This window comes from Burkholderia stabilis (assembly GCF_001742165.1).
Classification (GTDB): domain Bacteria; phylum Pseudomonadota; class Gammaproteobacteria; order Burkholderiales; family Burkholderiaceae; genus Burkholderia; species Burkholderia stabilis.
The window spans coordinates 1,714,971-1,771,450 of record NZ_CP016443.1 but is presented as its reverse complement, the minus strand read 5'-3'; the positions used below and the strand labels follow the sequence as shown (position 1 = coordinate 1,771,450).

51 protein-coding genes and 1 pseudogene (2 of these 52 cut by a window edge) are annotated in these 56,480 nt (G+C 67.0%); 28 read left to right on the top strand and 24 right to left on the bottom strand.

From position 1 onward, the window contains the following. Together BBJ41_RS25770 and BBJ41_RS25765 are read right to left on the bottom strand one after the other, a co-directional pair. Window positions 1-205 carry the 5' portion of an NUDIX domain-containing protein gene (locus tag BBJ41_RS25770; protein ID WP_069749068.1) on the bottom strand. Its footprint begins 164 nt before the window's first position, so only the first 205 of its 369 coding nucleotides appear in the window; its start codon is at window positions 203-205; its stop codon lies off the left edge, out of view. A gap of 248 nt (window positions 206-453) precedes the next feature. Beyond that, window positions 454-2,409, bottom strand: coding sequence for a Xaa-Pro dipeptidyl-peptidase (locus BBJ41_RS25765; protein WP_069749067.1), 1,956 nt, complete (start codon window positions 2,407-2,409; stop codon window positions 454-456). A 525-nt stretch (window positions 2,410-2,934) separates the two neighbouring features. On the opposite strand from BBJ41_RS25765, the gene BBJ41_RS25760 reads away from it, so the two are divergent. Beyond that, a complete protein-coding gene (locus BBJ41_RS25760) occupies window positions 2,935-3,747 on the top strand; it encodes a hypothetical protein (protein ID WP_069749066.1) in 813 nt (270 codons plus the stop codon). Between the two features lie 20 nt (window positions 3,748-3,767). Here the strand turns inward: BBJ41_RS25760 and BBJ41_RS25755 are convergent, their stop codons facing one another. Beyond that, window positions 3,768-5,021: a lipoprotein-releasing ABC transporter permease subunit gene (locus BBJ41_RS25755; protein WP_069749065.1), complete on the bottom strand. Its 1,254-nt coding sequence runs from the start codon at window positions 5,019-5,021 to the stop codon at window positions 3,768-3,770. Window positions 5,022-5,031: 10 nt separating this feature from the next. Beyond that, window positions 5,032-5,277 carry a hypothetical protein gene (locus BBJ41_RS40650; protein WP_156814871.1) on the bottom strand — a complete coding sequence of 82 codons (246 nt, stop codon included), beginning with the start codon at window positions 5,275-5,277 and terminating at the stop codon, window positions 5,032-5,034. Window positions 5,278-5,288: 11 nt separating this feature from the next. Here BBJ41_RS40650 and BBJ41_RS25750 point away from each other — a divergent pair, with 11 nt between their 5' ends. After that, window positions 5,289-11,291 (top strand): MG2 domain-containing protein, encoded by a 6,003-nt coding sequence (locus tag BBJ41_RS25750; RefSeq protein ID WP_069749064.1) that lies wholly within the window; start codon window positions 5,289-5,291, stop codon window positions 11,289-11,291. A 90-nt stretch (window positions 11,292-11,381) separates the two neighbouring features. Further along, window positions 11,382-13,742, top strand: a complete 2,361-nt coding sequence (gene pbpC, locus BBJ41_RS25745; RefSeq protein ID WP_418222320.1) for a penicillin-binding protein 1C — start codon at window positions 11,382-11,384, stop codon at window positions 13,740-13,742. 41 nt (window positions 13,743-13,783) lie between these two features. Here pbpC and BBJ41_RS25740 read toward each other — a convergent pair. Then, window positions 13,784-14,014: pseudogene (locus BBJ41_RS25740) on the bottom strand (MBL fold metallo-hydrolase); the annotation flags it as partial. Between the two features lie 23 nt (window positions 14,015-14,037). Then, the gene (locus BBJ41_RS25735; RefSeq protein ID WP_069749061.1) at window positions 14,038-14,658 is read right to left on the bottom strand and encodes a CDP-alcohol phosphatidyltransferase family protein; all 621 of its coding nucleotides are present in this window, start codon (window positions 14,656-14,658) and stop codon (window positions 14,038-14,040) included. A gap of 254 nt (window positions 14,659-14,912) precedes the next feature. Here BBJ41_RS25735 and BBJ41_RS39615 point away from each other — a divergent pair, with 254 nt between their 5' ends. From BBJ41_RS39615 to BBJ41_RS25725, 3 genes are all read left to right on the top strand, one after another. Continuing rightward, window positions 14,913-15,203, top strand: coding sequence for a toxin-antitoxin system YwqK family antitoxin (locus BBJ41_RS39615; protein ID WP_083281978.1), 291 nt, complete (start codon window positions 14,913-14,915; stop codon window positions 15,201-15,203). A gap of 281 nt (window positions 15,204-15,484) precedes the next feature. Continuing rightward, window positions 15,485-16,288, top strand: coding sequence for a hypothetical protein (locus tag BBJ41_RS25730; RefSeq protein ID WP_069749060.1), 804 nt, complete (start codon window positions 15,485-15,487; stop codon window positions 16,286-16,288). Between the two features lie 158 nt (window positions 16,289-16,446). After that, on the top strand, window positions 16,447-17,199 hold the full coding sequence (locus BBJ41_RS25725; protein WP_069749059.1) for an AAA family ATPase: 753 nt from the start codon (window positions 16,447-16,449) through the stop codon (window positions 17,197-17,199). 223 nt (window positions 17,200-17,422) lie between these two features. Here BBJ41_RS25725 and BBJ41_RS25720 read toward each other — a convergent pair whose 3' ends face one another. Continuing rightward, window positions 17,423-17,761, bottom strand: a complete 339-nt coding sequence (locus BBJ41_RS25720) for a helix-turn-helix domain-containing protein (protein WP_069617470.1) — start codon at window positions 17,759-17,761, stop codon at window positions 17,423-17,425. Between the two features lie 78 nt (window positions 17,762-17,839). On the opposite strand from BBJ41_RS25720, the gene BBJ41_RS25715 reads away from it, so the two are divergent. Next, entirely contained in the window at window positions 17,840-18,745 is a 906-nt protein-coding gene (locus tag BBJ41_RS25715; RefSeq protein ID WP_069749058.1) for a hypothetical protein, read from the top strand. Window positions 18,746-18,952: 207 nt separating this feature from the next. Continuing rightward, window positions 18,953-19,183, top strand: coding sequence for a hypothetical protein (locus BBJ41_RS25710; RefSeq protein ID WP_069749057.1), 231 nt, complete (start codon window positions 18,953-18,955; stop codon window positions 19,181-19,183). Between the two features lie 97 nt (window positions 19,184-19,280). Here the strand turns inward: BBJ41_RS25710 and BBJ41_RS25705 are convergent, their stop codons facing one another. From BBJ41_RS25705 to BBJ41_RS25670, 8 genes are all read right to left on the bottom strand, one after another. Next, window positions 19,281-20,288, bottom strand: coding sequence for an aldo/keto reductase (locus tag BBJ41_RS25705; RefSeq protein ID WP_069749056.1), 1,008 nt, complete (start codon window positions 20,286-20,288; stop codon window positions 19,281-19,283). A 53-nt stretch (window positions 20,289-20,341) separates the two neighbouring features. Continuing rightward, window positions 20,342-20,668, bottom strand: a complete 327-nt coding sequence (locus tag BBJ41_RS25700; protein WP_069749055.1) for a carboxymuconolactone decarboxylase family protein — start codon at window positions 20,666-20,668, stop codon at window positions 20,342-20,344. A gap of 109 nt (window positions 20,669-20,777) precedes the next feature. Beyond that, entirely contained in the window at window positions 20,778-21,668 is an 891-nt protein-coding gene (locus BBJ41_RS25695; RefSeq protein WP_069749054.1) for a LysR family transcriptional regulator, read from the bottom strand. A gap of 86 nt (window positions 21,669-21,754) precedes the next feature. Next, complete coding sequence (locus BBJ41_RS25690) at window positions 21,755-22,633, bottom strand: alpha/beta hydrolase (RefSeq protein ID WP_175972645.1); 879 nt, start codon at window positions 22,631-22,633, stop codon at window positions 21,755-21,757. A 110-nt stretch (window positions 22,634-22,743) separates the two neighbouring features. Next, window positions 22,744-23,490, bottom strand: a complete 747-nt coding sequence (locus BBJ41_RS25685) for an alpha/beta fold hydrolase (protein ID WP_069749052.1) — start codon at window positions 23,488-23,490, stop codon at window positions 22,744-22,746. Continuing rightward, window positions 23,487-24,293 carry a DinB family protein gene (locus BBJ41_RS25680; RefSeq protein ID WP_069749051.1) on the bottom strand — a complete coding sequence of 269 codons (807 nt, stop codon included), beginning with the start codon at window positions 24,291-24,293 and terminating at the stop codon, window positions 23,487-23,489. The genes BBJ41_RS25685 and BBJ41_RS25680 overlap by 4 nt, the downstream gene beginning before the upstream one ends. A gap of 280 nt (window positions 24,294-24,573) precedes the next feature. After that, window positions 24,574-25,005 (bottom strand): YciI family protein, encoded by a 432-nt coding sequence (locus BBJ41_RS25675; protein WP_069749050.1) that lies wholly within the window; start codon window positions 25,003-25,005, stop codon window positions 24,574-24,576. A 220-nt stretch (window positions 25,006-25,225) separates the two neighbouring features. Then, on the bottom strand, window positions 25,226-25,672 hold the full coding sequence (locus BBJ41_RS25670; protein ID WP_069749049.1) for a YciI family protein: 447 nt from the start codon (window positions 25,670-25,672) through the stop codon (window positions 25,226-25,228). Window positions 25,673-25,876: 204 nt separating this feature from the next. On the opposite strand from BBJ41_RS25670, the gene BBJ41_RS25665 reads away from it, so the two are divergent. Continuing rightward, entirely contained in the window at window positions 25,877-26,107 is a 231-nt protein-coding gene (locus BBJ41_RS25665) for a hypothetical protein (RefSeq protein WP_069750374.1), read from the top strand. Between the two features lie 43 nt (window positions 26,108-26,150). Here BBJ41_RS25665 and BBJ41_RS25660 read toward each other — a convergent pair whose 3' ends face one another. The 4 genes from BBJ41_RS25660 to BBJ41_RS25645 all read right to left on the bottom strand — a co-directional run bounded on the left by BBJ41_RS25660 (window position 26,151) and on the right by BBJ41_RS25645 (window position 30,342). Then, the gene (locus BBJ41_RS25660) at window positions 26,151-26,852 is read right to left on the bottom strand and encodes an oxygen-binding di-iron domain-containing protein (RefSeq protein WP_069749048.1); all 702 of its coding nucleotides are present in this window, start codon (window positions 26,850-26,852) and stop codon (window positions 26,151-26,153) included. A 202-nt stretch (window positions 26,853-27,054) separates the two neighbouring features. Then, entirely contained in the window at window positions 27,055-28,479 is a 1,425-nt protein-coding gene (locus BBJ41_RS25655) for an MFS transporter (protein ID WP_069749047.1), read from the bottom strand. Between the two features lie 151 nt (window positions 28,480-28,630). After that, window positions 28,631-29,392, bottom strand: a complete 762-nt coding sequence (locus BBJ41_RS25650) for an ABC transporter permease (protein WP_069749046.1) — start codon at window positions 29,390-29,392, stop codon at window positions 28,631-28,633. Window positions 29,393-29,397: 5 nt separating this feature from the next. Then, complete coding sequence (locus BBJ41_RS25645; protein WP_069749045.1) at window positions 29,398-30,342, bottom strand: ABC transporter ATP-binding protein; 945 nt, start codon at window positions 30,340-30,342, stop codon at window positions 29,398-29,400. A 434-nt stretch (window positions 30,343-30,776) separates the two neighbouring features. Here BBJ41_RS25645 and BBJ41_RS25640 point away from each other — a divergent pair, with 434 nt between their 5' ends. The 10 genes from BBJ41_RS25640 to BBJ41_RS25595 all read left to right on the top strand — a co-directional run bounded on the left by BBJ41_RS25640 (window position 30,777) and on the right by BBJ41_RS25595 (window position 40,784). Continuing rightward, the gene (locus tag BBJ41_RS25640; protein WP_069749044.1) at window positions 30,777-31,073 is read left to right on the top strand and encodes a cupin domain-containing protein; all 297 of its coding nucleotides are present in this window, start codon (window positions 30,777-30,779) and stop codon (window positions 31,071-31,073) included. A 624-nt stretch (window positions 31,074-31,697) separates the two neighbouring features. Beyond that, window positions 31,698-33,311, top strand: coding sequence for a DUF2957 domain-containing protein (locus tag BBJ41_RS25635; protein WP_069749043.1), 1,614 nt, complete (start codon window positions 31,698-31,700; stop codon window positions 33,309-33,311). A gap of 71 nt (window positions 33,312-33,382) precedes the next feature. After that, window positions 33,383-34,636 carry a DUF2957 domain-containing protein gene (locus BBJ41_RS25630; protein WP_069749042.1) on the top strand — a complete coding sequence of 418 codons (1,254 nt, stop codon included), beginning with the start codon at window positions 33,383-33,385 and terminating at the stop codon, window positions 34,634-34,636. Window positions 34,637-34,709: 73 nt separating this feature from the next. Then, window positions 34,710-35,534, top strand: coding sequence for an OmpW/AlkL family protein (locus BBJ41_RS25625; protein ID WP_069749041.1), 825 nt, complete (start codon window positions 34,710-34,712; stop codon window positions 35,532-35,534). Between the two features lie 121 nt (window positions 35,535-35,655). Continuing rightward, on the top strand, window positions 35,656-36,159 hold the full coding sequence (locus BBJ41_RS25620) for an activator protein (RefSeq protein WP_069749040.1): 504 nt from the start codon (window positions 35,656-35,658) through the stop codon (window positions 36,157-36,159). Window positions 36,160-36,345: 186 nt separating this feature from the next. Continuing rightward, a complete protein-coding gene (locus BBJ41_RS25615; RefSeq protein ID WP_069750373.1) occupies window positions 36,346-36,849 on the top strand; it encodes an activator protein in 504 nt (167 codons plus the stop codon). A gap of 223 nt (window positions 36,850-37,072) precedes the next feature. Beyond that, entirely contained in the window at window positions 37,073-38,194 is a 1,122-nt protein-coding gene (locus BBJ41_RS25610; protein ID WP_069749039.1) for a hypothetical protein, read from the top strand. A 358-nt stretch (window positions 38,195-38,552) separates the two neighbouring features. Beyond that, window positions 38,553-39,695, top strand: coding sequence for an MGDG synthase family glycosyltransferase (locus tag BBJ41_RS25605; protein ID WP_069749038.1), 1,143 nt, complete (start codon window positions 38,553-38,555; stop codon window positions 39,693-39,695). Beyond that, window positions 39,692-40,186, top strand: a complete 495-nt coding sequence (locus tag BBJ41_RS25600) for a hypothetical protein (RefSeq protein ID WP_069749037.1) — start codon at window positions 39,692-39,694, stop codon at window positions 40,184-40,186. Before BBJ41_RS25605 ends, BBJ41_RS25600 begins: the two co-directional genes overlap by 4 nt. A gap of 13 nt (window positions 40,187-40,199) precedes the next feature. After that, window positions 40,200-40,784 carry a dual specificity protein phosphatase family protein gene (locus tag BBJ41_RS25595; protein ID WP_069749036.1) on the top strand — a complete coding sequence of 195 codons (585 nt, stop codon included), beginning with the start codon at window positions 40,200-40,202 and terminating at the stop codon, window positions 40,782-40,784. Between the two features lie 80 nt (window positions 40,785-40,864). Here BBJ41_RS25595 and betA read toward each other — a convergent pair whose 3' ends face one another. From betA to betI, 3 genes are read right to left on the bottom strand one after another with little or no spacing between them, the layout of a single operon-like run. Continuing rightward, entirely contained in the window at window positions 40,865-42,565 is a 1,701-nt protein-coding gene (betA, locus tag BBJ41_RS25590; protein ID WP_069749035.1) for a choline dehydrogenase, read from the bottom strand. 23 nt (window positions 42,566-42,588) lie between these two features. Beyond that, on the bottom strand, window positions 42,589-44,058 hold the full coding sequence (gene betB, locus BBJ41_RS25585; protein ID WP_069749034.1) for a betaine-aldehyde dehydrogenase: 1,470 nt from the start codon (window positions 44,056-44,058) through the stop codon (window positions 42,589-42,591). A 32-nt stretch (window positions 44,059-44,090) separates the two neighbouring features. Further along, window positions 44,091-44,675, bottom strand: a complete 585-nt coding sequence (gene betI, locus BBJ41_RS25580; RefSeq protein WP_069749033.1) for a transcriptional regulator BetI — start codon at window positions 44,673-44,675, stop codon at window positions 44,091-44,093. A gap of 721 nt (window positions 44,676-45,396) precedes the next feature. Here betI and BBJ41_RS25575 point away from each other — a divergent pair. The 9 genes from BBJ41_RS25575 (at window position 45,397) to fdhA (ending at window position 56,150) form a co-directional block, all read left to right on the top strand. Further along, complete coding sequence (locus BBJ41_RS25575; protein ID WP_069749032.1) at window positions 45,397-46,299, top strand: alpha/beta fold hydrolase; 903 nt, start codon at window positions 45,397-45,399, stop codon at window positions 46,297-46,299. A gap of 67 nt (window positions 46,300-46,366) precedes the next feature. Further along, window positions 46,367-46,936, top strand: coding sequence for a methyltransferase family protein (locus BBJ41_RS25570; protein WP_069749031.1), 570 nt, complete (start codon window positions 46,367-46,369; stop codon window positions 46,934-46,936). A 17-nt stretch (window positions 46,937-46,953) separates the two neighbouring features. Continuing rightward, window positions 46,954-48,237: a glycosyltransferase gene (locus tag BBJ41_RS25565; protein WP_069749030.1), complete on the top strand. Its 1,284-nt coding sequence runs from the start codon at window positions 46,954-46,956 to the stop codon at window positions 48,235-48,237. Continuing rightward, window positions 48,234-49,829: a DHA2 family efflux MFS transporter permease subunit gene (locus BBJ41_RS25560; protein ID WP_069749029.1), complete on the top strand. Its 1,596-nt coding sequence runs from the start codon at window positions 48,234-48,236 to the stop codon at window positions 49,827-49,829. The genes BBJ41_RS25565 and BBJ41_RS25560 overlap by 4 nt, the downstream gene beginning before the upstream one ends. A 10-nt stretch (window positions 49,830-49,839) precedes the next feature. After that, window positions 49,840-50,778, top strand: coding sequence for a glycosyltransferase family 2 protein (locus BBJ41_RS25555; protein WP_069749028.1), 939 nt, complete (start codon window positions 49,840-49,842; stop codon window positions 50,776-50,778). 17 nt (window positions 50,779-50,795) lie between these two features. Continuing rightward, entirely contained in the window at window positions 50,796-52,637 is a 1,842-nt protein-coding gene (locus tag BBJ41_RS25550; protein WP_069749027.1) for an efflux transporter outer membrane subunit, read from the top strand. Then, entirely contained in the window at window positions 52,637-53,827 is a 1,191-nt protein-coding gene (locus BBJ41_RS25545; protein ID WP_069749026.1) for an HlyD/EmrA/EmrK family protein, read from the top strand. Before BBJ41_RS25550 ends, BBJ41_RS25545 begins: the two co-directional genes overlap by 1 nt. Before the next feature lie 170 nt (window positions 53,828-53,997). After that, window positions 53,998-54,756, top strand: a complete 759-nt coding sequence (locus BBJ41_RS25540; RefSeq protein WP_069749025.1) for an SDR family NAD(P)-dependent oxidoreductase — start codon at window positions 53,998-54,000, stop codon at window positions 54,754-54,756. Between the two features lie 197 nt (window positions 54,757-54,953). Next, on the top strand, window positions 54,954-56,150 hold the full coding sequence (fdhA, locus tag BBJ41_RS25535) for a formaldehyde dehydrogenase, glutathione-independent (RefSeq protein ID WP_069749024.1): 1,197 nt from the start codon (window positions 54,954-54,956) through the stop codon (window positions 56,148-56,150). A 110-nt stretch (window positions 56,151-56,260) separates the two neighbouring features. Here the strand turns inward: fdhA and BBJ41_RS39600 are convergent, their stop codons facing one another. Together BBJ41_RS39600 and BBJ41_RS25530 are read right to left on the bottom strand one after the other, a co-directional pair. Continuing rightward, window positions 56,261-56,410 (bottom strand): hypothetical protein, encoded by a 150-nt coding sequence (locus BBJ41_RS39600; protein ID WP_418222305.1) that lies wholly within the window; start codon window positions 56,408-56,410, stop codon window positions 56,261-56,263. 58 nt (window positions 56,411-56,468) lie between these two features. Then, window positions 56,469-56,480, bottom strand: partial view of a tetratricopeptide repeat protein gene (locus tag BBJ41_RS25530; RefSeq protein WP_069750372.1) — the 3' end only. The gene runs 741 nt beyond the window's last position; the window shows 12 of its 753 coding nt (coding positions 742-753); its start codon lies off the right edge, out of view — the gene reads right to left on this strand; the stop codon is at window positions 56,469-56,471.

The window sequence follows — 56,480 nt, the reverse complement described above, 5'->3', positions numbered from 1 at the left end:
CCACCTCGCAGGATCGGCTGCCCACGTAGCGGATCGCCGATGCGGCGATGCCGCACTCTTCCCGCACTTCGCGCGCCACCGCGGCTTCGAGCGACTCGCCGGGCTCGGGCCAGCCGCCGGGCAACTCCCATTCGTTGCGGGGATTGCGCAGGAACAGGGCCGAGCGGCCGCTTCGGACAATCGCTTTCGCACTGATGGGAATCATGTCGGCATCACCGTTGGCATTCGACGTTCGGGCAGGGACCGGCGACGCGCCCGTGATGCTCGAGTGGCTTCGGGTGTTGCCCGACTCGTCGCCCGGATGTGCCGCCAGTGCGCAGCGTAACGCATGCGCTCCGCTCCTGCAGCGAGGTTCCTGCCCGCATCGGCGCGGCCGCGGGCAGGGGCGGCGTTCCGGACCATCAGGCCCGAAACGCCGTGACATCGCGAACCCGGGCGTCGCTGTGCGCCCCCTTACGACGACACGAGCGGCAGCGTGACCGACGTGCCGGCCGGATCGAGCGTCAGGCCCGTGCCCGGCGTCGGCCGCAGCGTCGCTTCGTTGTCGCTGGAGAGCACGACGAGGCTGAGCCGGTGGCCGGCTTCGAGCTTGTAGTCGCGCGGCATGAACGTCAGCTTCAGGTCGTACGGCATCCCGGGCAGCACGGGTTCCGACAGCCACTCGGACAACCGGTTGCGCGGGTCGGTCCAGGCGCGCGTGACGATCGTGGCCGTGCCGTCCGGTGCGCGATCGACGAGCAACGCCGTCACGTTGGCCACCGCCGTGAAGGTCAGCCTGACGCGCGCGGTCGCGGTGCCGGAAAGACGCGTGGTGGCCGTGAACGGTGCGGTCTCGAAGCGGCTGCGATGCTCGCCCGTGGTCGCGTTCGCCAGCGTGAGCGCGGTAATGCGCGCATCGTCGGTGAAGCGCGCGAGCGGGCCGCCGGTCGGCGTGCGCAGCAACGTGCCGGTGCCCGCACCGTCACCGCCCGCGAAATACGCAACCGGCGTCGCGCGGCGTGCGGCCCAGTCGGCTTCCTTCAGCAGCGTGCCGTCGGCCTGCTCGATCACCGCGCGCGGATCGCGTTCGACGCCGTTGTCGAAGCCGATCAGGTAGCGCGTGAACCACCGGTTCACCTCTGCGGGCCACGCGTCGGCCATCGCCGGCACGCGGGTCGGATCGGTGTGCTTCAGGCGGTGCAGCCACAGCTGCGTCGGTACGCCCTGGCGCCGCATCGCGAGATACCACGACGTCGACTGGTCGACGCGCACGTTGTCGTCGGTCAGCCCCTGCGCCACGAGCGCCGGCGCGACCGCGAAGCCGGTCGGGATGTCGCGGGCGGCCCAGAACGGCGAATAGTCGCCGGTCTTGCGGTCCTCCTTCTGCAGCGCTTCGTCGATCAGGTGCGTGCAGCGCTCCGGATGCGCATTCGTCAGCAGCGCCTTGATGTACACGTCGACGTCCTCGCCCTGATAGCCTTCCGGCGCGCGCACGAGCCCGCCCGAGCGGTAATAGCCGTACATGTTCGACAGCCCGGCAATCGGCACGATCGCGTCGAGCCCGCGCGTGCGCAGGCTCGCGACCATCTTCGGCAGCGTGCCGTCGTACGACACGCCGTACATGCCGACGTGGCCCGTCGACCAGTTCGCGACGACCGTCTTGCCGTTCGCGTCCTTCGCGGTCGCGTCGCGGCCGAGCCAGCGGATCACCGACGCCATCGCGACCGATTCGTCGCGCGTGAGGATCGTCGGGCAGCCGTCCGAGCCGGCGGTGCCGAGCGAATCCGCATAGACGATCGTGAAGCCGCGCTGCACGAAGTAGCTTTCGATCCACGAACGCCCGGCGGCGGCGGCTTCGAGCTGTTGCAGCATGCGCGTCTGCGGGGCGGCGGCCATGATGCGCGCGGACGCCGATCCGGATGCGGACGACGATGCGTTCGCGGCCGGATGCGGCGTGCCGTCGAGCTCGACGTCGACGTCGTGGTCCGGGCTGTCGGCGAGCCCTGCGTAATACGGGCTTGCCAGCACGATCACGGGCGTGCGTGCGCCGTTCGCGGTTTCGGACGGGCGCACGATGCGCACGTGAATGCGGTCGCGCGTGCCGTCGCCGTCGGAATCGACCGGCGTATCGACCCACGCGTTCTCCTCGATCGTGCCGCCCGACAGCGACGGCTGCACCTGGCCGTTCGCGATCACGGGCCGGTAGCGCCCGCCGCTGGCCGGATTGGCGTACGGGACGCCGGACGGCGAAACGCGCGAAGCAAGCGACTGCGTATCGGCCGCCGATGCGGCGGCCCCCTCCTGTTGGCTTTGCGCGAGCGCCGATGCGCCCGCCACGCCGCCGTCGTCGCCGCCGCATGCGGCAAGCGTCGCGGCTGCGACGAGCGCGGGCAGCCAGGCGCGCCGCGATCCGGTTCGATGAAAGTTCATTGCAGACCTCTTTGTTGTGATTGTCCGGAACCGTCCGGTCCGCGATTGCCCCCCGCGGCCCGGGCCGGGTGCTGCATCGGATGAAGCGGAACTGCACCATCAAAAGCACGGCGGCGGGCGAAACGCCCGCGTGTCACGCCCGGTGTCGGCGCGAATGCGGCAGAGGCGATGCCCGCGGCGTGATGCGCAAGCAGGAGTGCGAATCAAATCCGGGCATGCCAGGTCATCCTTCGGATGTCAGGTGAAATGAAACGGCACGATTCGATGAGGCGGGGGTGTTGCGAACGACAGTGCTGCAACGGCAGGAAAGCGCGACGCGAGTCGGCATGGCTCGCCGGTTTGCTTTCCGGAAGCTTGCGCAAAACTTATCGCAGTGAAATCTCCATGTCAAACTTTTTTAGATCAAGACAAACAAAGTTTCGGTCCGTGTGCGCGTGCGGCCGGTGATTCGTGCGATATCGGTCTCAATTTCCGCGGAATCCATCCGTAAACAGGGAAAAACATTCTGAAAGGAGAGAGAGGGCAATGACGATTTCGGTCACGGCGGCGGGCGGCCTTTCGCTCGCGCAGATGGCGCAGGCGGCGCTCGATACGAGTCAGGGGCAGGGCACGGCGGGCGCCGGGAAACCGCAGGACGCGCCGCTCGCGATCCGGGCGGTGGACCCGGAAGCGATGCAGGCGGCGATGACGAAACAGCTGTCGATGGTGGGCGACCTGTCGACGAAGCTGACCGGCGTCACCGACCAGCTCGCGACGAGCATGCGCGAGATACTCGCGAAGCGGCCGGACCTGGCCGACGCGCAATTCGACTTCATGACCGACAACGGCCGGATCAAGGTCGTGTCGAAGACGATGACGGAAAGCGACCGCGCGTGGGTCGAGTCGACGCTGAACGCGAACGCGGGCCTCGTGCTCGCGACGCGCGACTTTCACCAGCAGGCGGTCGACCTCGACGCGCAGGGCGCGGCCGTGCGGGGCGAGACGTTCACGGAAAGCGACCGCGCGGCGGCCGGCCAGCGCGCCGACACGCGCTTCCAGTTCATGAGCCTGATCAACGCCGCCGTCGCGCGCAACGGGAAGAGCGTGGAAGCCGGCGGACACTTCACCACGCTGAGCGGCACGCCGCTGAAGGTGGAGCAGTCGGCCGGCAGCGCGCGCGGCACGCTCGCGCTACTGGATACCGCGCGGCAACTGTCGTCGGGCGCGGCGGTCTTCGTCGACGGCACGGGGCAGAAGACGTATGGCAGGCAGGCGCAACTCATCGACGTGGGCTTCGACGTGCTCGCCCGCTACACGCCGGACGACGGCAACAGCGTCGGGTTCCACGAGATCGCGTAACACCGCGCCGGGCGCCGCGCCTATTCGTCGCGCAATGCCTCGGCCGGCCGGACCCGCGCCGCGCGCCAGCTCGGGTAGAGCGTCGCGACGCACGACATCAGGAACGCGGCCGCGGCGATCTCGATCACGTCGATCGCCGCGAGCTTCGACGGCAGCGAGCTGAGGAAATACACGGACGGCGTCAGGAAGCGGATGCCGAGCAACTGCTCGATCGCCGGCAGCACCCACGGGATGCTTACCGCGATCGCACAACCGAGCGCGACGCCCGCCAGCGTGCCGGCGAGGCCGATCGTCATCCCCTGGATCGCGAAGATCTTCGTGATCGACCCGGGCGGCGCGCCGAGCGTGCGCAGGATCGCGATGTCGCCCTGCTTCTGCGTGACGGTCATCACCAGCGACGACACGAGATTGAACGCGGCGACCGCGACGATCAGCATCAGGATCAGCGACAGCATGCGCTTTTGCAGGCGCTCGGCTTCGAACCACGTGCGGTTCTGGCGCGTCCAGTCGCGGATATAGAGGTCGCCCGACAGCGTGCGGGAGAGTTCCAGCGCGACCTCGGGCGCGCGCTGCAGATCGTCGAGGCGCAGCCGGATGCCGGTCGGCGCGGGCACGTTGAACAGCGTTTGCGCGTCGCGGATGTGGATGTACGCGAGCGCGCTGTCGTACTGGTAGTGGCCGGATTCGAACGTGCCGACCACGTTGAACTGCCGGAAGCGCGGCAGCGCATCGCCGAGGCGCGCGCGGTTGCCCGGCGCGAAGAACGTGATGCGATCGCCGATCTTCACGTGCAGCGCGTCCGCGAGCGCCGCGCCGAGCACGATGCCCATCTCGCCCGGCGCGAGCGCATCGAGGCGGCCGGTCTTCAGCTTGCGCGCGATCTCCGACACGCGCGGCTCGAGCACGGGATCGATGCCGCGTAGCGCGACGCCCGTCACGTTGCCCGCGTTCGTCAGCAGCGCCTGCGCGTCGACATAGGGCGCGACGGCGCGCACGGCCGGGTTCTGCAGCGATTCGTGCGCGGTGAGCCGCCAGTCGGGCATCGCGCCGGACGGCGAGAAGATTTCCACGTGCGCGAGCACCGACAGCATCCGGTCGCGCACCTCGGTGCGAAAACCGTTCATCACCGACAGCACGACGATCAGCGCGGCCACGCCGAGCGCGATGCCGGCCATCGCGGCGCCGGCAATGAACGACACGAAGCCGTCGCCGGCCGAGCGCCGGCCGCCGCGCGCGTAGCGCAGCCCGATCTGCCATTCGAACGGGAGTTTCACGGGTGACCTTTCAATCCGGTTTCATCGAGCCGGGCATTCTAGCGAATGCGGCGGGCGCGCGCGCGAAGGCCGGCGTTTTCGCAGCGTTGCGCGCCGGCACACCGATATTTCCATCGTTTCGGGTCTGATCGATAATGACGGCCAGCATCCGGTCGAACACAACATTCCAAGCATTACGGCGCAACCAGGGCCGCGCCGTCACAGACCAATAAATCTCGGGGAGCGCCGCCGAAGCCGGCCGCACGTCCTTGAACAAGGAAATAACAAATGGATTTGCTGCGCTTCCTGCTGCTCCTGCCGATTCGCGTGGCGGGCTTCGTCTGGCGCCTGCTCGGCCGCGTGCTGCGGCCGCTGGTCGGCGACGTGTCGTGGACGGCGCCCGCGTGGGTGGGCGTCACCGCCGCGGCCGTGCGCCGCCGCCCGTGGCATGCCGGCGGCCTCGTGCTGCTCGCGGCCGCGCTCGGCTACGGCGCATATTGGCTCAAGCATCGCCCGAAGCCGCCCGAGCCGCAAACCGTCGGCTTCACCGTGAAGGCGCCGGCGATCACGACCTACGAGGTCGACGACAGCGGCAAGCCGAAGATCACCGTGCATCCGCTCGAAGTGGCGTTCGCGCAATCGGCCGCGCCGATCGAGCGGGTCGGCAAGCCGGCCGGGCCGGGCATCGAGATGACGCCCGCGCTGAAGGGCGCGTGGGAATGGGCCGACGACAAGACGCTGCGCTTCACGCCGGCGGCCGACTGGCCGGTCGGCGCGCACGTCGAGGTGCGCTTCGCGGTGCACCAGGTGTTCGCGCCGCAGGTGACGATGCACGACGACCATTTCGCGTTCGACCTGCCGGCGTTCACCATGCAGTCGGGCAACAACGAGTTCTACCAGAACCCCGACAACCCGGCGGAGAAGCAGGCGCTGCTGCAACTGCGCTTCAACTATCCGGTCGATCCGGCCGAGCTCGAGAAGCGCGTCGGCCTCGTGCTGGTCGGCCGCGACGGCAAGACCGTGTCGCCGCTGCGCTACACGGTCAACTACGACAAGATGAAGACGAGCGCGTGGGTCAACTCGCAGCCGCTCGAGATTCCGCACGATCCGCTGTCGGTGCGGCTCGACGTCGACAAGGGCGTGAAAAGCGCGCGCGGCGGCGACGGCACGCCGCAGGTGCTGCATGCGTCGGTCGGCGTGCCGGGGCTCTACAGCCTGTCGATCGGCAACGTCGCACCGACGCTCGTCGACAACGAGCGCTACGAGCCCGAGCAGGTGCTCGTCGCGGAAGCGTCCGACGGCGTGCGCAGCGCCGATCTCGCCGCGCGCGCAAAGGCGTGGGTGCTGCCGAAGCGCAAGCCGGGCGTCGATCAATCGGACGACGATCCGCCGTACGAATGGAACGTGGCCGACATCAGCGATGCGGTGCTGAAGCAGTCGAAGCCGCTGCCGCTCGAGGCGGTGCCGACCGAGAACGATTTCGCGACGCTGCAGAGCTTCAAGTATCACGCGACGCCGGGCGACCGCGTGGTCGTGCGTTTCGAGGGCGACCTGAAGTCGGCGGGCGGCTACCTGCTCGGCGCGCCCGTGACGACCGCGTTCACGGTGCCCGACTATCCGAAGCTGCTGCGCTTCATGGCCGACGGCTCGCTGCTGTCGATGAGCGGCAGCAAGCGGCTGTCGGTCGTGTCGCGCAACCTGCCGGGGATGAAGGTCGAGATCGGCCGCGTGCTGCCCGACCAGCTTCAGCATCTCGTGAGCTTCAACAACGGCACGTACGCGCGGCCCGAGCTGTCGTATTCGTTCAGCGAGGATCACATCGTCGAGCGCTTCGTGCAGACGCGCGCGTTCCCGGCGGGCGACCCCGGCAAGGCGCATTACGAAGGTATCGATCTCGGTCAGTACCTGAAGGGCGGCAAGCGCGGCGTGTTCCTGCTGCACCTGTCGAAGTACGACCCGGCGGCCGAGAAGAAGAAAGCCGACGACGCGAAGGACGGCGATGCGTCGTCCGACGGCGGCAGCCAGGATCAATCCGACAACGCCGATTCGAGCGACAGCAATGGCAACGGCGACGACAGCGACAACGCGCTCGGCGATACGCGCCTGATCGTCGTGACCGATCTCGGGATGCTGGTCAAGCGCGCGCTGGACGGCAGCCAGGATGTGTTCATCCAGTCGATCCGCAACGGCTGGCCGGTTGCGGGCGCAACCGTCTCGGTGCTCGCGGTGAACGGCCAGGCGCTGTTCACGCAGACGACCGGCGCCGACGGCATCGTGCATTTCCCCGCGTTCAAGGGGCTCGATCGCGAGAAGCGTCCGCAACTGTACGTCGTGAAGAAGGACACCGATCTGTCGTTCCTGCCGGTTGCCGGCCGCGACCGCCAGCTCGACTTCTCGCGCTTCGACGTCGACGGCGAACGCAATGCGACGGGGCAGGGGCAGCTGTCCGCGTACCTGTTCTCGGATCGCGGGCTGTACCGGCCCGGCGATCCGTTCCATATCGGCCTGATCGTGCGCGCGGCGAGCTGGGCGCGCAGCCCGGCCGGCGTGCCGCTGCAGGCGGAAATCGTCGATCCGCGCGGGATCACGGTCGAGCGCAAGCCGGTGTCGGTCGACGCGACGGGTTTCACGGAGCTCGGTTATACGACGGCCGAAACGGCGCCGACCGGCACGTGGACGGTCAACCTGTACATCGTCAAGGACGGCCAGCCGGGCGCCGAGCCGATCGGCAGCACGACGGTGCAGGTGAAGGAGTTCCTGCCCGACCGGATGAAGGTCGACGCGAAGCTGTCGCAGCAGGTGGTCGAAGGGTGGGTGAAGCCGAAGGGGCTGAAGGGCGTGGTCGATGCGCAGAACCTGTTCGGCACGCCGGCGGAGAAGCGCCGCGTCGCGGCGACGCTGACGCTGCGCCCCGTGTGGCCGTCGTTCCGCAGTTGGCAGAACTACCACTTCTTCGACGCGCGGCGCGCGAAGGAGGGCTATACGACGACGCTGCAGGACGGCACGACCGACGACCACGGCCATGCCGAGTTCGACCTCGATCTCGACAAGTACGCGGACGCGACCTACCAGCTCTATTTCCAGGCGAAGGCGTATGAAGCGGAAGGCGGGCGCAACGTCGCCGCGAACGCGCAGACGCTCGTGTCGAACAACGACTGGCTGGTCGGCTACAAGTCGGTCGACGATCTCGGCTACGTGAAGCGCGGCAGCCCGCGCACGGTGCAGCTCGTCGCGATCGATCCGGGCGCGAAGGCGATCGACGTGAAGGACCTGCGCGCGCAACTCGTCGAGGAGCGCTACGTGTCGGTGCTGACCAAGCAGGATTCCGGCGCATACAAATACGACTCGCGGCTGAAGGAAGTGCCGGTCGACGAGAAGCCGCTGACGATTCCGGCGGCCGGGCTCGACTTCACGCTGCGCACCGACAAGCCGGGCAGCTATGCGCTCGTGATCCGCCGCGCGGACGGCACCGCGGTGAACCGGATCGAGTATTCGGTCGCGGGCGACGCGAACGTCACGCGCTCGCTCGACCGCAACGCCGAGCTGCAGGTGAGCCTCGCGAAGCACGACTACAAGCCGGGCGAGCAGGTCGAGATCGCGATCCGCGCGCCTTACGCGGGCAGCGGCCTGATCACGATCGAGCGCGACAAGGTGTACGCGCACGCGTGGTTCCATGCGGACACGACGAGCTCGATCCAGCACATCACGGTGCCGGCCGGCTTCGAAGGAAACGGCTACATCAACGTGCAATACATCCGCGATCCGTCGTCGGACGAGATCTTCATGAGCCCGCTGAGTTATGGCGTCGTACCGTTCTCGGTGAACCTCGACGCGCGCCGCAACGCGCTGAGCGTCGACGCGCCGGCGCTCGTGAAGCCGGGCGACACGGTCAACTTCACCGTGCATTCGGCGAAGCCCGCGAAGGTCGTCGTGTTCGCGGTCGACGAAGGCATCCTGCAGGTCGCGCGCTACAAGCTTGGCGATCCGCTGAAGTTCTTCTTCCGCAAGCGGATGCTCGAAGTCGGCACGTCGCAGATTCTCGACCTGATCCTGCCGGACTTCGAGAAGCTGATGGCGATGGCGGCGCCCGGTGGCGACGCGGACGACGCGATCGGCCGCCAGCTGAACCCGTTCAAGCGCAAGCGCGACAAGCCGGTCGTCTACTGGTCGGGGATCGTCGACGTGAACGGCGACACGCGCCTGAGCTACACCGTGCCCGACTACTTCAACGGGAAGCTGCGCGTGATGGCCGTGTCGGTGTCGCCGGACCTGGTCGGCACGTTCGAAGGCGCGACGACGGTGCGCGGCGATTTCGTGCTGTCGCCGAACGTGCCGACGACGCTCGCGCCGGGCGACGAGGCCGACGTGAGCGTCGGCGTCGCGAACAACCTGACGGGCGTCGGCAACCAGCCGGTGCCGGTCGCGGTCACGCTGAAGACGGGCCCGCAGTTGCAGGTGATCGGGCCGGCGACGCAGAACGTCGCGCTCGCGCCGCAGCACGAGGGCGTCGCGCTGTTCCGCGTGAAGGCGACCGACACGCTCGGCTCGGGCGCGCTGTCGTTCGGCGCGCGCTACGGCGCGAAGGGCGCGCAGCAGCGCGTCGACGTGTCGGTGCGGCCGGCCGCCGCGTTCCGCACGCAGCTCGACATCGCGCGGCTCGATCCGGGCAAGAAGGCGAGCGTGCCGAACCTGCGGCCGATGTACGACGCGTATGCATCGCGCGACGCGAGCATCTCGACTGCGCCGCTGGTGCTGTCGGAAGGGCTGTCGTCGTATCTCGTCAACTTCGATCACTATTGCAGCGAGCAGATGGTGAGCATGGCCGTGCCGCGCGTGTTCGCGTCGAAGTGGCTGTCGGTGCGTGCGCTGACGAGCGCGATGCATGCGCCCGAAGCCGGCGCCGATGCGGCGAATGCGAGCGCGATCGCGCAGTTCCTCGGCGTGCTGCGCAGCCGGCAGAACGCGCAGGGCGGCTTCGGCTTGTGGAGCGCGACGCCCGACGCCGATCCGTTCGTGTCCGCGTATGCGATGCACGTGCTGCTCGACGCGCGCGATCGCGGGACGGCCGTGCCGAAGGACATGCTCGATGCGGGCAACGCGTATCTGCAGAAGCTCGCGGCGAACGATTCGCTCGGCTCGCTCGACTTGCTGCGGCAGCGCGCGTATGCGGTGTACCTGCTGACGCGCCAGGGCAACGTGACGACCAACAGTCTCGCGGCCGTGCAGAAGCGCCTGCAGGATGCGTATCCGAACGACTGGAAGAACGATCTCGCTGCTGCGTGGCTCGCCGCGTCGTATCAACTGCTGAAGCAGGACAAGGAAGCCGCTGCATTGATCGCGGGCCCGCAGGCGCTGCTCGAACGCAAGTCCGCATCCGACGGCGGATACGTGACGGGCTACTACATCGATCCGCTGACGCGCGACGCGAGCGTGCTGTACCTGCTCGCGAAGCACTTCCCCGAGCGCGTGCGCAAGCTGTCGCCGCGCGCGATGGACAACATCGCCGCGCCGATCGTCGACAACCGCTACAACACGCTGTCGTCGGCGATGACGATTCTTGCGCTCGATGCGTATGCGGCGTCGAACGCGGGCCAGCTCGACCAGCTCGCGATCGACGAAGTGCGGGCGGGCACTGCGCCGAAGGACGTGTCGTCGATCCAGGCGAACCTCGTGCGTTCGGGCACGTGGGCGGCCGGCGCGTCGCGCGTCGATTTCGTGAACGGCAGCGCGCTGCCCGCGTGGTGGGTCGCGAGCCAGTCGGGCTACGATCGCGGCACGTCGACGAAGGCGATCAAGAACGGGCTGGAGATCGTGCGCGACTACACCGACACGAACGGCAAGCCGCTCGACAAGATCACGCTCGGCCAGGAGATCGACGTGCACCTGAAGATCCGCGCGACGGGTTCGGCGAACGTCGGCAACGTCGCGATCGTCGATCTGCTGCCGGGCGGCTTCGATCCGGTGATCGCGCCGCCGCCCGCGACCGATTCGCAGGATGGCGACGGCAACGGCGACAGCGGTGCGTCCGCGCCGGCGGCCGATGCGCCGTGGCGCTCGCCGATCGGCGTGACGGGCTCGACGTGGCAGCCGCAGTTCGCGGACGTGCGCGAGGATCGCGTGGTGATCTACGGCACCGCGACGACCGACGTGCGCGAGTTCGTCTACCGGATCAAGGCGAGCAACGCGGGCCGCTTCGTCGCACCGCCCGCGTACGGCGAGTCGATGCACGACCGCCGCGTGCAGGCGCAGGCGCCCGGCGGCGCGGCGCTGACGGTGGAGCGCGTGCGATGACGGGGAGAGGGCCGCACGCTTTGACCGGAGCGCCCGCACGTGGCTGACACCACCGTGTTCCGGCGCGTGCTGCAGCGTGCGGGCCGCTGGATGCATCGCTGGCAGAACTGGATCGCCGGCGCGCTGCTGGTGTTCGGTGCGCTGGTCGCGTGCCGGCTGTGGCCGCACCCGCCGCTGCGCGACTGGAAGCCGTCGTCGGTCGCGGTCGTCGACGCGCAGGGCCGGCTGCTGCGGCTCACGCTCGCGAAGGACGACCGCTACCGGCTGTGGGTGCCGCTCGCCCGGATGTCGCCGCAGCTCGTCGAAGCCGTGATGCTGCACGAGGACCGCTGGTTCTGGTGGCATCCGGGCTTCAACCCGTACGGGCTCGCACGCGGCGCGTGGATTACGTACGTGCGCGGCGGCAATCCGCAGGGCGGCTCGACGCTGACGATGCAGCTCGCACGCTCGTTGTGGCGGCTGAACACGCGCACGCCGGCCGGCAAGCTCGAACAGGTTGCGCGCGCGCTGCAGCTCGAGCTCTTCTACTCGAAGCGACAGATCCTCGAAGCCTATTTGAACGATGCGCCGTACGGCCGCAACGTCGAAGGCGCGGGCACCGCGAGCGTCGTCTATTTCGACCGGATGCCCGACGCGCTGACGCTGCCCGAGGCGCTCGCGCTCGCGGTGATTCCGCAGGACCCGGCGCGACGCGTGCGCGGCGGGCAGGACGAGATCAACCGTGCATTGACCACATCGCGCAACCGGCTGTATGCGCGCTGGCTGACGCGCCATCCGCACGATGCGTCGTTCAAGCCGCTGTTCGCATTGCCGCTTGCGATGCGATCGCTCTCCGCGCTGCCGTTCGATGCGCCGCACGCGGTCGATCAGGCGCTTGCCGCGCGTCGTGCATGGCGCACGAAATCCGGCGACGAAGATGAGATGAGCGACGGCGGCGCACGGCTCGAGACGACGCTCGATCTCGACCTGCAGCGCACCCTCGAACGGCAGATCGCGCGTTACGTCGCGCGCAACGATACGCGCGGCGTACGCAACGCGGCCGCGCTGCTCGTCGACACGCGCGACATGAGCGTGAAGGCGCTGGTCGGCTCCGCGAATTTCTTCGACCGCTCGATCGACGGGCAGGTGAACGGCACGCTCGCGCGCCGCTCGCCGGGTTCGACGCTCAAGCCGTTCATCTATGCGCTCGGTTTCGACCAGGGCGTGCTGCATCCGCAGACCGTGCTGCGCGACGTGCCGACCGCGTTCGGCCCGTATGCGCCGGAGAATTTCGACGGCCATTTCCTCGGGCCGATCACCGCGACCGATGCGCTGAACCGCAGCCGCAACGTGCCGGCCGTGTGGGTCGCGTCGCAGCTCAAGTCGCCCGATCTCTACCGGTTCCTGCAGGAAGCCGGCGTGCGCAAGCTCGCAAGCGCGCAGCATTACGGGCTCGCGCTCGTACTCGGCGGCGGCGAAGTGACGATGCAGGATCTCGCCGCGCTCTACGCGATGCTCGCGAATCGCGGCGCGTTCCGGCCGCTGCGGCTGCGCGCGGACGAACCGGTCGCGCCCGGCCGTCGCCTGTTGAGCGCCGAGTCGAGCTACATGACGATGGACATGCTGCGCCAGCACCTGCGTCCCGACGAGACGAGCGGCGCGCAGCCGTCGAGCGTGCCCGTCTACTGGAAGACCGGCACGTCATGGTCGTTCCGCGACGCGTGGACGGCCGGCGTGTTCGGCCCGTACGTGCTGGTGGTGTGGGTCGGCAACTTCGACAATTCGACCAACACGGCTTTCGTCGGCGTCGACGCGGCGGCGCCGCTGTTCTTCCAGGTGATCGATGCGCTGAACGCCGAGCGCACGATCGTCGAGCCGCCGCGCGTGGTGCCGCCGCACCTGAAGCGCGTGCGGATCTGCCTTGCCAGTGGCGACCTGCCGAACGAATGGTGCCCGCAGCAGGGCTGGACGTGGTTCATTCCGGGTACCTCGCCGATCCGCGTGAGCACCGTGCACCGGCCCGTCGTGATCGACGATGCGACGGGGAGGGCTGCGTGCCCGCTCTACGACGGCAAGCGCATGCATACGGAAATCTTCGAATTCTGGCCGTCGGACCTGCAGCAGGTGTTCGCGCAGGCCGGCATTCCGCGCCGCCGGCCGCCGCAGAACGCGGAATGCCGCGACGCGGGGCAGGTAGAAGGCGATCCGCCGCGCATCACGTCGCCGCTGCGCGGCAGCACGTATGCGATGCGCGTGAAAAGCGCCGACGATACGCGCATCGCGTTCAATGCGACGGCCGATGCGAGCGCGCATGCGCTGTACTGGTTCGTCAACGATGCGTATGTCGGCCGCAGCGCGCCGGGCGAGGCGCTGTTCTGGCAGCCGCGGACTGCCGGCAGCTATGCGGTGCGCGTGGTCGACGATCATGGGCGCGCCGACCAGCGGCCGCTGGCGGTGGGGCTCGAGCAGTAGCCGCTGCGTACCGGTCGCTTCGACTGCTGCCGTTTGCGGCCTTACGCGTGAGTTTCGTAAAGCAGGCCGTATCCCCCCTTCGTTCGCTTGATGCGCGCGAAGCCGGGTTCCCCCAGATGCATGCCGGCGATCAGGAACCCTTCCGAGCTGACCTGGTCCAGAAGCCGCGATCGTGTAGCGGCGGCAATGGACTGGTCCTGATCGAATGCAATCGAGACGTCCGGGCGCTCGATCTGGATGTGCGGGAAATGCACGATGTCCCCCCAGACGAGTCGGGCTCATGCCGGTCGCGCGGTCAGGGCTTTGGCACCCGGATACGGCTGATCATCAGCGACCCGGACAAGGCGAACAGCAGCGTCAGCGGATGCAGCGTGCCGCCCCAGATCCGGATTTGGCCAAGCCACATGTTCGGGCCGATTGCGTCGAACCACGCCGCAACGGCCAGCAGCAACACAAGGACGATCGATGTCGGAATCGGCGTGCCCTCGAAGTAGGACACCTTTCCCGACTCCTGCGACAGCGCTTCCGCCGTCACGTTATAGCGGGCAAGTCTCGACACGCCGCAAGCCACGAAATACACCAGGATCAACCGGTCGTACAACCCTCGCATGCCGCATCCGTAACCGATGATGGCGGGCGCAACACCGAACGAAATCACGTCGGCGAGCGAATCGAGTTCGCGGCCGAGCGCGGACGATTTCTGCCGCCAGCGGGCAATTCTTCCGTCCAGAATGTCGAACACCAGCGCGCCGAGAATCAGGCCGCTCGAGTAATAGATGTGCAGCCTATCGCCGGATGCGATGTACGAGATGATCGAGAAGAGCGCGCCAGTGCCGCAAACCGCGTTACCGAGGGTGAACCAGTCAGCCAGATGAAATTCACGGATCATCGAAAATCGCCGGACAGGTTTTGTCATGCTGAGGTTGGCCAGATTGAAGAAGAAGCTTCTATGCTATCAGGCTGCCGAACGCGTTCTCGCGAACATTCCGTGGGGGATGAGTGCTCCGGAGGTTGCCGATCCGTTGCGCCGGTTGTCTGCTTCGCGGAGGTCGTTGCGGGGCAATTCCGGTTGACCGCGTGGGGCGGTTGGCGGCCAGGAGCGGTCACTGATATGCTTCGCAGGCAAGACACTCGGACTGGGATTCTGGAAAACTCGGAGAACAATAGAGCATGCCCGATTTGGAAATCGCGGAGATCTATTACGAGAACGGTGACGTCAAATATCGTTACTCTCGGTACCTCACTTCCGATGGCAGTCGGTGGATTAGGCACGGCCTCTTTGTCGCATATAGCGAGAATGGCACCGTAGTTTCCGAGGGAAACTATGACCATGGCGTCGAACATGGTCCATGGAAGGACTTCCATCCAAATGGCAGCATTGCTGCGTCCGGTAACTATGATCGGGGAACCGAGGTTGGAGCCTGGACGTATTGGAATGCAGATGGTCAGCCCGAAACATAGCGCAAGCTTGCCCGGCAGCAACGTCCGTTGTGGGTCGGCAACGGCCCGTCCCCAAAAGGGTGGGCGTAGTCTTGACGTAGCGTTGTGCGCTCAGCCTTGTCAGATAAGGCGCAGGTGCGCCATGCATCATGGGCGCGTCACCTGTCGTACCGGTCGCCGCCGAGCGCGCAGCGCTCCGTTTCGCTGATTGAACAGAGCCGATCCATTGGTTTGATCGATTGCCGTATCCTCCACGGAACAATCGGCAACTTGGAACTATACTGGGCAGCTTGGAGGATTCAATGACCGATCACGACAGGCTGCATCCACTCCGTCCGCTCCTGAAAAACTGGGTTTGGGAGCATGGTCGAATCGGGACTCGCTATCTGGACTGCGTTGATGGCGAAATCAAGTTTGATGACGGCAAGAAATCGCATTTCGCAGCCGAGGAATATGTCTACGTGCCCCTTGGCAACGGCGCTGAAGACGATCCATCCGCGGATCGTCCTGCGATCCACGAGGCAGGGCTTGCGCGGTTTTTGCGGGCTGCCCAGTTGGGTAAGCCAGAGGAAGCCGGTTCCGTAGCGGATGTTCAGCGCGCAGTCCAGGATTGCGTGGAGATCGGCCTGTGCAGCGCATATCAATGGGAAGCTCGACAGGCATTTGCTCGCTACGCGCAGGAGCCGATGTTCGATGACGAGATCCGCGCAGCGGTTGTCGCCGATATCCGGCGTGTTTACGTCGGCATGCGGGAGCAACTGGCGCTGTACGATTTCAGTGTGCTCCATGGTTTGCCGATGCCGCTGCTGATCGGCGACACGCCCTTCGTCGACTGGCGCGTGCGCACCAGTCCGGCACTTCCGTTTGTATCGCTTCCGCTGGGACCCTACTGCCTGCTGGTAGGCGCGCCGTCGGGCAGGAAAAGCCGAGTCGGCCCGGTGGTCTGGAAGGCCGCTGCCACGATGGGCCCGTTGAAGGACCACAATCGCCAGATCGAGGAGCAGGCACGCCTGTGGCTGGTGGCGACCACGGATGACCAGCTTGTCACCGCACAAGGCCGCATTGCTGCGAGCATGGGCTCCAGCCAAGGGGATGTGAAGCCCTGACCGAAGCCGTCCACGGCCGATTGCTTCCAGCTGCTGCCCTGAAGCGGTGATTGCACCGATCGTCGAAGCCCGGCGACACGCAATCGCATCTTCAGGCCCGCCTTTCGTGCCGTATCGTCCGCTCTAAAATGAGGTGAAACCGCCCAAGAGCCGCCGCGATGATTTCTACCCAGTACATCAGCCGCATTTCCCTCCAGCGAGAGAAGGTCGAATCCTTCGATCGCTATCCGTTTTCATTGGCCGCGGTCCGGTCGCTCGATTTCCTGACGCCGCACCCGAAGGTGACGTTCTTCGTCGGTGAGAATGGCTCGGGCAAATCAACGCTGCTTGAAGCAATCGCAGTGTCGATGGGCTTTAATCCGGAGGGCGGGACAAAGAACTTCAACTTCGGTACACGGGCCTCGCATTCGAATCTTGCGAGCTATCTGCGGATAGCCAAGGGCGTGAGACGTCCCAGGGATGGATTCTTCCTGCGGGCAGAGAGCTTCTTCAACGTAGCCACGGAGATCGAGCATCTCGATGCAGAGCCGTCATTCGGGCCTCCGGTCATCGATTCGTACGGCGGTCACTCGCTGCATGAGCAATCTCATGGCGAGTCGTTCATGTCCCTGTTGATGAACCGGTTCGGCGGCAAAGGACTTTATTTGCTTGATGAGCCCGAGGCGGCCCTGTCGCCGCAGCGGCAACTCGCCGCCCTTGCCAGAATCCACGATCTCGCCATGGATGATTCGCAATTTTTCATCGCGACACATTCGCCGATCCTGATGGCCTATCCCGACGCATCGATATTTCAGTTCGACGCGGCCGGTGTGTCGCAAGTGGCATACGAAGAGACCGAGCACTATCAGGTCATGCGTACCTTTCTGATGGACCCCAAGCGCATGCTGAACAAGTTGCTGGAAAGCGAATAGCAGGCGCCTCGCAAAGCGGGCTCTGGTTGGTTTCAACCGTGTGCCGAGTGGAGCGTGGTCGCAGGCCGACGGCATCTGCTTTCGTGTCGGCTGATCGGCGTCCTGGCTGCGACCGGGCGTTTCTTCAGGGGCGTCGCGCAGCCCCGCGCAATTTCACGAAAACCCTTTCTTTCCTCCCGATCCCCACCGTCGCACCGCGCAGGCACCGCACCGCCCGCAACCGTTACCCGTCGTCGGCCTTCGCCTGCAGCCCCTTCAACCCCTGAATCACCACCAGCAGCGCGCGCCCGTGCTCGTCGGAGCCGTCCCACGCGTCGACGATCGCGTCGCGCAGCAGATCGTTATAACGGCGGCGCGACGGTTCGGTATCGACGCCATAGAAACTGCATAGCTTATTGAATGGCGCGCTGCGACGCAGTCGATGCCCGTTCGACAGCCGAAGGCGCGACACGGTTGGCTGGCTGACCCCGGAAAGTCGCGCTATTTCGCTGGACGAGCGTGTATCTGCCATCAGGCGGCGCAACAGGTCTTGTACGGGAAAATCTTGGTCCGGGGCTTCCATGCGATGCATTATACCTATACAGTTACGGCTGTTGAATGGGCTTGCTGTCACCAGCGAAGCTGTATCCCGAGAAAGTTGATGACACTGAAACACCTCCCACCCACGTTCTGCTGGACCAAGATCGGTACCGAGTCCGGCGAGGAACTGCCGACCGTCGTGCTCCGCAAGGAATGGGAGCGCCGGCTCGGGGGCGGGCGTTTTCTGTGGGGCATCAACCAGCCGCTCGGCAGCAGTGCGCAAGTCGCCGCGCATCGCACGGGCTCGCTGCTCGCGCTGTTTTCGCCGGTCGCGTCGCGGCCGCGCGCGGGCGAGCGCAAGGACGCGCTGTTGTGGAATGCGTGGGTCGATGCGAGCGGGCAGGTGCGGCCGCTTCCGCCGCACACGTTCATCGCGAGCCGCTCGACGCTGCCGTCGGGCCGGCGCCGCGAGCAGCACTACGCGCTCGTGTGCGCGTCATCCACCGCGCTGACGGTCGGCACGCAGCTGCGCGTGTTTCCCGACCACCTGCGCAGCGTGAGCACGGGCAAACCGCTTGGCGCCGCACAGGGCGCGGCCGTGGTCGATTGCGTCGGTCGTGCGAAGGAACAAACGGGCAAGAGTTATCCGCTCGCGCTGTCGGTCGAGCTCGAGGCGCCGTATTTCGTGCGGCTCGCGCAGCCGTGCGTGCTGAAGGCGCGCGATCTCGCGGAAGTGAACAAGGCGACGCGCGCGGGCGATTTCGATCGTTTCGTCGAACTCGTCGCGCGGTTGCGCGGCCGTTCGCCGACGGATGCCGTGCGTGGCGTCACGCGCGATCTGTTCGACGTCGACGTGCCGCCGATCGAAACCGCGGCCGCCTACGTCGCGCCCGCGCATGGCGCGCGATTGCGCAGCCGGCCGGCGGTCGAGCATCAGCGCGATCTCACGGGCGATTTGTTCGATCTGTCGCCGGGCGAGGCAGCCGCATTCGCCGGCCTCGCGCATCGGCGCATCGGGCGCGCGTGACGGCAGCGGGCGCGCATCGCGCGCAAGAATTTGTTGCAATCTCGCCGTAGCGGATCGGCGGGCGCAGAGGGACAATCGGCATGAAGCGCGCTGCGCGGCGGCCGATGCGTCGACGATCGATGGGGCGTGGTTCACGCCGCCGACATGCGCACCACGCACACTGAGCGTCGGCTTGCTTCACACTGCAATCCTGAGGGAGGAGTGTCGATGTCGACCCACATCTGTTCGCGGGAAGCCCGGGCCGCACAGCGCTTCGTCGAAGCGACGCGCAACGTCGATCAGGCCTTTCGCGCCGTGCGCGGCGAAGGCGACGACGATGTATCGTCGGCCGAATACGCACGCGCGATGTCGCGTCTCGATCGCGCGCTCGACGAGCTGGCGCGTGCGCAGGAATTCTTCGACCGCATCGTGAGCACCGAATCGGCGCACGGCAACTGATTCCGCCGCAGCGATTGTTTCGCGCGTCGAGCGACGCGCTTTCTTCATCTTGCCGGGCGCGTTGCCCGGCATGTCAGTCGTTCAATCCGTCCACGCTTCAGACCTTGCGGCCTTCGACCGGATAACCGGGATCGGTATAGCCGTGCGTCGACGCGTGTCCGGGCGGCACGAGCGAATCGACGAAACGTTCGTCGTCGGGGCCGAGCTCGAGCGTCAGCGCATCGATGTAGCTGTCCCAGTGCGCTTCGGTGCGCGGCCCCGCGATCGTCGAGCTGACGATGCGGTTCTTCATGACCCACGCGAGTGCGAATGCGACCGACGTCGTGCCGCGCGCGGCCGCGTGCGCGGCGACTTGCTGCGCGATGTGCAACGATTCGGGCCGCCATTCCGTTTGCTGGATGCGCCGGTCGCCGCGGCCCGCGCGCGAATCGGCGGGCGGTTGCGCATCCACCGCGTATTTGCCGGTCAGCACGCCGCGCGCGAGCGGGCTGTACGGCACGACGCCGATCCCGTAATGCGCGGCGGCCGGCAACTGTTCGACCTCGGCCGAGCGATCGACGAGGTTGTACAGCGGTTCGCTCGCGACAGGACGATCGATGCCGAGCTGATCCGCGAGCCGCACGATCTCGGCGATGCGCCAGCCCTTGAAGTTCGACAGCCCGAAGTAGCGCACCTTGCCTTGCCGGATCAGGTCGGCCACCGCGCGCACGCTTTCGTCGAGCGGCGCGTCGGTCAACGCGCGATGGAAATAGAGAATGTCGATGTAGTCGGTGCCGAGCCGCTTCAGGCTCGCGTCGACCGATTCGAAGATCCATTTGCGCGACTGGCCCTGACGGTTCGGCCCGGCGTCCGGTCCCGCCGGATAGCCGAACTTCGTCGCGACGACCCAGCTGTCGCGACGCGGCGCGATCGCGCGGCCGACGATCGATTCCGAGCGGCCGGCGTGATAGACGTCGGCCGTGTCGATGAAATTGACGCCCTGGTCGAACGCCTTGTCGATGATGCGCGCCGACGTCGCTTCGTCGGTTTCGCCGCCGAACATCATTGCACCGAGGCACAGCGGCGATACCTTGAGCGCGCTGCGCCCGAGATAGCGGTGATCCATGTGAATGCTCCATGCGGGCGCAGGCCCGCCGGTTGAGGGAAGGCGCGCGGCGCTTATACGCCGGCTTCGTCGAAGACGCGCTGCGCGATCGGCAGCGCCGAGCTCGCGGTCGGCCAGCCCGAGTAGAACGCGAGATGCGTGATCGCTTCGATCAGCTCGTCGCGCGTGAGGCCGTTGTCGAGCGCTTTCTTCAGGTGGAACGGCAGTTCGTTCACGCGATACAGCGACACGAGGCTCGCGACCGTGACGAGGCTGCGATCGCGCGGCGACAGGCCGGCGCGTTGCCAGACGTCGCCGAACAGCACGTTGTCGGTGTAGTCGGCGAGGGCGGGCGCGATCGCGCCGAATGCCTTGCGTGCGGCGGAAGTCGGTTCGGACATCAAGGGCTCCGGGTGACGTTGGGACATCGACGATGGTAGCGATCGATGCGCTTATCGATAATCCCCGATCATTCGCATGCACTTATCGATCTGGCTCATGAATCGCGGCTCACGGGCAGCGCAGCGCGTCGACGATCAGCGCGAGCGCGCGCGACGACTGCCGCCGGCTCGCGTAATACAGGTGATGGCCGGGAAACGTCGGGCACCAGTCGTCGAGCACGCTGTCGAGGCGGCCGGCAGCGACATGCGGCGCCGCAAGGTCGGCGGGCACGTACGCGAGCCCGTAGCCCGCGAGCGCCGCGTCGAGCATTTCGTACGTGCCGTTGAACGTGACCTGCCCTTCGACGCGCACTTGCAGCGTGTCGTCGCCGCGCGCGAGTTCCCACGCGTACAGCGCGCCGTGCGTCGGCAGGCGCAGGTTGATGCAGTCGTGCGCGACGAGATCCTGCGGCGACGCGGGGCGCCCGCGTTCCGCGAAATAGGCGGGCGCGCCGACGATCGCCATCTTCAGGTCGGGCGAGATGCGCACGGCGATCATGTCCTTCGCGACCTGGTCACCGAGCCGGACGCCGATGTCGAAGCGCTCCGCGACGATGTCGGACAGCCCGTAGTCGGTTACGAACTCGACCTTCAGGTCGGGATAGTCGCGCAGCACCGGCGACAGCTTCGGCCACAGCAGCGTGCGGATCACATAATCGGTCGCGTTGATGCGCACGGTGCCGGCCGGCTTGTCGCGCAGTTCCGCGAGCGCCGACAGTTCGGCCTCTATTTCGTCGAAGCGCGGCGCGAGGTTGCGCAGCACGCGCTCGCCGGCTTCGGTCGGCGATACGCTGCGCGTCGTGCGCGTGAGCAGCCGTACGCCGAGGCGCGTTTCGAGCGAGCGGATCGTATGGCTGAGCGCGGATTGCGAGACGCCGAGCCGGGCGGCCGCGCGCGTGAAGTTGCGCTCGCGCGCGACGGCGATGAAGGCGAGCAGGTCCGCAAAGTTGTCGCGCGGCATGGAAGGTGTCGGGTGGTCGGTGCCAGCGCATCGTACCACCGGGTTCACCGGGACCGCCGCGTCGTGACGCGCGGCGGCGGCGCGCGTCAGCCCGCGCGCGTCATGCCGGGCGCAGGATTCGCGGGACGGTACGCGTAGCCGCTGTGCTGGAACGATGCCGAGAAGAACCGCATCTGGTAGCGGATCGCATTCGCCCAGTAATCCCACGTATGGCCGCCCGGCCGCTCCGCGTAGTCGTGCGGCACGCCGAGTTCGACGAGCCGTTCGTGCAGCGTGCGGTTCGAGCCGACGAACGCATCGTCGCGGCCGCAATCGATCGTCAGGTCGAGATGGGCGCGCACGAATGCGCGCGCGCTTTCGACGATCACGTTGCGATTCCAGAACGACGGATGGCGGCCCGGGTCGCCGAACACGTGGTCGATGCCCGGCTCGTCCTCGCAGCAGCGCGGATCGACCGCGCCGCTGATGCTGCCGACCGCGCCGAACGTGTCGGGCCGGTCGAGCGCGATGCGCAGTGCGCCGAAGCCGCCCATGCTGAGCCCGGTGATCGCGCGGGCGCGCTGGGCCGCGATGGTGCGGAAGTGCAGGTCGACATAGGACACGACTTCGTCGCCGACGAAGGTTTCGTAGCGGCTGCCTGAATCGAACGGGCTGTCGATGTACCAGCTTTCGTGGCCGCCGTCGGGCATCACCAGGATCACGCGATAGCGGTCGGCCAGCGCCGCGATGTGCGTGTTCGTCGTCCAGTCGGTGTGGTCGCCGCCCGAGCCGTGCAGCAGATACACGACCGGATAGCGTTCGCCGGCCTTGTTGCCGCGCGCGTAGTCGTCGGGCAGCACCACGGTCGCCTTCAGCGTCTCGCGCATCGCGACGCTGGGAATCGCGACGATCCGTGCATGGAACGCGAGCGCAGGGCCCGAGATGGCCAGCAGCAGAAGCAGCCAGAAGGCGCGTGCCAGGTACATCGATCCTCGCATGTGTCGACCCCGTCCGGCGGCGAGCGCCGGGAAAACCCTGTTCCGCCGACTCTAGCAACCGCGCCTTTCAGCCATATTTCGGCGAACCCTACGGGCTGTCAGGCGCGGGTCGGCCCGGTTGCCAGCCAGCGCTCGACCGTCTCGCGAAACGCATCGGGCCGCTCGGCCGGCACCAGGTGCCCACAGCGTTCTATCGTGTCGAAGCCGGCGCAGCGCGCGAGCGCCCAGCCCGGCACATGCCAGCCCGCGCGCGAGCGTTCGCCGGCGACGAGCCGGACCGCGTGACGCGCGAACACCTGTGCGAGCGCGGCGAGGTAGCCGGGCTCGCCGGTCGTCGCGACGACCGAGCGGCCCATTGCGCGCAGCGTCGATGCGGGCTGGTGCATGAGCCAGCGGCGGGCGTCGTCGAGCATGCGCGGCGACGGATCGTCGATTGCGCCGCGCAGCCAGCCGTGCGGATCGGCGCGCAGGCCGTCGAGCATCGCATCGGCCTCACCAGGCGTCATGCGGCCGACCGACGCCGACCAGAACGCATCGTCGAGCGTGAAGTTGCCTTCGACGTTGACGATCCGCCGCACGCGTTCCGGATGCGCATGGGCGAACAGCATCGCGATCGCGCCGCCGACCGAGTGGCCGACGACATCGACAGGCTGCGCGCCGAAGTGCGCGTCGACCGCGTACCGGACATGCTCGACCTGCGCGGCGAGCGTGATGGTGTCGAACGGCGCCGCGCGATGTGCGCCGTAGCCGAGCAGGTCGGGGGCGAGATAAGGACCGTTCCATTCGCGCACGTCGAACGTGCCGATGAAACCGTGAATGAAGACGACGGGCGTGGGCTGGGTCATTCGGCGGGCACGGAAGGAAGGGGCGGCAACGCGAGTTCGGCGACGAGTTCGTCGAGTTCGAGCACGTGCGTGCGGTCGTGATCGAGCAGCTCGCGCACGAGTTCGTCGAGCGACATGCGGCGGATGCCGTCGCGCAGCCCGCAGCGCGCGAGTTGCGGCGGCTGCAGCGTGGCGGCCGTTGCGCACAGCGCGGCGCGCCCCGTGCGGAAGCCCGCGAGTGCGGGGTCGAGCGGCTGGGCGAGGTAGTCACGTTGCGCGGCGAGCGCGGTGCCGTCGACGGACGCGATCACGGGCAGTTCGATCGTGCGCACGGCGTCGATGCGTTCGGCGAACACCGTATCGAGATCGCGCAGGTGGCACGCATGCTCGACGAGCGAGAAGCCGGTGCCGGCCGGGCGGCGCGTGCGCAGCGCGGCCGGCACGTGCGCGATATACGCGGCGAGCCGGTCGGGCATGCGGGCCAGCGCGGCGACGACGTCCGCGAACGGCAGCGGCTGCGGATACGCGCTGAACACGGCGCCATAGCTGAACAGCGCGCCGCCGACGCGCCCGCGCGCCTGCACGACGTCGTGGCCGTGGCGGCGCATGATCTCCGCGACCATCGCGCCGCAGAACTGGCGGGCCGTCGTGTCGGCTTCGATTTCGGGGAATTTGCGTGCGATTTCGTGCTGGATCGCACCGATCGCGGCGACACCGACGCGCGACAACGCTGCGAATTCGATGTAGCGCTCGGGTTGCGCGATCAGCGCTTCGAGCTGGGCGCCGAGCGTGGTTGCGCGGAAACGGTCGAAACGGGAATGCATGACGGACGGGTTTTGGCGAGTAACGTGTCAAAACGATACGTTACTCGCCAAGGGCGAGTCAACAGGCATGTCGGGTGTTGCCGGCATGGCGCGAGTTGGCGAGCGCCTCGATCGGCTGGTCCCTGACGATCTCGCTCGCCCGCGCCTGGCGCTCCAGCGCCGGGCCGCCGTCGCGCGCGAGTTGCGCGCTCCGGCCCGGCTCTGCGCCTTCAGGCGGATCGCGTTCGCGGCGAGAAAACCCATCGACGACACCGTCGCGCCGATCGCCCGCGCTCGCCGGTCAGGGTTTCTGCCGGGCGTCGATTTCCGCCTGGATGCGCGTTTCCTGCTCCTGCAGCGCCGGCGTGAATTCTTCGCCGAAATCCTCGAGCTCGAACAGCGGGCGGATCTCGATGTCGGAGTCGCCGGGCATCGGATTCGGGCAGCGCTTGACCCATTCGACGGCTTCTTCGATCGATTTCACCTGCCACAGCCAGTAGCCCGCGACGAGCTCCGTGGTTTTGGCGAACGGGCCGTCGGTGACGGTGCGGTTCTTGCAGGAAAAGTGCACGCGCTTGCCGTAGCTGCTCGCGCGCAATCCATCGGCGGCGAGCAGGATGCCGGCGCTCGCCAGTTCTTCGTTGAAGCGGCCCATCGCGGCCAGCAGTTCGGTGTCGGGCATCCGATCGGCTTCGGAATCGGCGGTCGCCTTGACGATTACCATGACGCGCATTTCGTCTCTCCTTGAATCCGGGTAGTGGGGTGTTCGTCGGGCTGTCGGCGAACGGGGCTTACGACACTACGACGGGCGGCGATCGGGGAATTCGACGGCGGGCGCAAAAAAGATCGGGTGCGGCGGTGCAGCAGTTGCTGCGCGTGACGGGCGGTCGATCGACATGCGGTGTTGCGGGCGGGCCGCCGTGTCGGGCGGCCCGGTTTGACGTGATGGCCGGTCAGTTCCCTGCAGGCGGGTTCTTTGGGCCGTCGCCGAGTTGCGCGCGCAATTGCGCTTCCTGTTCCTGCAGCTCGGGTGTCAGTTCAGCGCCGAAATCCTCGGGAGAAAACACCTGGCGGATCTCGATCTCCGATTCGCCGAGCATCGGGTTCGGGCAGCGCTTCACCCATTCGACGGCTTCGTCCAGCGAATTCACCTGCCACAGCCAGAAGCCGGCGATGAGTTCCTTGGTTTCGGCGAACGGGCCGTCGGTCACGGTCCGGTCCTTGCCGGCGAAACGCACGCGCTTGCCTCGGGTACTCGGGTGCAGTCCTTCGCCGGCGAGCATCACGCCCGCTTTCACGAGCGCTTCGTTGTACTGGCCCATCGCGGTCAGCAGTTCGGTGTCGGGCATCTTGCCGGCTTCGGAATCGGCGGTCGCCTTGACGATTACCATGACGCGCATTGTTGTTGCTCCTGAGTCGGGAAAGTGGAATGTGCGCCGGCGTCGCGTGAAAACCGGCCGGTGCTTGCGATGGTACGACGCGCGACGTGCGGCGAATTCGACATCGGCACGAAAAAAAGCGCCGTCGCGCGGGCGGCGGGCACGCTGGCCGGCCTTGTCTCCAAAGCTGGTATGCTGACTCACCACGTTCACGCGGAGGGTGCCATGGCTGCTAAAGAAGTCTCGAAGAAGAAATACCTGAAGATTCTCAACAAACGCTTGCGCGCCGAGCCGGCGGCCCCGGCCGGCGCGTCGTTCGTGTTTTTCCCGCTGGGCGCGAAGGCGAAGCACGCGACGGGCGTCGTGTCCGGCGACACGCGCAGCAAGCGCGAGTTGGCGGTGATGGCCGCGGTCCAGCGCAAGGCGGCCGAAGAGTTCGTCGTCACCGGCGCCTGACCAGCATCCGTCATACCACCGCTTGTGTCGCCGCCTGCGTGCGTTACGCGGCGGCCGCTTCGCAATGCGCGATCGCACCGGCCAGCACGCGCGGGATGTCGTGCGTGATGGCCGGGCCGTGCATCGGCAGGATGATGTCGAGGTCGAGCGCCTCGATACGCCGTAGCGCGCTCGCCAGGTGCGCGAGCGACGGCAGATAGTCCGAACGTTTGATCGAATCGAGGATCGCCGGCAGCGGGTCGTCGGTTTCTTCGTCGCCGAAGCGCATCAGGATGTCCGACGACAGCAGCGCCTTGCAGGCCGGCAGGTACACGACCAGCGCATCCCATTGATGGACGTGTTTCGTGAAGATCGGCACGATGTCGATGCCGGAAATCGTCGTCAACTCGCCGTCCTTCAGCGGCTTCGCGCGCACGCCGAAGATATCGGCCAGCCCGTGCGTGCAGATCGGATGCGCGTACGCGACGAGCGCCGGGTTGGCGGCGAGGAAGTCGGGCAGCGCGCCCATCTCGTCGACTTCGAAATGCGGGACGATCACGCTGCTCACCATCGACGGCGCGATGCCGACCGTCGCGAGGCTCGTGCTCAGTTGCGGAAAATTGGAACGGGTGCCCGTTTCGATGCAGACGACTTCACCGTTCGGCGAACGGACGAAGAACTGGCTGAAGCCGAGCCTCAGCCTGTCGATGTAGGTCGTGGCGCGAAACAGGCCGCTGCGGATTTCTTCGATACGAGCGTGGTCCATCGATGCGATCCTTGCGCGGGCAGTGGGGGCGGGGGCGCACCGTTGCGCGATCGCCGCGCCGCACAAGGGGCCGCGCGAACCGGTGCATCGACGCAGTCTAGCAGCGCCGCTCCGCGCGTGAATCCTGTCAGTTCACGCAACGGCCGGGAGCGGCGCGGAGCGCCTTCCCGGCCCGAACGAAAACCGCCAGCCGATCCGGGGATCAGGACACCTTGTCCGCAGCGGCCGCCGGATACCGGCCGCTGCCGCCCGCTTCGTCACCTGCCGCGAGTTGTTCCAGCGCGAGGCCCTTCGTTTCGATCCCGAGCGTCCACACGGCGATCGCGGCCGCGATGAACGACAGCGCGCCGAGCGTGAACACGCCGCCTTGGCCGAACACCGGCAGCACCACGCCGACCACATACGGCCCGATCAGCGAGCCGACCCGCCCGATCGCCGACGCGAAGCCCGAGCCCGTCGCGCGCGCGCCGGTGCCGTACAGCTCGGGCGTATAGGTGTACAGCGCGGCCCACATCCCGAACAGGAAGAACTGCATCGCGAGGCCGGTGACGATCAGCAGCGTCGTGCTGCCGCCGTACAGCGCGCTCTGGCCGTACGCGTATGCCATCGCGCCGCCGCCGATCAGCGACGCGATGCAGGTCGGCTTGCGCCCCCAGCGCTCGACGAGCCACGCGGCGCACAGGAAGCCCGGCACGCCGCCGAGCGAGATCAGCACCGTGTAGAACACCGATTTCGTGACCTCGAAGCCTGCCTGCTGCAACAGCGCGCCGAGCCATGACGTGAGGCCGTAGAAGCCGAGCAGCGCGAAGAACCACAGCAGCCACACCATCACGGTGCGGCGGCGGTACACGCCGCTCCAGATTTCGCGCAGCGCGCCGCGGCCGCGCGCGGCCACCGGTTCGGCGAGCCGCGACGGTGGCGGCAGCGTCGTGACGCCGGCCGAGCGCATCACCTTCGCTTCGATCGTCTGCATCACCGTGTCGGCTTCCGCATGGCGGCCCGCGTGTTCGAGCCAGCGCGGCGATTCGGGCACGATGCGGCGCACGACGAGCACGAACACGGCGGGAATCGCGAGCAGCGCGAACACCGTGCGCCAGCCGAACTGCGGCAGCACGAAGTACGCGACGATGCCGGCCGTGATGAAACCCAGCGGCCAGAAGCCGTCCATCAGCGCGATCAGGCGGCCGCGCTTCTCGGTCGGCACGAATTCGGACAGCAGCGTCTGCGCGACCGGGAATTCCATCCCCATCCCGATCCCGAGCAGCACGCGGTAGACGATCAGCGCGTCGACGCTCTGCGCGGTCGAGCACAGGTACGACGCGGCGCCCCACAGCACCATGCTCCACTGGAACACGGGCCGGCGGCCGAAGCGGTCGGCGAGCAGGCCGGCGACGGCCGCGCCGATCACCATCCCGAAGAAGCTTGCGCTCGCGACGAGGCCGGCGGCGGCCGTCGACAAACCGAACTCCTTGCGGATCGAGCCGAGCACGAACGTCATCGTGCCGAGGTCGACCGAATCGAAGAAGAACGCGATGGCGATGATGAAGAAGATCCGCTTGTGATAGCCGGAGAACGGCAGGCGTTCGAGCCGGGCGGCGGCGGAGGCGGGAGCGGTGGCGGCGGGCATGGCGTCCTCTGAAATGAAAAGGGGCCTCGCAGCGCATGCTCCAGGGCCCCGATGCTTCGGTATTCAGTAGACGCGACCACAAAATGCCGCATCAGAGGAAAAGCGCCGCCTGCTTGCCCAAATGCGTCATCGGCGGGCGGCGCGCGATGCGTCAATTCTTCAGCTTGTATCCGGTGCGGAACATCCACGCGACGATCGCGAGCAGGATCACGAGGAACAGCCCGGTTGCCGCGAGGCTGATCCACACGTGCACGTCGGCGATCCCGTAGAACGACCAGCGGAAGCCGCTGACCAGGTACACGATCGGGTTGAACAGCGTGATGACGCGCCACGCGGGCGGCAGCATGTCGACCGAATAGAAGCTGCCGCCGAGGAACGTGAGCGGCGTGATGATCAAAAGCGGCACGAGTTGCAGCTTCTCGAAGCTGTCGGCCCAGATGCCGATCACGAAGCCGAACAGGCTGAACGTGACCGCGGTGAGCACGAGGAACAGCACCATCCAGAACGGATGCAGGATGTGCAGCGGCACGAACAGGCCGGCCGTGGCGAGGATGATGACGCCGAGCAGTATCGACTTCGACGCGGCCGCGCCCACGTAGGCGATCACGATTTCCCAGTACGACACGGGCGCGGACAGGATCTCGTAGATCGTGCCCGTGAAGCGCGGGAAGTAGATGCCGAACGACGCGTTCGAGATGCTCTGCGACAGCAGCGACAGCATCACGAGGCCCGGCACGATGAACGACCCGTAGCCGATGCCGTTCACGTCGCTGATGCGCGAGCCGATCGCGGAGCCGAACACGACGAAATACAGCGACGTCGAGATCACCGGCGCGATGATGCTCTGCATCAGCGTGCGGCGCGTGCGGGCCATTTCTGCGCGGTAGATCGCGCGGATTCCATGCAGATTCATGTGCGTCAGGCTCCTTGTACGCCGTTGCGCCGGTTGTCGATCAGGCTGACGAAAATGTCTTCGAGCGAGCTCTGCGTCGTGTGCAGGTCGCGGAACCCGATGCCGGCGGAGCCCAGCGCGTTGATCAGCTTCGCGATGCTCGCGTCGTCGCGCTGCGAGTCGTAGGTGTAGACGAGCGCGGCGCCGTCGTCCGCGCGTTCGAGCCCGAACGGCGCGAGCGCGGGCGGGACGTCCGTGAGCGGCTGCTCGAGCTGCACGGTCAGCTGCTTCTTGCCGAGCTTGCGCATCAGTTCGCGCTTTTCCTCGACGAGAACGAGCTCGCCGCCGAGGATGATGCCGATCCGGTCGGCCATCTCTTCGGCTTCCTCGATGTAGTGCGTGGTCAGCAGGATCGTCACGCCGCTTTCGCGCAGCGAATCGACGAGCTTCCACATGTCGCGGCGCAGCTCGACGTCGACGCCGGCCGTCGGCTCGTCGAGGAACAGGATGCGCGGCTCGTGCGACAGCGCCTTCGCGATCATCACGCGGCGCTTCATGCCGCCCGACAGCGTCATCAGCTTGTTGTCGCGCTTGTCCCACAGCGACAGCGCCTTCAGCGTCTTTTCGATGTGTGCGGGATCGGGCGCCTTGCCGAACAGGCCGCGGCTGAACGACACGGTCGCCCAGACGGTTTCGAACGCGTCGGTCGTCAGCTCCTGCGGCACGAGGCCGATCATTTCGCGGGCCGCGCGGTAGTGATCGCGGATGTCGTGGCCGCCGACCGTCACGCGGCCTGCGGTCGGCGTGACGATGCCGCAGATCGAGCCGATCAGCGTCGTCTTGCCGGCGCCGTTCGGCCCGAGCAGCGCGAAGATCTCGCCGGGGCGGATGTCGAGGGTCACGTGCTTCAGCGCCTGGAAGCCGGACGCGTAAGTCTTGGAGAGGTCGGAGACGGAAAGGATCGGTTGCATGCTCACGGATGGCACGGCCGGCCGGCACGACCGCCTGCGCCGCGCGTGCCCGGCGCAGCCGCCGCTGCGAAGCGGCCGGGACCGGGGACGGCATGGCGGACGGGCGTCATGTCGAACGGTATTGTGGTGCGGGATCGCGGGACCGCCATATTAGCAATCGGTAGATGGAAATGCATTCTGATGGAAAGGCCGTGCGTTGCCGGTGCCGAATTGGCGTGGAATGGACGAGTCTCGCTCGACAAAGCGGCGTTTTATTTGATTCGTGCGAACAATGAATGCCTTTTTACGCGAATCGGCCGGCGATCGTGGTTTCGCTCGGCAGTGGGGCCGACGGTCGCGCGACTGTGCTGCCGGAACACCGCCGCGCCGTACCGGGACGCCATGCGCGGCGCTCGCGATAATGCGTTCCTTTCACGCTTAATGGAGCGGGGCGCATGTCTTTGATCGATTTCAAATCCGTGGCGGCCGGGCAGGCCGTCGCCTGGAAATCCACGATCGTCGGCGAAGTCGGGCCGGCCAGGATCAAGGTGTTGCGCATGGATGCGCAGCCTTACGAAGCGGAAGTGCACGACTACAACGAAGGGCTGCTGGTGCTCGACGGCAAGCTGATGCTCGAAGTCGGGGCGGAAACGGTCGTGGTCGAGGCCGGGCAGATGTATCTCGCGCTCGCCGGCACGCTTCATGCGGTGCTGCCCGGCAGCCACGGCACGCTCGCGATCATCGACGTGTAAGGTTGCGCCGCAACATGCTCGCGGGCCGCTGAAGGCCGACCGGCTTGGCTCGGCGCGGCTTGGCGGTTGCCGTTCAAACGCGTGTTCCACGGCCCGGGTATTTGTCTGAGCAAATAAAATGAAGGCTGTTTGAAAATCTGTCAAATACCGTGTAAACGCTAGGATCGCGCGGTTTCATTCGTTTGGAACTCTGCATCCATTTACTTGTTTGAATGGTCCGATCATAGTCTCAAAAAACGACGCATCACGATAACGAATCAAGCGTACGTACGGAGACCATTCATGAGACGCCTAGCCGCGGGGCCAGTCGGACTGCCGTTTCCCCATTTTTCACTGAATTCACTGAATGCCGGCGCGACATCCGTCGCCAGCCTGCGTTGTCGCATCGCCGTGTAGCGGCGAATCATTTTCCGTTTCGATCGTTCCGACGGCGCCGTGCCGCATGACGGCGCTGCGGGAGAGCGCTTGCCTGCCGCAGCGGCTTTCGTCGCATTTGCGTGAGCTGCAGGGCGTGACCTGGCGAACACCATCATGCGCCGCGCGTTCGTGCGGCGGCGCGATACCAACCGGCGGGCCAAGCAGCCTGTCCGGACGAGACTTGTCGTACCTGAAAAGGAGGGGTTGATGATTTGCATTCCTGAATGGCGGAAGGCGATCCTGTCGTGCGCAGTGCTGGCGCTGCCGTTCGTCGCCGGTTGCGGCGGCGGCGACGATCCGGGGCCGATCAACGTGCCGCAGTGCTCGGGCAGCGCATGCGGGCCGAGCGGCGCGGAAACGACGCCGCCGGTGGTGACGAAGCTGTGTCCGGACGCGCTCGACTATTCGACGACCTATACGGGCGGCGCCGGCAGCGGCGAATACGTGAAGGTGAAGTTCGACACGACGAAGCTCACCTATCAGATGCAGTTCATCGAATCGTCGGTGCCGACATCGGCGGGGCAAGTCAACAACACGCGTGCGGGCCTGACGATCAGCGGCGCATTCCATCATCCGACCAATCTCCCGACGGCCGAGCAGAATCGCTGCGCGTTCGTGCTCGACAGCGGCGCGACGAGCGACGGCGCGTATTCGGTGACGATCAAGCGCACGGACCCGCCGATGCTGTTCGTCGGCAATGGCGTGGTGGGCGGCGGGATTCCGGGGGCGACGATCGCGTTCGCGGGTATCGACCTCGGGGCTCCGTTGCCCATCGGCCTCGTGCCGTCGCGCACGTTCGATTTCTATCCGTTCATCGGCTTCATCGAAACGGAAACCGACTTTTCGAAGGTCGCGGGCAATTACAACGAGGTAGGCATCCATCTGTCACCGCTCGGCGGGGGCGGGCAGAGTGCGCCCGGCCCGATCGGCTGGGAACCGGACGTCGTCAACTGGAACCAGACGCTCAATGCGAACGGTTCATGCACGATCACGCCAGGCAGCGACTACTCGTGCCAGACGACCGGGAGCCCCTGGACGCTGCGCAAGAATGCGGACGGGTCGGCCGACAACGTGTTCGTGAGCAACGGGCTGGCGAACGCGTTTGGTTTGGTCTCGTATCCGATGGCGGGGCAGGGGTCGTCGCTGCTCCTCCTTGCGTCGAGTCAGGCCAAAGGCATCATGATCGTCGGCAAGCTGAACGGCGTGCGGATACCGGTCGTGATTCGGGTCGGCTATACGCATGTCGATCCGGCCAATCTGCTCGCGTCGGTCGCCGATGCCGAAGTCGGGATCTCGATGCTGTCGTCGACCACCGCGATTGCCGCGAATTCCCTGAAGGGCGGTTACATCGGTGCAACCAGCGCATCCGCATGCGGCATCGTGACGTCGCCCGGCACGACGACCTTCTTCCCGACGGCGGGCCCGAGCTTCAATCCGAACGTGCCGCACCCGGACCTGCCCGGCAATTTCGTCAACGGCACCTTCTTGACGGAAGCCGGAACCTGCAACGACGGTACCGCCGTGTCGACGCTCGCCGCGAACTACACGTCCACGCTGTTCCAGGGCAGTACCGCGGCGTTCATCGATCCGCAGACGTCGTCGGTGAGCTCGCAGTTCGCGCTCGACTATACGCAGGCCACGCCCGGCAAGATCAAGGTCACGGCCACGCAGGACTTCAACGCGAAGGGCCCGAACGGCAACGTGGCGATCTTCAGCAAGGGCGACACCGGCTGGCTCGTGACGGCCGGCAACGTCTACGCGATGGTCGTCAACAACAGCAAGGTCAACCCGTTCTTCACGGTCGGCGCGTTCGTCCAGTAACCCTGTATTGAACACGTAACACCGGCGGCGCAAGCGTCGCCGCCGGCGAATCGAATTTCAAGAGGATTCCTATGAATTTGAAACATTGGATGGCCGCGGCGTCGCTCGCGCCCGTGCTGGCCGCGTGCGGCGGAGACGGCGACCCGCCGCCCGCGCCGGTGGTCCGGCTGTGCCCGCAGACGATCGACTACAACACGGTGTTCATCGGCGGTTCCGGATCGGGCGAGCTCGTGAAAGTGCAACTCGACACGACGAAGATGACGTACCGGATGACCTACCTCGCGTCGCCGGTGCCGACCACCACGGGCACCGTGCAGCCTACGCGAGATACGGCGCCGGCCAACGTGGTCGACGGCACGCTCGCCGACGAAACGGGGCTGCCGACGGTCAAGCTGAACCAGTGCACGTTCCGGATGCAGAACGCGAGCCTCGACCCGACGCGGCCGGCGCGGCTGTTCCTCGGCGAAGGCGTGCTGGGCGGCGCGATCCCCGGCGCGACGATCCAGTTCGACGGCGTGATCGGCGTCGGCAAGATCCCGAAGACGACGTTCCCGTACTACCCGTTCATCAGCTTCTCGTCGCTGGAAACCGACCTGACGAAGATCGCCGGCACATACAACCAGCTCGGTTATCACCAGGTGCCGTCGCAAAGCTTCCAGCCGGTGGCGCTCGACCAGAAGGTGACGATCAACGCGGACGGCAGCTACGTCGAGACCGACAACTTCGGCAAGAAGAACGGCGGGCAGCCGCTCGCGTCGAGCGCGATCGTGAACCAGCCGTTCAAGCTGCGCCCGGATGCGCCGGCATTCCAGTCGCTCAACTACCAGCCGCAGATTCCGGCGACGCTCGCCGCGCTCGATCCGGCGAAGGCCGGCAAGGGGATCCTGATCGTCGGCAAGCTGCGCAACCAGCTCGTGCCGATCTTCATCCGCACCGGCGCCGCGAACGCGGACCTCACGCAAGGCCCGCCGAGCGCGGACGACGAATCGGGTATTTCGTTCCTGAGCCCGCAAACGGCGATCACGCAGGGTTCGCAGGACGGCGAGTACACGGGCGTCGACAGCGCGTTCAACTACCGTGCGACCGCGCTCATCGGCGCGCAGGCCACGCTGCTCGATCCGTTCAATGCGTCGCAGGCCGCACTCACGCGCGCGCTGAACCTCGACTACACGCAGAAAGTGCCGGGCGTCGTGACGACCGTGCATGCAGATGCGGCGTCGGGTCCGGCGACCGGCAAGTTCGTGTTCACCGGCGGCGTGTTCGGGTTCCTCGACATGGCCGATACGAGCAACCCGTACTTCACGGTCGGCGCGTTCGTGCAGTGACCGCGTGCGGATGGAGACATGGCGGCGCCGCGCGCGGATGCGCGGCGCCCCGACAGAATGAGGGGGAGACTTCATGAAGAAGCTGATTGTCGCGGGCGTCGTCGCAGGCGTGTCGACGCTCGCATCGGCCCAGCAGGCGGGCGACAACGTCGCGACGCTCGGGTGGCTGCACATCATGCCGCAGGATTCGACCAACGGTCTGACGACGAATCTCGCGGGCATGCCGATCAACGGGCCGCTGCGCCTGCCCGGTTCGTTCACGTCGCCGGGCACGAGCCTGACGGTCAACAATGCCGATACGGTCGGCCTCACGCTTACGCACTTCTTCACCGACCACATCGCGGTGACGTCGGTGCTCGGCGTGCCGCCCGAGTTCACGCTGACCGGCCACGGCGTGATCAAGCCGCCGGGTCCGGCCGGTGCGCTCGGCAACGTCGACATGGACAAGTCGGCGAACCAGCCGGCCGTGAAGAACGCGCGGCAGTGGAGCCCGACGATCATCCTGCAGTACTACTTCAATGCACCGACGGCGAAGTTCCGGCCGTTCGTCGGGATCGGCGTGGCCTACAGCTGGTTCAGCAACATCGAGCTGAACGGCAACTTCGCGAAGGACATCAACGAGAACCTCGGCAGCGTGCTCGCGGCCGGCGCCGGCAAGCCGGGTGCGACGTCGGTGGAGGGCAAGGCGTCGTCGTCGTTCACGCCGGTCTACAACATCGGCGCGAGCTATGCGATCGACAAGCACTGGGGGCTGACGGCGACGCTGACGTACATGCCGCTGAAGACCTACTCGTCGCTGGTGATCAAGGCGGCCGACGGGTCCACGCTCGCGACCACGCGCACGAAGCTGAAGGCCGATCCGCTGATCACGTTCGTCGGGATTTCCTACAAGTTCTGAGCCGACCGGCGTGCATGACGCGCGCCGGCGGTTTCCTGCGGCCGGCTGGCCGGATCGTTCCGGCCGGAAGGTCGCGTTCCTGGCGGCGTGCCGCCAATTGTGTAGAGAGGGGGCAGTTCAAATGAGCATTCGCAAAATCGTATCGCTTGTTGCTGCAGTGGCTTTCACCGCGGTTTCGGCCGCGCCTGCTTTCGCCGTCACCGTTTCGCGTGCCGATGGCCAACCGATGAATCCGAACGGCGAGCCGTTCTCGGCGACGGGGCTGACGGCCCTTTCCAAGGGGGCGATCAACGCGAATTGCAACGCGACGTTCAACGGCACGATCACGTCGACCGGCATCGTCAACATCACGTCGACGACGTTCTCGGGTGGCGCGACGTGCGGCCTGATCAGCGGCAGCGCGAGCAGCACGTCGCCGTGGACGGGGCAGGCCGACAGCGCGACGCAACTGTCGATCAATAACGTGAAGGTGAACGTCACGCTGCTCGGCGCGTGCGGGCCGAGCAAGGTCGTGACGGCGTGGAGCGATGCGAACTCGTCGCTGACGTTCAACAACGCCACGCTGACACCGGACTGCACGGTGGGCGGCACCGTGCTGACGTCGCCGAAGTTCCACGTGCAGTAAGCATCGCGGTTCGAAGCGGGCGCCCGCCGCGTGCGAGGGCCGTGCGGTATGCGTGGCGGGTTTCCGCGGTTTTGATGGGTTCGTGCCGCCGTGCGTATCGGCGCGGCGGCCGGATTCATCTGGACGGCAGGTCGTGTTTCTGCGGCGTGCCGCCATCCATATCAAGAAAGAGAGAGGGCCATGCAGATGAACATTCGTCGAATCGCATCGCTTGTTGCCGCAGTGGTATTTGCCGCAGCTTCGGTTGCGCCCGCATTCGCGGTGACCGTTTCGCGCGTGGACGGCCAGCCGATGAATCCGAATGGCGAGCCGTTTTCCGCGTCTGGCTTGACATCGTTTGGCAAGAAGGCGCTCAACGCGAGCTGCACCGTGACGTTCAACGGAACGATTACGCCGGCGGGTATCGTCAATATCACATCGGCGCAGTTCAACGGGGGGAGCTGGTGCCCACTGATCAGCGGCACAGCGGGCAGTGCTTCGCCGTGGGCAGGGCAGATGGACAGCGCAACACAGCTCTCGATCAACAACGCACAGGTGGATATCAAGCTGTTTGGACCTTGCGGGCCGAGCAAGCTCACGGCGGCATGGACCGATTCGAATTCGTCGATGACGTTCAACAATGCCGCATGGGCACCTGACTGCACGTTGGCCGGCACGCTCTTGACATCGCCGAAGCTCCACGCGCAGTAACCGTAGCGGAGCGTTCGACGTGCATGGGGGCTGTGCGGTATGCACGTGGGCTTTCGCTTCCTCGACGCATTCGTGTCGTCGCGCGTATCGGCGCGACGGCCGGCTGACCGCCCGTGTCGCGATCCGATCCGGGCGGACATGCAGGACTGGCGCGGCGTACCGCGCCATCCGCTTCGATTGAAACAACACAACGCCAATTGGCCAGAACTATCCCGGAAGACCCATGCTTACCGATCCAGCAAAGTATGGCGATGCCCGCGGCGCGACGCCTGACCGGCTGCGCACGGCCGCGTGGCTGCAGTACCTGATCGAACATCTCGACACGGCCGCGTGCGCGGCGATGGCGGGCGACATGGGCGACACGACGGTCGTCGCGTCGCACGCGATACGTATGCGGGCAGGCGCCGGCTTGTCTCACGAGGCCGCGGCGATCCTCCACCGGCTCGTCCCGTGGATCGCAACGGACATCGGCGGATGCGCATGCGACCCGGCCGACCCGCTCGGCGCGTGCTCGCATGTGCCCTCCGCGCAGCAGCTCGCCGAGGCCGAACGCTGCTGCCCCGGCTCGCGCGCCGTGTTCGACACCGCGCACGGCGTGATCGATGCGTGTGCATTCGACGACCCCGATGTCGGCTGGGCCGCACTCGAACGGATTGCCGGCGGCATCGAATGCAGCAATGACGACAACGTTGAGCGTATCGCTCACGAAAATGACGGGCACTGCGAGACGCCGCCTGCGAAGAACCTGAGAGAACGACTGACTGCTATCGCGGCAACGAGCACGGAAACACCGGCCGGCCCTGGCGCCGTCATCGACGCGATCGTGCTGCGCGCATGCGGCCCGCGCGACGATGCGGCGCGCATCGACGAGATGGCCGCGCTCGCGGTGTTCTCGGCCGAACTCGCTGCCGGCAACGGGGTTTCCGTTGCCGCCTATGGCGGTCGGCACAACCTCGTTGCGCAAGCGATCCGGACGCATCGCGCCGATCTCGCGTCGTCGGACGGACTGCTCGCGGCGCTATCCGTATGCAGGCTCGATCGACTGACAGGCGCCGGAAGTTTCTGGGCTTACTACCTGCTGGCAGGCATCGTGATCGCGGCGCCGGACGCGGTGAGGGACATCGGCCGCCGCTTTCATGGCGACACGTGGCAGGCATGGCTCGACGACGTGCTCGCGTGGCCGACGGTCAGCCGTTTCGGGCCGCGGGAGGATGTCGCGTTCGACCGCTTGCGCGACGCGATGAGCCTGACGTCGCGCTGGAATCCGATCGTCCGCGGCAAGCGGATGCGGACGCGGGCCGTGACCGCAGCCCGGCTCGGCGAAGACGGGGGCAAGACCGGCTGACACGACATCTTCGCCGAAACGAAACGACAGGAATCGCTCCCGCGCGAGCACGCCGTTCGCGCCGGCATACCGCGCCTCGTTCGCATGTGCGGGCGGGGCATCACACCGTCGCCATCCGCGCGCGACCGCCCACCATCCGCACCAGACCTCCCGCGCGGCACGATCGGTTCCGGGCCCCATCGAGCGGACGCAGTATGATTCCGCAGACGATGCGGGCGATCGACCGATCCGACCCGGCCGCCCGCCCGCACCGCTGAAGATCCGCCAGGCTTGTTGAAAGCCGGACGCAAGACGCCGCCGCGCCAGCGCGCCGGTGCCGAACCGCATCCGGACCCCCTTCATCGAAACGGTCAGTCAGATGTCAAAGCAAAACAAGAAAATCCTGCTCCTGAGCGTCAGCGCAGGCGCCGGGCATACGCGCGCGGCCGAGGCGATCCGCGCATTCGCCGACCATCATCCCGCCGGCATCGAAGCCACGCACCTTGACGTGATGGATTTCGTGTCCACCGGCTTTCGCAAGCTTTACACCGATCTCTACATCAAGCTCGTCAGCAGCCAGCCGGCGCTGTGGGGCTACCTGTACCAGAAGACCGACGAGGTCGATCCCGCCGCGCCGTCGCAGAAGATCCGCCGCGCGATCGAGCGGCTCAATTGCCGGCAGTTGATCGCCGAGATCGAACGGCAGCGCCCGGACGCGATCATCTGCACGCACTTCCTGCCGGCCGAACTGCTGTCGCGCGAGATCCGCAAGGGGCGCGTCGATACGCCGGTGTGGGTGCAGGTCACCGATTTCGACCTGCACAGCATGTGGGTCGTGCCCAACATGCGCGGCTACTTCGCGGCCAACGACGAGATCGCGTGGCGCATGCACGCGCGCGGCATGGCGCCTGAAACGGTGCACGTCAGCGGCATTCCGATCATGCCGGCGTTCGGCCAGCCGCTCGATCGCGCGGCCTGCGCGGCCGAGTTCGGCCTCGATCCCGCGCGGCGGACGTTTTTGATGATGTCCGGCGGCGCGGGCCTCGGCGGGCTCGACGTGCTGGCGGCGCGTCTGCTCGAAATGGACGCCGATTTCCAGTTGGTCGCGCTGGCCGGCAAGAACCAGGCGATGCTGGCGTCGCTGCAGGCGCTCGCTGCGCGGCATCCCGGCCGGCTGTTTCCGCAGGGCTTCACGCAGCAGGTCGAACGCCTGATGGCGTGCGCCGATCTCGTCATCACGAAGCCGGGCGGCCTGACGACGTCCGAATGTCTCGCGATGCAGTTGCCGATGATCGTCAACTCGCCGATTCCGGGCCAGGAAGAGCGCAATGCGGATTTCCTGCTCGAACAGGGCGTCGCGCTGAAGGCCATCGACGACGACGCGCTCGTCTACCGGATCCGCGCGCTGCTGCAGACGCCGGAGCGCCTTGACGACATGCGCCGCCGCCTCGCGCCGCTCGGGCGGCCGCTGGCCGGGCGCTTCGTGCTCGATCGCGTGCTCGGCCTGGAGCCGGCCGCATGAGCGTCGCGCGCTTCGTGCCGACGCGCCATACGTTGTTCGTCGTCGCCTGGGTCATGTTGCTCGCGTTCTTTTTCGCGAACGTGGAGATCCAGATCGAGGGCAGCGCAGGCTGGGCCGCCAATCTGCCGACCTGGCGCATCGAGCATCACTGGCTGCTCGACATCTTCTGGGGCGGCCGCCCGATGACCGGATACCACGCGTGGGTGTTCCCGTTCGTCGCGCTGTTTTTTCATCTGCCGCCGGTCTTCAACGGACGCTGGTCGTGGCGCATCGAAGCCCGCATCATCGCGTGCATCATGGTGTTCTGGTTGACCGAGGATTTCCTGTGGTTCGTGCTGAACCCGGCCTATGGCCTGGCCCGGTTCAACCCGGCGAACGTGCCGTGGCATATCCACTGGCTGGGCGTGGCGCCAACCGACTACTGGACCATGAGCGCCGCCGCGATCGTCCTGTTCATCCTGTCGCGCGAGCGCAGGCGCGCCTTCTACTGAACACGGTATCGACATGAAAATCGCCTTCGTTGCCGCGATCGCCGTCACGCTCGCCGGGCTCGTGCAGCCGGCCTGCGCGGATGCGGTGTCCGGCGTTTCCGCGCGCCCGGTTCAATGGGCGCAAAGCATTGCCGACGCGCGCGTGAACAACCTGCATCGCATCACGCCGACGTTGTACCGCAGCGCGCAGCTCTCGCGCGAGGACGTGCCGGAGTTGCAGAAACTCGGCATTCGCAAGGTCATCAGCTTCCGCGCGTTTCACGCGGACGATACCGTTCTGGCCGGCACGCACATCACGATGCAGCGCATCCGGATCAACACGTGGTACATCCGCGACGAAGACATGGTCACCGCGCTGAAGGCGTTGCGGACCGCCGACCAGGACGGTCCTGTGCTGATTCACTGCCAGCACGGCGCCGATCGCACGGGCCTCGTCTCCGCGCTGTACCGGATGGTGTACCAGGGCTGGACGCGCGAGCAGGCACTCGATGAACTGCAGCACGGCGGCTACGGGTTCCATCCGATCTGGCAGAACATCACGAATTATCTGCAGCACGTCGATGTCGAGCGTTTGCGGCGAGAGGTCAACAGCGGTTGAGCCGAAAATGAAAAAGCGCCGCTGACGGCAACCGTCAGCGGCGCTTTTCACGGGAGGCGCGGGTAGCGCGCCCGCCGTCGTCAGACCGTTTCCGGTTGCCGCACGGCCTTCGCGACGTTGCGCGCGAGCGCACCGTTTGCGACGAAGTACGGCACGTCGACACGCGCGAGCGGCTGCTTGCCGCGAATCTTGTCGGCGATCTTCTCGGCGATCATGATCGTCGGCGCGTTCAGGTTGCCGGTCGTGATGATCGGCATGATCGACGCATCGACGACGCGCAGCCCTTCCAGCCCGTGCACGCGGCCTTCTTCATCGACCACGGCCATGTCGTCGTAGCCCATCTTGCACGAGCACGACGGATGGAATGCCGTCTCCGCGCGGGCCCGCACGAACGCATCGAGCTCCTTGTCGCTCTTGCAGTCGGCGCCCGGGTTCAGCTCGCGGCCGCGATAGCGGTCGAGCGCGGGCTGCCGCATGATCTCGCGCGTCGCGCGGATCGCATCGCGGAACTCGCGCCAGTCGAGCGCTTCGGCCATGTAGTTGAACAGGATGCTCGGATGGTCGTTCGGGTCGCGCGAGCGCAGCTTCACGCGGCCGCGGCTCGGCGAGCGCATCGAGCCGACGTGCGCCTGGAAGCCGTGCATCTCGATCGCGTTCGAGCCGTTGTAGTTGATCGCCACCGGCAGGAAGTGATACTGGATGTTCGGCCACAGATCGTCGTCGCGCGTACGGATGAAGCCGCCCGCCTCGAAGTGGTTGCTCGCGCCGAGGCCCGTGCCGTTCAGCATCCATTCGAGGCCGATCTTCGGCTGGTTCCACCACTTGAGCGCCGGGTACAGCGAGACCGGTTCCTTGCACTCGTACTGGATGTACATCTCCAGGTGGTCCTGCAGGTTCTGGCCGACGCCGGGCAGGTCGAGCACGACGGGGATGTCGAGTTCCTTCAGCCACGCGCCGGGGCCGACGCCCGAGCGCTGCAGCAGTTGCGGCGACGCGATCGCGCCGCTGCACACGAGCACTTCGCGGCGCGCATGCGCGGTCGAGCGCTCGCTGCCGCGCAGGTACGTGACGCCCGAGGCGCGCTTGCCGTCGAACAGGATGCGGTCGGCGAGCGCGTGCGTGACGATCTCGAGGTTCGGCCGCGCCCGCGCCTGGTCGAGATAGCCGCGCGCGGTGCTCGCGCGGCGGCCCTTCGGCGTGACGGTGCGGTCCATCGGGCCGAAGCCTTCCTGCTGATAGCCGTTCAGGTCGTCGGTGCGCGGGTAGCCAGCCTGCACGCCCGCATCGACCATCGCCTCGAACAGCGGGTTCACGCCCGGCTTGCTGGTCGTGACCGACACGGGGCCGTTGCCGCCGTGGTAGTCGTTCGGGCCGACGTCGCGCGTTTCGGCCTTCTTGAAGTACGGCAGGCAGTCGAGATACGTCCAGTTCTCGAGCCCCTTGTGCGTCGACCAGTTGTCGTAGTCGAGCGCGTTACCGCGGATGTAGCACATCCCGTTGATCAGCGACGAGCCGCCGAGCCCCTTGCCGCGGCCGCATTCCATCCGGCGGTTGTCCATGTGCGGCTCGGGGTCGGTCTCGTAGGCCCAGTTGTAGCGGCGGCCCTGCAGCGGATAGGCGAGGGCGGCCGGCATCTGCGTGCGGAAGTCGAAGCGGTAGTCGGGGCCGCCCGCTTCGAGCAGCAGCACCGTGACGTCCGGATCTTCCGTCAGGCGCGTTGCGAGCACGTTGCCCGCGGAACCTGCGCCGCAGATGATGTAGTCGTATTCGCGTGTCGTCATGACGGGTTCTCCTCCTTTGAGACTCAAAACACCGGGTTGTAGCGGCCGAGCTCGACCTGTACCGACTTGATTCGAGTGTAGTGCTCGAGCGTCGTGATGCCGTTCTCGCGTCCGACACCGGATTGCTTGTATCCGCCAACCGGCATCTCGGCCGGCGATTCGCCCCACGTGTTGATCCAGCAGATGCCGGCTTCGAGGCGATGGATCGTGCGGTGCGCGCGCGACAGGTTCTCGGTCACGACGCCGGCCGCGAGCCCGTAGTGCGTGTCGTTCGCGCGGGCGATTACTTCGTCCTCCGATTCGAAATCGAGGATGCTCATCACCGGCCCGAAGATTTCCTCGCGGACGATCTTCATGTCGTCGCGGCAGTCGCCGAACACGGTCGGCGCGACGTACTGGCCGCTGCCGAAATGGCCGTCGGTCAGGCGCGAGCCGCCGGCGAGCAGCTTCGCGCCTTCGGCCTTGCCGCTCTCGATGAAGCCGAGCACCTTGTCGAGCTGTGCGGCCGACACGAGCGGGCCGAAGTTGGTGTCGGCATCGGTCGGCTTGCCGACGCGGATGCGCTTCACGCGTTCGAGCACGCGTTGCGTGAATGCGTCCTTGATCGAGCGGTGCACGAACACGCGCGTGCCGTTCGTGCAGACCTGGCCCGAGCTGAAGAAGTTGGCGGTCACCGCGATGTCGGCGGCACGATCGAGATCCGCATCGTCGAACACGATCAGCGGCGACTTGCCGCCGAGTTCCATCGTCACTTCCTTCAGCGACGACGCGCCGGCCAGCGACATCACCTTCTTGCCCGTTTCGACGCCGCCCGTGAACGACACCTTCGCGATGTCCGGGTGGCCCGTGAGCAGCGCGCCGACCGAGCCGTCGCCCTGCACGACGTTGAACACGCCCGCCGGCACGCCGGCTTCCGTATAGATTTCCGCGAGCTTCAGCGCCGTCAACGGCGTGACTTCGCTCGGCTTGAACACCATCGCGTTGCCGGCCGCGAGCGCGGGCGCCGTCTTCCAGCACGCGATCTGGATCGGGTAGTTCCATGCGCCGATGCCCGCGCACACGCCGAGCGGCTCGCGGCGCGTATAGACGAACGAGTCGGCGCGCAGCGGCACCTGCAGCCCTTCGATCGCGGTCGCGAGGCCCGCGTAATACTCGATCACGTCCGCACCGGTGACGATGTCCACCGCGAGCGTCTCGCCGATCGGCTTGCCGGTGTCGCGCGTTTCCAGCGCCGCGAGTTCGTCGTTGCGCTCGCGCAGCAGGTCGACTGCGCGACGCAGGATGCGCGAACGCTGCATCGCGGTCATCGCGGCCCATTCACGCTGGCCTTCCTGGGCGGACGCGACCGCGCGGTCGACGTCGGCCGCGCTTGCCTGCTGCACTTGTGCAAGCAGTTCGCCGGTGGCGGGATCGAAGGTGTCGAAAGTCTTGCCGCTCGTGGCGTCGACGTAACCGCCGCCGATGTAGAGGCGCTGCAAACCGAATACGGACATGAGGATCTCCTTGAGGGCGACTGCGTGACGCGTCAGGCGGACGCGAGCAGCAGGTCGATGTAATCGTGGGCGAGCTTCAGTGCCGCCCGGGTGTCGATCGGGCCGCCGGCGAGCGCGCCGCGCAGCCACAGGCCGTCGATCAGCGCGGCGAGGCCGCTGGCGGCTTCGCGCGCTTTCGCGCGTGGCAATGCCTTTGCGAATTCGGCGCACAGGTTCGAATGGAGGCGCCGCGTGTTGACGTGCTGCAGGCGCTTGAGCATCGGGTCGTGCATGCTCTGCGACCAGAACGCGAGCCACGTCTTCATCACCGGCGCGCTGACCTGGGTGTCGTCGAAGTTCGCGGCGGCGATCGCGCGCAACCGGGCGCGCGGGTCCTTGCGCGCGGCCACGCGGCGGGCCGTGGTGGCCGCCCACAGGTCCCGCAGCACGTGCCGCATCGTCGCTTCGAGCAGGCCGTCCTTGTCGCCGAAGTAGTGGCTGACGATGCCCGTCGAGATGTTCGCGCGTTGCGCGACCGATGCGAGCGTCGTGCCGGGCAGGCCCGCTTCGTCGATCGAGCGCAGCGTGGCGTCGATCAACTGCGCACGGCGAATCTCCCGCATTCCGACTTTCGGCATCGCGACTCCCTTCGCCCGGGCGGGCCATCCATGGAAGTCGAGAGCTTAGCGGTTTTTTATTGATCGTTCAATCAACAAAAAATCGGGGTCTGACGATGGAGGGCGCGTGACAAGAGATGGATCGACCGTATTCGCCGCGATGTGCAGGTGCGGAAAAATGAATTGAAAGACAGTTAAATATGCTGGAATTTGTTTAAAACGGATCGTGAAAAGATGAGCCAATGAATCGGAAAGTTTCCGGCTTCGTTTCTATTACAAAACGAAAGAGTGTCGAGGCCTGTAATAATCTCCGCGATGTGAAACGACGAGTGCGGATTGTGAATATCGACAATTTCCGAAAATACGTTTAAATCCATCGATTGAAACGAAACATGTCATTGAATTAAAAGAAAAATATAGGAAATGTGAACGATTCTGGAGACTGCTCGCAAACGATTGCCACCACCTTTCAGACGATCCCGTATACCATATAAATTGATAAAAAAATTTGAATCCGGCGCATTTCCTGGTGGAGTAGAGGAGATCGTTGGAATGACTTGAGTAAGTAATATTGTCCGTATTAGTATGGCGCCGCACTACGAGGAATGAATGGGCGCCGCCGGTTTTTGCCGCGGTGCGTCGGCAATGGGCGCGGCGACGAACCGCGTGCGGGCCGACGCCAGCCATTGCGCACCTGCAGCATGCCGCGACGTCGAGACGCCGCATCCACCGGAGAACGACGATGCCGACCGAAAAACACGTGGTCCCGCTGCCGAATGGTCTGAAGGTCTACGTCGAACGGAACGTGTTCGACCCGGCGTTCGACACGGCGATGCTCGTCAACGGCGCACTCGCGACGACCGCGTCGTTCGGGCAGACCGTCCAGTATCTCGGCGAGCGGATGAACACGATCTGCTTCGACCTGCCGTATGCGGGGCAGTCGCGCCAGCACAACCCGGGTTGCTTCATCCTGACGAAGGACGACGAGGCCGCGATCCTCCAGCATCTGGTCGAGCGCTTCGCGCCCGCGTTCCTCGTGTCGGTGTCGTGGGGCGGCGTGGCATCGCTGTTCGCGCTCGCACGCGGCTGCCCGAGCGTGAAGCGCGCGGCGATCTGCTCGTTCTCGCCGTTCCTGAACGACGCGATGGTCGACTACGTCACGCGTGCGCGCGACCACATCGCGGCCGGCGAGAACCTGAAGGCCGCGCAGTTGCTGAACGACACCGTCGGCCGCTACCTGCCGCGCATCATGAAGCTGTACAACTACCGGTATCTCACGCGCCTGCCGCGCGACGAGCAGGACCAGGTCGCGTTCCACGTCGACCAGATCCTGTCGCTGCAGCCCGAGCGCTACTTCAGCGAGTTCTCGAACATCGGTTGCGAGCTGCTGTTCCTGAACGGCGAGCGTGACGAATACACGACGCCGGCCGACGTGCGCCAGCTCGGCGCGCACGTGCCGCGCGCGCGGTTCGCGACGGTGCCGGACGCCGGCCACTTCCTCGACATCGAAGGCCGCGCGCAGCGCGAATACACGCGCGCGGCGCTGCTCGATTTCTTCTGCGACGGCTCGCCCGTCGCGGCCGGCATGGCGCTCGCGGCCGCGCATGCGTGTGTGCCCGCGCCGATGCACGCGCTGTCGTCGTGACGCCGCACGTCGTGCGTCGAGCCCGATCCGCGCATCCGAATTTCCATTCCAACGAGGCAGGCCAGCCGTGAATATCGTTCAGACCATCGCCATCGTCGTTCCGTGGGCCGCATGGCTCGCCTACTGGGTCGCCACGTCGCAGGGCGTCAAGGCGACCGTGCGCAAGGAGGCGTCGCGCTCGCGCACGCTGCAGTCGATTCCGCTGATCGTCGGCGGTGCGCTGATCATCCTGCCCGATCCGTCATGGCAGGCACTCGTGCCCGACTGGCAGCGCTTCGGGCTGCAGGCGCAATGCGGGCTCGCGGTGCTGATCGCCGGCCTGCTGTTCTCGGTGTGGGCGCGGCTGCATCTCGGCACGAACTGGAGCGTGTCGGTCACGCTGAAGGAAAACCACGAGCTCGTCCGCACGGGGCCGTATGCGCTCGTGCGCCATCCGATCTACACGGGCTGCCTGATCGCGCTCGCAGGCGCCGCGCTGATCGGCGGCGAATGGCGCGGCGTGATCGGCGTGCTGCTCGTGTTTGCGTCGCTCGCGTACAAGGTACGCGTGGAGGAGAGCTGGTTGACCGGGTATTTCGGGCCGGCCTACGCGCAGTACCGCCGCGAGGTCGCGGCGCTGATTCCCGGCTTCTACTGATCCCTGCGAGGCGCGCGATGGCGAAGATGATCGTGACCGCGATCGGCTCGGCGGGCGACGTGCATCCGCTGCTCGGCGTCGCGCGCACGCTCGCGGCGCGCGGTCACGAGGTCGTGTTCTGCACGCATGCGCCGTTCGAGGCGGCGGTGCACCGTTGCGGGTTCGAATTCGTGCCGGTCGGCACCGCGGCCGAATACGAGGCCGCGATGGCGAATCCCGCGCTGTGGGACCCGCGCACGTCGTTCCGCACGCTGTGGCAGGTGATCGCGCCGACGCTGCGCCCGCATTACGACGCGCTGCATGCGCTGACCGACGACGATACGGTGCTCGTCGGCACGCTGTGGGCGTTTTCCGCGCGCTTCATGCAGGAGCGGTACGGCACGCCGTACGTGTCGGTGCAGGTGTCGCCGTCGACGCTGCTGTCTGCACATGCGCCGCCGACGCACCCGCGCCTGACGATTCCCGCGCGCTGGCCGCTGCCGGTGAAGTCGGCGCTGATGACGCTGATCGAGCGCCAGGTGCTCGACCGCGTATGCGGCCCCGCGCTCAACGCGGTTCGCCGCGAACTCGGGCTCGCGCCCGCGCGCCGCGTGCTCGGACGCTGGCTGCATTCGACCGACGGCGTGCTGTGCCTGTTTCCCGGCTGGTTCGCGCCGCCGCAACCCGACTGGCCCGCGAATCATCTGCAAAGCGGGTTTCCGCTGTTCAACGACATCGTTGCGCCTGACGAAGACGCGGAGCTCGACGCGTTTCTCGCGGCCGGCGAGGCGCCGGTCGTGTTCACGGCCGGCTCGACGCTCGTCGATCACGCGGCGTATGCGCGTGCGGTGTCGGACGCGCTGCGCGCAACCGGCGCGCGCGGAATCCTGCTGACGCCGCATGATGTCGCTGCGGACAACGACCACCTGCTCGTGCGCCGCTTCGTGCCGATGCGCACGCTGCTGCCGCAGTGTCGCGCGCTCGTGCATCACGGCGGGATCGGCACGGCGGCGCTCGCGTGCGAGGCCGGCATCGTGCAGGTCGTGACGCCTTTCGCGCACGACCAGTTCGACAACGCGCAACGTGTCGTGGCGAGCGGCTGCGGCGTGCGCGTCGACGGCCCGGTCGACGGCGCGCGTCTCGGCGCGGCGCTCGCGCACGTGCTCGACGAGCCCGCGTTCGCGGTGCATGCGGCGCGCACGCGCGCGCTGCTCGCGGCCGCGCCGGACGGTTGTCACGCGGCCGCCGATTTCATCGAGCGGTTCGCGCCGAAGCGCCGGCGCGCGACCGCGCGCGCCGATGTCGCGGTGGCCGGCGCATGAGCAACGCATCGCCGCATCAGGACGGGCTGGTCGCGCCGAGCGCATTCGACGCGCCGGCACCCGCGCCGGCCGCGCAGCCGGTGCGCGGCATCCGGCTCGCGCTGCTGACGTTCGCGCTGTCGCTCGCCACCTTCATCGAGGTGCTCGACTCCACCGTGACGAACGTCGCGGTGCCGGCGATCTCCGGCAGTCTCGGCGTATCGAACAGCCAGGGCACGTGGGTCATCAGCTCGTATTCGGTCGCGGCCGCGATCGCGGTGCCGCTGACCGGCTGGCTCGCGCGCCGCGTCGGCGAGTTGCGGCTGTTCGTCGGCGCCGTGCTGCTGTTCACGCTGACGTCGCTGCTGTGCGGGCTCGCGCGCGATCTTCACGTGCTGGTGATCTGCCGCGCGCTGCAGGGGCTGTGCTCGGGGCCGATGGTGCCGCTGTCGCAGACGATCCTGCTGCGCACGTTCCCGCCCGACAAACGCACGATCGCGCTCGCGCTGTGGGCGATGACGGTGCTGCTCGCGCCGATTTTCGGGCCGGTGGTCGGCGGCCTGATCGTCGACAACTTCTCGTGGCCGTGGATCTTCCTGATCAACCTGCCGATCGGGCTGTTCTCGTTCGCCGTCTGCACCGCGATGCTGCGCCCCGACGCGCAGCGCGGCGCGGCCGGACCGATCGACGTGCCGGGCATCGTGCTGCTCGTGATCGGCGTCGGCTCGCTGCAGGCGATGCTCGATCTCGGCCACGATCGCGGCTGGTTCGATTCGCCGCTGATCGTCACGCTCGCCGTGGTGGCAGGGCTCGCGATCGTGTCGCTGCTGATCTGGGAAGCGGGCGAGGCGCACCCCGTCGTCGATCTGAGCCTGTTTCGCGACCGCACGTTCTCGTTCTGTGTACTGATCATCTCGCTCGGGATGATGAGTTTCTCGGTGGTCGGCGTCGTGTTTCCGCTGTGGATGCAGGCCGTGATGGGCTACAACGCGTTTCATGCGGGGCTCGCGACGGCGTCGCTCGGCGTGCTCGCGCTCGTGTTCTCGATCCTCGTCGGGCTGCATGCGCACCGCTTCGACGCTCGCGTGCTCGCGACGTTCGGCTTCCTCGTGTTCGCGGCCGTGCTCGCATGGGACGCGCATTTCACGCTGAAGATGACGTTCGCGCAGATCGCCGCGCCGGGGCTGATCCAGGGGATCGGGCTGCCGTGCTTCTTCATCCCGCTGACCGCCGCGACGCTGTCGCGCATTCCGGACGACAGGCTCGCCGCCGCGTCGAGCTTGTCGAACTTCCTGCGCACGTTGTCGGCCGCATTCGGCACCGCGATGAGCGTGACCTTGTGGGAAAACCGCGCGACCTATCACTACGACACCGTGTCGCAATCCGTGACACATGCGTCGGCGAACACGCAGCGCTTCGTGCATGCGCTGAACGCGATGGGCGTGGACGGCGTGCGCGAGCTGACGACGCTGCACCAGGTCGTGATGCAGCAGGCGTACATGATGGCGACGAACGACATGTTCTGGATGGCGAGCATGACGTGTCTCGCGCTCGCGGCCATGATGTGGCTGACGCGGCCCAAGCGTGGCGCGGCGGCGTCCTTCGGGCATTGAGGAGAGGAACATGACGACACTCGGCGCACTCGTGATCCTGTATCACCCGAGCGATGCGCAGCTCGAAGCGCTCGGCGCGTGGCGGCACGCGTGCGATGCGTTGCTCGTCGTTGACAACACGCCGCAGCCCGATGCGCGCGCACGCGACCTGTGCGCGCGCGAAGGCATCGCGCTGTTGCATCACGGCAATCGCGGCGGGATCGCGGGCGCGTACAACGCGGGGCTGGCCGCGTTGTTTCGCGATCGCATCGATGCGGTCGCGTTGTTCGACCAGGATTCGTCGGTGCCGGCCGCGTATTTCCCGGTGATGCGTGACGTGTGCGCGGGGCTTGGCGGGCGCGCGTTCCTGGCCGGCCCGCGCATCTTCGACGAGAACGCGCGCAGCTTCCTGCCCGAGCTCGCGACCAACGGGATCGGATTGCGCCGGCTGCGGATCGAGCCCGGCGCGCCGCTGCAGCGCTGCGCGTTCCTGATCTCGTCGGGCTGCGTCGTCACGCGCGACGCGTTCGACATGCTCGGCCGCTTCGACGAGACGCTGTTCATCGATCACGTCGACACCGAATACAGCTTTCGCGCACTGTCGCGCAACGTGCCGCTCTATGTCGTGCCGTCGCTGGTGCTGTCGCACCGGATCGGCGCGAAGCAGCGTCACGCGATCGGTCCTTTTGAAATGACGTCGATGAATCACTCGTGGCAACGGCGCTATTACAGCGCGCGCAATGCAGTGCAGCTCGGGATGCAATACGGGCTGCGTTTTCCGGTGGCGATCGTGCCGAACCTGCTGACCGTGTGGCAGGTCGTGCAGATCGCGCTCGTCGAACGCGACAAGCGCGCGAAGCTCGCCGGCATCCTGTTCGGCGTCGCGGACGGCCTGTTCGGCCGGCTCGGTCCGCTCGAACGTACGCGGCCGCGCCTGGCTGCGCGCGCGCAACGCGTGCAGCAGGGATGAGGGGCGCGATGCAACGGATGACGAGAGCGGCGGTTTCGGCGCGTGGCGTGAAGGGCGGCGGGGTGATCGCGGCGGCTGCCGTGCTGCTGGCGTTGGGCGGGTGCGTGCCGTCGGGCTTCCTGCCGTCGCTGTCGTTGCACGCGCCGGCCGCCGATGCGCTCGCGCACACGGCGGGCCCCGGCGTGAACGGCGCATGGCCCGCGCCCGACTGGGTGAAGCAGCTGCAGGACCCGCAACTCGATACGCTGGTGGCCGAGGCGTCGCAGAACAACCCCGATCTGCAGGTCGCACAGGCGCGGCTGCGGATCGCGCAGTCGCAGCTTCAGCAATTCGATTCGCTGACGGGGCTGACGGGCACCGCCGGCGCGACGGTCAGCCGCGCGCGGATGCCGAAGCCCGGCGACATCGCCGACGTGACGGCCGGCGGCTATCGCGTGCCGGTCGAGATTTTCGGCGACCCGATCGTGTCGCCGTCGTCGGTGTTCGTCGGGCTGAACTACCAGCTCGACCTGTGGGGGAAGAACCGCGCCGCGACGAAGAGCCTGATGTCGCTGCGCGACGCGGCCGCGGTCGAGGCCGAACAGGTGCGGCTCACGCTCGCCGTCGCGATCGTCACCGTGTACTGCCAGCTCGATCAGGCATACGCGGCGCGCGACTTGCTGCAGCAGAAGCTGAAGGTCGGCGAGCGCGTGACGGCCGTGCTGCGCGAGCGCACCGCGCGCGGCCTCGACAACGCATACGACGCCAGTGACGCGTCGATCAAGCGCAGCCGTCTGCTCGAACAGATCGCGCTGAACGACGAGCAGATCAAGCTCGCGCAATTGCAGCTCGGCGTGCTGTCGGGACGCGGCCCCGAACGCGGGCTGGCACTGCAGCGGCCGCGCGTCGGCGCGTTCGCGGGCAGTGCGGTGCCGGCGCGGTTGCCGGCCGACCTGCTCGGCCGCCGGCCCGACATCGTCGCCGCGCGGTTGCGCGTGGAAGCCGCGTTCGCGAATGCCGATTCGACGCGCGCGCAGTTTTATCCGGACGTGAACCTCGTCGCGCTCGGCGGCGTGTTTGCACTCACGCCCGCGTCACTGTTCTCGCGCGACTCGCTCGCGGGTTCCGTCGGGCCCGCGATCTCGCTGCCGATCTTCGATCGTGGCCGGCTGAAGGCGAAGCTCGGCGCGGATGTCGCGCAGGCCGACGTCGCAATCGGGCTGTACAACAAGACCGTCGACGACGCGCTCGGGCAGGTCGCGCAGCTCGTCACGTCGCTGCAGACGTCGCAGACGCTCGTCGCGCAGCAGCAGGACGCGGTCGCGGCCGCTCAGAAGATCGTGCAGATCGCCGCCGACCGCCACCGGCGCGGCGTGCTGATGCAGAAGGATGTCGACGTCGCGGATCTCACGCTGATCGACGAGCGTGCGCAGATGATCGCGCTGCTCGGCCGGCAGCGGACGTTGCGCGTCGGGTTGATCGGCGCGCTCGGCGGCGGGTTCGATGCGGGCGCAACGGTTGCGCAGGCGCCGGCCGCGCATCAGGCGCGCAGCGGGGCGGCGAGGCGTGGTGCGGCGGCTGTTGCACCCGCTGCGCACGTTGCGGCCGCGAGCCGAGCGGCGGCGAGCACGTCGGACGACACGCGTACGGCAAGCGTTGCGGCGTCGCCGGCTACCGGCACGACGAGTGGTGCCACGCTCGCACGACGCGATGACGCGGCGCGTCCGTCGACGGCCAATGCGACGACCACCGGCGCGACGCCTCGCGGTACGCCCGTTCCTGCGCGCACGGCATCGGCGAGCCCGACGCCGGTTCCGCCGGTCATGCCGGCGATCCCTGTGTTCCAGCACGATCGTCTGATCGTTACGCAAAGCGACTGATGCACCACGACAACCTTCATACCGCCGCCCAGCCGGCCGCGCTGAACGACCCGGCACTCGACGCGCGTCGCGCGACGCGGCGCAAGCGCTTCACGGTGTTCTTCGCGATCGTGCTGCTGGCGGCGCTCGCATGGATCGCGTACTGGCTGCTGAGCGACCGCTATTACGAAGACACCGACGACGCGTATGTCGCGGGCAGCATCGTTCAGGTCGCTGCGCAGATTCCGGGGGCCGTGACCGATGTGCTGGTTGCCGATACGCAGGCCGTGCGCGCCGGACAGACGCTCGTGCGGCTCGACGACACCGAGGCGTCCGTCGCCTTCGCGCAGGCGAAGGCGCAGCTCGCGCAGGCCGTGCGGCAGGTCGCGAACGCGAAGATTTCGAACACGATGTACGTCGAGGCCGTGAATGCGCGGCGCGCCGACCTGTCGCTCGCGCAGCGCGCGTTCGCGGCGCGCTCGGGCGCGTCGGTCGAGATCGTCGCGCCGGAGGAGCTGGCGCGCGCACGCGCGGCGGTCGCCGGCGCACAGGCGAATCTCGCAGCCGCGCAGGCGCAGCTCGATGCGGCACGCGCGCTCGGAACCAAGCTGCCTGTCGACGAAAATCCGTCCGTCGTGCAGGCGGCCGCGCAGTTCAAGCTCGCTTTCCGGAACCTGAAACGCACGACGATCGTTGCGCCCGTCGACGGTACGATCGGGCAGCGCTCGGTACAGGTCGGCCAGCAGGTCGGGCCCGGCGTGCCGCTGATGTCGGTCGTGCAGTTGAAGCGGCTGTGGGTCGAGGCGAATTTCAAGGAAGGGCAGATTCGCCACATGCGCGTCGGGCAGCCGGTCGAAGTCGTGTCGGACCTGTATGGCACGCGGGTTGCGTATCGCGGCCGTGTGCAGGGTTTCTCGGCGGGCACGGGCAGCGCGTTCTCGATGCTGCCGTCGCAGAACGCGGCCGGCAACTGGATCAAGGTCGTGCAGCGCGTGCCGGTCGTGATCGCGCTCGATCCGGGCGACCTGGCCGCGCATCCGCTACGCGTCGGGTTGTCGATGCGCGCGACGGTCGACACGCACGATCGCAACGGCCACGCGCTCGACAGCGAGCCGCCGACGCCGGCCGTCAGCACACGCGTGCATGATGGCGTCGCGAGCGAAGCGGAAGCGGCCGCCGCGGCGATCATTCGCGAGAACGCCGGTGGTTGATCGCCAGCCGGCCCGCGATGCGTCGAACGCACCGGTCGCGCAACGTCCGAAAGATTCGAAAAAGGCATGCTCCGCGCTCGAAAATATCGTGCCTGATACCGGCGCAACGTCGCGGTGCGCCGGGCTATGCTGTCGCGCAATCTGGACAGCAATGCGAATCGGAGGCACGTGTGTTCGATCTTTCAGGCAAGGTGGCGGTCATCACCGGCGGAGCGAGCGGGATCGGGCTTGGCATCGCGCGCGGCATGGCCGAGGCGGGTGCGCGCGTGGTGCTCGTCGGCCGCGATCCCGGCAAGGGCGACGCGGCGCTGGCGTCGCTGCCGGGCGGCAGCGACCACGGCGTGTTCATCCAGGCGGACATCACGCGACGCGACGAGTGTGCGCAGGCCGTCGAGCAGGCGGAGCAGCATTTCGGCCGGCTGGACATCCTCGTGAACAACGCCGGGATGAATATCCGCAAGCAAGGGCATGAACTGACGGCCGACGAGTGGTATCGCGTCATCGATACGAATCTGAGCGGCGCCCATTTCTGCGCGCAGGCCATTCATCCCGCATTCCGGCGCGCAGGCGGCGGAAAGATCGTCAATATCGGCTCGATGCTGTCGCTGTTCGGCACGACTCACGGCGCGGCCTACGCCGCCAGCAAGGGCGGGATCGTTCAGCTCGGCAGGGCGTGGGCCGTCGAATGGGCGCCGGACAACATCCAGGTCAATACGCTGCTGCCCGGCTGGATCGAAACCGAGCTGATTGCCGAGGCCACGCGGCTGTTTCCGGATCTCGAACGCAGCGTCCTCGCGCGCACGCCGTTGCGGCGCTGGGGCAAGCCGCAGGACCTGGCCGGCATCGCCGTCGCGCTGTGTGCCGTCGAGTGCGATTTCGTGACGGGCGCCGTGATTCCCGTGGACGGCGGCTATTCGGTGCAGGGATGACGGCTGCCTGAAGCCGTCCCGTCGTTTCCCGCCCGACTTTCGTATTTCCGCCATCGATGTCGGCGCCGTTCAAACGCATGTCGCGTTTGAGACATCGGCGCCCCTGCCTCCGGGACTACTCTCGAACAGCACGTTGCGCGTGCGCCGCATGGGCCGGCGCGCCGCGGCGCCATCCAACGAGACATGGAGACAATACGATGAGCAGCAATCGAGGTGTCGTCTATCTTGGGCCGGGCCAGGTCGAAGTGCAGAAGATCGATTATCCGAAGATGGTCGATCCGACCGGCCGCGCGATCGGCCACGGCGTGATCCTGAAAGTGGTCAGCACGAACATCTGCGGCTCCGACCAGCACATGGTGCGCGGCCGCACGACCGCGCCGGTCGGCCTCGTGCTCGGTCACGAGATCACGGGCGAAGTGGTCGAAGTGGGCCGCGACGTCGAGACGCTGAAGATCGGCGATCTCGTGTCGGTGCCGTTCAACGTCGCATGCGGCCGCTGCGCGATGTGCAAGGACACGCATACGGGCGTGTGCCTGAACGTGAACCCGTCTCGTGCCGGCGGCGCGTACGGTTACGTCGACATGGGCGGCTGGATCGGCGGCCAGGCCGAATACGTGCTCGTGCCGTATGCCGATTTCAACCTGCTGAAATTCCCGGACCGCGATCAGGCGATGGCGAAGATCCGCGATCTGACCTGCCTGTCCGACATTCTTCCGACCGGTTATCACGGCGCGGTGAGCGCGGGCGTGAAGCCGGGCTCGACGGTGTATATCGCGGGCGCGGGCCCGGTCGGGATGGCGGCGGCCGCCTCGGCGCGCCTGCTCGGCGCGGCCGTGACGATCGTCGGCGACATGAACGCCGAGCGTCTCGCGCATGCGAAGGCGATGGGCTTCGAGACGGTCGACCTGTCGAAGGACGCATCGCTCGGCGAACAGATCGAGCAGATTCTCGGCGTGCCCGAGATCGACTGCGCGGTCGACTGCGTCGGCTTCGAGGCGCACGGCCACGGTTCGTCGGGCCACTCGGAAGAGGCGCCTGCGACGGTGCTGAACTCGCTGATGGAAATCACGCGGCCGGCCGGCGCGATCGGCATCCCGGGCCTGTACGTGACCGACGATCCGGGCGCGAAGGACAAGGCCGCGCAGCACGGCAGCCTGAGCATCCGCTTCGGCCTCGGCTGGGCGAAGTCGCACTCGTTCTTCACGGGCCAGACGCCGGTGCTGAAGTACAACCGCAACCTGATGCAGGCGATCCTGTTCGACCGTCTGCCGATCGCGAAGATCGTCAACGTCGAGGTGATCTCGCTCGACCAGGCGCCGGAAGGCTACAAGAAGTTCGACGGTGGCGCGCCGCGCAAATTCGTCATCGACCCGCACGGGTTGCTGGCGGCCTGATGCGCTGACGTTCGTCACGCTGAACGCCAAACGGGCGGCTCCGGAAACGGGCCGCCCGTTTTCGTTCCAGCGGCGGCGAGGCGGCCACGCGGGCTCGCGACGATCGTGGTCTACGACGGCGTCGCCGCATTCAGGATCGAATCGGCGCCGGCCGCCGCGAACAACGCTGCGTAGGTCAGCAGGCAGAACGGCAGCGCCGAGTGGGTGATGCCGACGGCGAACGGCGGCACGACAAGCGAGCGGAATTCGCGTCGCCGCATCGGCGCTGCGCAGCACGGCCGCGATCGTGACGCACAGCGCGATCAGCCGGGCCTGTGCTCAGTGACCGCG

Excerpts from the sequence above, each read along its gene's own strand:
- BBJ41_RS25710 (WP_069749057.1), top strand. The coding sequence starts at position 18,953 with ATGTCGACCCACATCTGTTCGCGGGAAGCCCGGGCCGCACAGCGCTTC.
- BBJ41_RS25620 (WP_069749040.1), top strand. The coding sequence starts at position 35,656 with ATGAGCATTCGCAAAATCGTATCGCTTGTTGCTGCAGTGGCTTTCACC.
- BBJ41_RS25685 (WP_069749052.1), bottom strand. The coding sequence starts at position 23,490 with ATGACCCAGCCCACGCCCGTCGTCTTCATTCACGGTTTCATCGGCACG.
- pbpC (WP_418222320.1), top strand. The coding sequence starts at position 11,382 with ATGCATCGCTGGCAGAACTGGATCGCCGGCGCGCTGCTGGTGTTCGGT.
- fdhA (WP_069749024.1), top strand. The coding sequence starts at position 54,954 with ATGAGCAGCAATCGAGGTGTCGTCTATCTTGGGCCGGGCCAGGTCGAA.
- BBJ41_RS39600 (WP_418222305.1), bottom strand. The coding sequence starts at position 56,410 with ATGCGGCGACGCGAATTCCGCTCGCTTGTCGTGCCGCCGTTCGCCGTC.
- betA (WP_069749035.1), bottom strand. The coding sequence starts at position 42,565 with ATGACGACACGCGAATACGACTACATCATCTGCGGCGCAGGTTCCGCG.
- BBJ41_RS25670 (WP_069749049.1), bottom strand. The coding sequence starts at position 25,672 with ATGCGCGTCATGGTAATCGTCAAGGCGACCGCCGATTCCGAAGCCGGC.
- BBJ41_RS25550 (WP_069749027.1), top strand. The coding sequence starts at position 50,796 with ATGACGAGAGCGGCGGTTTCGGCGCGTGGCGTGAAGGGCGGCGGGGTG.
- BBJ41_RS25675 (WP_069749050.1), bottom strand. The coding sequence starts at position 25,005 with ATGCGCGTCATGGTAATCGTCAAGGCGACCGCCGATTCCGAAGCCGAT.
- BBJ41_RS25660 (WP_069749048.1), bottom strand. The coding sequence starts at position 26,852 with ATGGACCACGCTCGTATCGAAGAAATCCGCAGCGGCCTGTTTCGCGCC.
- BBJ41_RS25725 (WP_069749059.1), top strand. The coding sequence starts at position 16,447 with ATGATTTCTACCCAGTACATCAGCCGCATTTCCCTCCAGCGAGAGAAG.
- BBJ41_RS25610 (WP_069749039.1), top strand. The coding sequence starts at position 37,073 with ATGCTTACCGATCCAGCAAAGTATGGCGATGCCCGCGGCGCGACGCCT.
- BBJ41_RS25560 (WP_069749029.1), top strand. The coding sequence starts at position 48,234 with ATGAGCAACGCATCGCCGCATCAGGACGGGCTGGTCGCGCCGAGCGCA.
- BBJ41_RS39615 (WP_083281978.1), top strand. The coding sequence starts at position 14,913 with ATGCCCGATTTGGAAATCGCGGAGATCTATTACGAGAACGGTGACGTC.
- BBJ41_RS25630 (WP_069749042.1), top strand. The coding sequence starts at position 33,383 with ATGAATTTGAAACATTGGATGGCCGCGGCGTCGCTCGCGCCCGTGCTG.
- BBJ41_RS25680 (WP_069749051.1), bottom strand. The coding sequence starts at position 24,293 with ATGCATTCCCGTTTCGACCGTTTCCGCGCAACCACGCTCGGCGCCCAG.
- BBJ41_RS25730 (WP_069749060.1), top strand. The coding sequence starts at position 15,485 with ATGACCGATCACGACAGGCTGCATCCACTCCGTCCGCTCCTGAAAAAC.
- BBJ41_RS25715 (WP_069749058.1), top strand. The coding sequence starts at position 17,840 with ATGACACTGAAACACCTCCCACCCACGTTCTGCTGGACCAAGATCGGT.
- BBJ41_RS25625 (WP_069749041.1), top strand. The coding sequence starts at position 34,710 with ATGAAGAAGCTGATTGTCGCGGGCGTCGTCGCAGGCGTGTCGACGCTC.
- BBJ41_RS25575 (WP_069749032.1), top strand. The coding sequence starts at position 45,397 with ATGCCGACCGAAAAACACGTGGTCCCGCTGCCGAATGGTCTGAAGGTC.
- BBJ41_RS25690 (WP_175972645.1), bottom strand. The coding sequence starts at position 22,633 with ATGTACCTGGCACGCGCCTTCTGGCTGCTTCTGCTGCTGGCCATCTCG.
- BBJ41_RS25615 (WP_069750373.1), top strand. The coding sequence starts at position 36,346 with ATGAACATTCGTCGAATCGCATCGCTTGTTGCCGCAGTGGTATTTGCC.
- BBJ41_RS25760 (WP_069749066.1), top strand. The coding sequence starts at position 2,935 with ATGACGATTTCGGTCACGGCGGCGGGCGGCCTTTCGCTCGCGCAGATG.
- BBJ41_RS25650 (WP_069749046.1), bottom strand. The coding sequence starts at position 29,392 with ATGAATCTGCATGGAATCCGCGCGATCTACCGCGCAGAAATGGCCCGC.
- BBJ41_RS25595 (WP_069749036.1), top strand. The coding sequence starts at position 40,200 with ATGAAAATCGCCTTCGTTGCCGCGATCGCCGTCACGCTCGCCGGGCTC.
- BBJ41_RS25655 (WP_069749047.1), bottom strand. The coding sequence starts at position 28,479 with ATGCCCGCCGCCACCGCTCCCGCCTCCGCCGCCGCCCGGCTCGAACGC.
- BBJ41_RS25750 (WP_069749064.1), top strand. The coding sequence starts at position 5,289 with ATGGATTTGCTGCGCTTCCTGCTGCTCCTGCCGATTCGCGTGGCGGGC.
- BBJ41_RS25605 (WP_069749038.1), top strand. The coding sequence starts at position 38,553 with ATGTCAAAGCAAAACAAGAAAATCCTGCTCCTGAGCGTCAGCGCAGGC.
- BBJ41_RS25765 (WP_069749067.1), bottom strand. The coding sequence starts at position 2,409 with ATGAACTTTCATCGAACCGGATCGCGGCGCGCCTGGCTGCCCGCGCTC.
- BBJ41_RS25705 (WP_069749056.1), bottom strand. The coding sequence starts at position 20,288 with ATGGATCACCGCTATCTCGGGCGCAGCGCGCTCAAGGTATCGCCGCTG.
- betI (WP_069749033.1), bottom strand. The coding sequence starts at position 44,675 with ATGCCGAAAGTCGGAATGCGGGAGATTCGCCGTGCGCAGTTGATCGAC.
- BBJ41_RS25735 (WP_069749061.1), bottom strand. The coding sequence starts at position 14,658 with ATGACAAAACCTGTCCGGCGATTTTCGATGATCCGTGAATTTCATCTG.
- BBJ41_RS25555 (WP_069749028.1), top strand. The coding sequence starts at position 49,840 with ATGACGACACTCGGCGCACTCGTGATCCTGTATCACCCGAGCGATGCG.
- BBJ41_RS25665 (WP_069750374.1), top strand. The coding sequence starts at position 25,877 with ATGGCTGCTAAAGAAGTCTCGAAGAAGAAATACCTGAAGATTCTCAAC.
- BBJ41_RS25545 (WP_069749026.1), top strand. The coding sequence starts at position 52,637 with ATGCACCACGACAACCTTCATACCGCCGCCCAGCCGGCCGCGCTGAAC.
- BBJ41_RS25640 (WP_069749044.1), top strand. The coding sequence starts at position 30,777 with ATGTCTTTGATCGATTTCAAATCCGTGGCGGCCGGGCAGGCCGTCGCC.
- betB (WP_069749034.1), bottom strand. The coding sequence starts at position 44,058 with ATGTCCGTATTCGGTTTGCAGCGCCTCTACATCGGCGGCGGTTACGTC.
- BBJ41_RS25600 (WP_069749037.1), top strand. The coding sequence starts at position 39,692 with ATGAGCGTCGCGCGCTTCGTGCCGACGCGCCATACGTTGTTCGTCGTC.
- BBJ41_RS25720 (WP_069617470.1), bottom strand. The coding sequence starts at position 17,761 with ATGGAAGCCCCGGACCAAGATTTTCCCGTACAAGACCTGTTGCGCCGC.
- BBJ41_RS25565 (WP_069749030.1), top strand. The coding sequence starts at position 46,954 with ATGGCGAAGATGATCGTGACCGCGATCGGCTCGGCGGGCGACGTGCAT.
- BBJ41_RS25700 (WP_069749055.1), bottom strand. The coding sequence starts at position 20,668 with ATGTCCGAACCGACTTCCGCCGCACGCAAGGCATTCGGCGCGATCGCG.
- BBJ41_RS25635 (WP_069749043.1), top strand. The coding sequence starts at position 31,698 with ATGATTTGCATTCCTGAATGGCGGAAGGCGATCCTGTCGTGCGCAGTG.
- BBJ41_RS25695 (WP_069749054.1), bottom strand. The coding sequence starts at position 21,668 with ATGCCGCGCGACAACTTTGCGGACCTGCTCGCCTTCATCGCCGTCGCG.
- BBJ41_RS25645 (WP_069749045.1), bottom strand. The coding sequence starts at position 30,342 with ATGCAACCGATCCTTTCCGTCTCCGACCTCTCCAAGACTTACGCGTCC.